We start from the raw sequence: 57,510 nt of genomic DNA, 5'->3' as shown, positions 1-57,510 counted from the left end.
ATCGGCGAATCGAACCCCGGAGATGTCCCTAGATCGGGCGGGCGGAACCGCCGCGCGCGACCGCCTCGTCGGAGGCGAACTTCAGCAGCAACAGCCCGGCCGGCACCACCGCGAGCCCGAGCAGCAGCAGGGTCAGCGGACTCGCGAGCAGCAAAGAATCCCCGCCGGGGCCGCCGAACATGCACAACACGAAGCCGAGGAACCACCCGAGCAGCGGCAGTGCGGCCCTCGATGTCCGGTCGGTCACGGTGCGGGCACCGAGTACCAGCAGCACGTTGATCACGGCCGCGACGAGCGCGCTGATCGGAAACGCCACCGACCCCAGGTGCGCGGGCAGGAACAGCACGGCCAGCACGGCGGTGAGCACCCCGTCGAAGACCAGCAGTCCGAGAATCGCCGAGTCGAGGATCCCGCGCCCCGGCGGTGCGGTACTGGTGCCGGAAGTCATGGCACCAATCGTAGGCGGGGGGCTCAGCCCACCGGCGGGTAGCCAAGCATCGTCAGCAGGTGGCTCTGCATGTCAACGAAGTTGTACAGCCCGTTCATGTACATCTCATGGTGCATCTGCGAGTTGGGGCGCAGCGAATCCACGAATGCCACGATCGCGTTCTGAACACTCCAGTTGTACATCGACATCCTTCCGTTGACCCGACCCGGCTATGACCCACATCACAGTCTATGTGGGTGTGCGCCCGCGGTCACGGTCGGGCCCGGAACCATCAGTGGTGGAATCCCATCCTGGCCTCGTCGGAGGGCGTACCCGCCGCCAACCGCACCAGCGATCGGCGGAGGTCCTCCGCGAGCAACGCGGTCTCGTCGCGCGAGACCCCGTGCCGGACCAGAACCCGCTGGATGACGGTCTCCTGACGGTTGGCAGGCAGCGGGTAGGACGGCACCTGCCAGCCACGCATCCGTAGCTGCTCACTGAGGTCGTACAGCGAGAAGCCCGCCGTGGCCGGATCGGTCAGCGTGTAGGACACCGCCGGCAGCGCGCCGCGCCCGTCGTAGAGCAACGTGAACGGCCCCATCGCCTTGACCTCCTCGGCGAAGGCCTGGGCGGTGTCGGCACACGCCTGCTGGATCCTGCGATAGCCCTCGCGGCCGAGGCGCAGCAACAGGTAGTACTGCGCGACCACCTGGCCGCCGGGCCGGGAGAAGTTGAGCGCGAAGGTCGGCATGTCACCGCCGAGATAGTTCACCCGGAACACCAGTTCCTCGGGCAGCAGGCCTGCCTCCCGCCACACCACCCAGCCCACCCCGAGCGGGGCCAGGCCGTACTTGTGGCCGGAGGTGTTGATGGAGGCGACCCGGCGGAGCCGAAAGTCCCACACCAACTCCGGCTGCACGAACGGCGCGATGAAGCCCCCGCTGGCCGCGTCCACGTGGATCGGCACGTCCAGCCCGGTGTCCGCCATGATCGCGTCCAGCTCCGCCGCGATCTCCGCGACGGGTTCATAGTCGCAGGTGTAGGTGACGCCGAGGATGGCGACGACCCCGATGGTGTTCTCGTCCACGTACTCCCGCAATTGGTGCGGTCGCAGCCCGGTCGCACCCGGTTCGAGTGGCACCTGGCGCAACTCGACGTCGAAGTACCTGGCGAACTTGTCCCAGCAGATCTGCACCGGCCCGCACACCAGGTTCGGCCGGTCCGCGGGCTTGCCCTCGGCCTTGCGGCGCTGGCGCCAGCGCCACTTGAGGGCCAGCCCACCCAGCATGGCGGCCTCGCTCGACCCCGTCGTGGAACACCCCATGGTGTCCCGCCCGGCCGGCGAGTTCCACAGGTCGGCGAGCATGTGCACGCACCGGGATTCGATCTCCGCGGTCTGCGGATACTCGTCCTTGTCGATCATGTTCTTGTCGAGGCAGTCGTTCATCAGCCGGTGGACCTCGTCCTCCGACCAGGTCGAGCAGAACGTCGCGAGATTCTGCGACGAGTTGCCGTCCAGTTCGAGTTCACCGTGGATCAGCGCGTAGGCGATCCGCGGATCCGCGGGTCCGTCCGGCATCTGGTACTTCGGCAGCACCTCTTGGCTCAGCGGCGTGGCGTAGATGTCTTGGGCGGCCCCGCCCCTGTCGGTCACCCTGTGAAGCGCCATCGGCTTCGTCCCTCCGTGATCGCGAAATCGACACTCGATCTGGATGCAACGTGAGAAAAGTGAGCTCAGAAACCTTCGATCAAACACCTCGAGGGTAACCCCGATCGGGTCACCCCGGGGGCTTACCGCAGGCCGGTGAGCGACCGCGCTCTAGAAAGCGATGCCGGAGAACAGGTCCCGCTCGCGACCGTCGGCGTCGACCTCACCGCGGGCGCCGCGCACCAGAACGTAGTGTTCCTCGGCCAGGATCGGCTGCGCGACATTGTTCGACAGCGCGTACTCCGTGCCGGTCTCCGAGACCGTCACCTGCGTCGCGTGCGCGGTCAGCGCGGCCCGCTTGGCGCCGAGCACCGCCCGCACGTCCACCGCGGTGGTCACCGTCTCGTCGGGCACACAGGGCAGTTCCCCCGGTTCGGGCATCCGCCATGCCTGCGGGATCTCGGTGATGCCGTCGATTCCCTGCTCCAGCGAGTTCGCCTCGGTGACAGTCCAATACAGTTTTGCAGGCGACCAGGGCCGTCCCGCGTCCGGATACTTGTCGGTGCCCGCGGCCAGGGCCGCGGCCGTCGCGAGGCGGTGTGCCTGGATGTGATCGGGGTGTCCGTAGCCGCCCTCCGGGTCGTAGCAGACCACCACGTGCGGACGAACGTCCCGGATCACCGCGACGAGTGCCTCGACCGCCTCCTCGGGGTCCGCGTTCACGAAGGCGCGCGGGTTGGCGGCGGACGGCGTGCCCGCCATGCCGGAGTCCCGCCAGTGCCCCGCCCCGCCGAGGAACCGGGGGCCGTCGGCGCCCAGGCTCGCGAGCGCCGCGGTCAGTTCGAGGATGCGGTAGCCGCCGAGCTGATCGGCGCGGTCCGCGACGAGGCCTGCCCACCGCTCACCGATCACCTCGCCCTCCTCGCCCAACGTGCACGTCAGGACCGTGACCTGCGCGCCCTCGGCGGCGTACCGCGCGATGGTGCCGCCGGTGGTGAGGGTCTCATCGTCGGGATGGGCGTGCACCAGCAGCAGTCGACGTTCGCTCACTCCGGGCTCCTCGACCAGCCGGCGGCGTCGGCGAAGATGCCGACCTGGATCGCACCGGTCAGCGAGACACCCTGCACCCCCGGCCCGGCCGCGACGACTGTCGTGTCCTGCAGGACGGGGAGCACGGCCGCGAGGTCCCACAGCTTCGGCTCGGCCTGCGCGATCACCTGCCCGACGTCCGCGGTCCCGCGAAGGGCGTCGTCGATACCCGCCTGCAAAGCCGGATCGCAGAGACCCGAAAGATTGCTCGGGGCAAGCGGATCGGGCACGACGTCGGGTTCGGCACCGGGCGACTCGGCCGCACCGGAGGGAACGGGGGCTGGCGCGGCAGGCGGCGGGCAGCCATATCGGGAGGCCATCGAGGTGGCGGGGTCCGAGCCCGCGCGCACCCAGCCGACCACGGCGTCGACCTTTCCGTCGACAAGCGACTTGCCGTACAGCTCGTCAGGACGCATCGTCGTCACCGTGGCGTCGACACCGGCTGCGCGGAGCTGGTCGGCCGCGGTGTTGGCGACGGCGATCGCGGAATCGTCGCTGTCCGGCGCCCCGATCACCAGCGTGAGCTGCTTGCCGTCCCTCATGATCCGGCCCGGCGCCGTGACGTCCGGGCCGTCGACGAACGTGAACGCCCAGCCGGCCTCGGCGATCAGCCCGAGCGACTGCTCCCTGCTCAGTGCGGGTGGTGCGGTCGGCACGTAGCCGGGGTCGGACGGCGCCAAGACCTGCGCCCGGGCCGGGGTGGCGTTCGCGCCGGTCGGGGTGCCGACGGAGGCCAGCAGTTCGGGGCTGAGCAGGCCCAGCAGGCCCCGCCGCAGCCGCTGGTCCGCGAGTTCGGGGACCCTTCCGTTGAGGGTCAGCTCCAGCACCCGGGGGGCGGCGGTGACGGCGGCCCGCACCGAGGGGACGGCCGACAACTGCGCCTGCAGCGGGCCGTTGCCGCGCACCTGCACCACCTGGGCGTCGCCGGAGCGAATCGAGTCGGCCAGCTGCGCGTGCGATCCCCCGCGGCGCATCAGGATCTGGTCGGGGGTCGCGGGCCTACCCCAGAACCGGTCGTTGCGCTCGAGCAGGATCTCGTCGCGGCCGCGGTCGATGGACTTGATGTGGAAGTGGGCGCCGGAGACCGGGATGTTCTCGGCGAGGCCGCGCGCGAAGCCGCCAGGCGAATCCTTCACCAGGTGCGAGGGCAGCAGGTCGGTGAACAGTTCCCGCCACGCCGGATACGGCGAGCGCATCGTCACGGTGACGGTCTTGCCGCCGCCGGAGGAGCCGATGTCGGTGATCAGGCCGTAGCCGGCCGGGTCGACGACCCCGGGCTGGCTGATCATCTGCTGCCAGAGGTAGCGGAAGTCCTCGGCGGCGATGGGGGCGCTGTCGGACCACTGCGCCTCGTTGCGAAGCTGGTACGTGATGGTGAACGGGTCCTGCGAGGTGACGTCCGCGGAGATCAGCAGGGACTCGTCGGGGACCCAGTCCGTGCCGCCGGGCCGGGTGGGGCTGGGCACCGGACGGAACGCGCTCGGCAGCACCATCGAGCTGACCGCCGAGGTGACCGGGGACTGGTCGGAGAGCAGGTGCGGGTTGAAGCCGAGGCCCACGTCGTCGATCGCCACCACCACGGTGTTCTTGGTGGGCACCGTGCTCGTCGGCTTGGGGCTGTCCGTGCTCTCCACGGGAGGGGGCGGGTTCGCGGTGCAGGCTGCCAGCGCGAGGCAGGCGATCAGTGTTGCCGCGATCGGCAGGATCCGTCGAACTCGTCCCGCTCGATGCACTCGCCCGTCCTTCCGATTCGCGGCTACGCCGCCTGTGCGCGTGTTGTACCCCGATCGGGGTACAACACGCGCACAGTGCGCGAAGCGCGACTTTACAGGGCGGCCTTGTCGCGGGACTTGCTGCGCGAACGCTCGCGGGCCCGGTCGGTCTGCGACAGGTGCAGCTTGCGGACGCGGATCGCCTCCGGGGTGACCTCGACGCACTCGTCGCCCGCGCAGAACTCCATCGCGGACTCGAGGGTCAGCTCGATCGGCTTCGCGAGGGTCTCCGTGGCGTCGGCGGTTGCGGACCGCATGTTGGTGAGCTTCTTCTCCTTGGTGACGTTGATGTCGAGGTCCTCGGCGCGCGGGTTGATGCCCACGACCATGCCCTCGTAGGTGTCGGCACCCGGATCGACGAAGAACGTGCCACGATCCGAGAGCTGGATCATCGCGAACGGGGTCACCGAGCCGGTGCGGTCGGAAACGAGCGAGCCGGTGTGGCGGGCGCGGATCTCGCCTGCCCACGGGGCGTAGCCATGCGAGACGGCGTTGGCGATGCCGGTGCCGCGGGTCTCGGTGAGGAAGTCGGTGCGGAAACCGATCAGGCCACGCGAGGGGACGATGAACTCCATGCGAACCCAACCGGTTCCGTGGTTGGTCATCTGGACCATCTTGCCCTTGCGGTTGGCCAGCAGCTGCGTGATCGCGCCGAGGTGCTCTTCCGGGGTGTCGATGGTCAGCTCTTCGAACGGCTCGTGCAGCTTGCCGTCGACCTGGCGGGTGACCACCTGCGGCTTGCCGACGGTCAGCTCGAAGCCCTCGCGGCGCATCTGCTCGACCAGGATGGCCAGCGCCAGCTCACCGCGGCCCTGCACCTCCCACGCGTCCGGGCGGCCGATGTCGAGGACCCGGAGCGAGACGTTGCCGACGAGCTCGGAGTCCAGGCGCTGCTTGACCATGCGCGCGGTCAGCTTGTGGCCCTTCACCCGGCCGACCAGCGGCGAGGTGTTGGTGCCGATGACCACGGAGATGGCGGGCTCGTCGACGGAGATGGTCGGGAGGGCGACCGGGTTCTCGGTGTCGGCCAGGGTGTCGCCGATCATGATCTCGGGGATACCCGCAACGGCGACGATGTCACCGGCGACGGCGACCTCGCCCGGCTCCCGGCTGACGCCGACCGTCTTGAGCAGCTCGGTGATCTTGACGGTCTTCACGCCGTCGGAGTGCATCCAGGAAACCTGCTGCCCCTTGCGGAGCTGGCCGTTGTGGATGCGGACCAGCGCAAGGCGGCCCAGGAAGTCGGAGGCGTCGAGGTTCGTGACGTGCGCCTGCAGCGGCGCGGACTCGTCGCCCTTCGGTGCCGGGATGTGCTCCATGAGCACGTCGAACAGCACGCTGAGGTTCTCGGCGTCGGGGGCCTGCCCGTTCTCCGGCTGGCTCATCGACGCCTTGCCCTCGCGGCCCGACGCGTACAGGACCGGCAGGTCCAGCAGTGCCTCGGCGGCCTGCGCGGCCTCGTCGTCGAGGTCGGACGCCAGGTCAAGCAGCAGGTCCTGCGACTCGGCGACGACCTCCTCGATGCGGGCGTCGGGGCGGTCCGTCTTGTTCACGACGATGATCACCGGCAGCGACGCGGCGAGCGCCTTGCGGAGCACGAAGCGGGTCTGCGGCAGCGGGCCCTCGGAGGCGTCGACGAGCAGCACGACGCCGTCAACCATGGACAGTCCGCGCTCCACCTCGCCACCGAAGTCGGCGTGGCCGGGGGTGTCGATCACGTTGATGACCGTGACCGAGCCGTCCTCGTTGTGCTTATGCACCGCGGTGTTCTTCGCGAGGATGGTGATTCCCTTTTCGCGCTCCAGGTCACCGGAGTCCATCACGCGGTCGACCAGTTCGGCACGCTCGGCGAAGGCGCCGGACTGCCGGAGCATGGCGTCGACGAGGGTGGTCTTGCCATGGTCGACGTGTGCGACGATGGCAACATTGCGGAAGGTGGTGCTGGGCACGCTGCGGTCTCCTGGCTGGCTTGATTCAGCCACGCGAAACCTAGGCTCGCACGGCTCGGGCGGCCGCGTCGCGATTGCGAATCCATCAGCACAGGACGACCTGTACAGGCATTGCGGCCAGCTAGATACTACCCGCCCGCACCAATACTGCGGAAATGAGAGTGGTCACAGCCCGGATCTGCTAGTCCGGAAACTTATGCGAGAGAACTTCTGAGGGTACGCTAACCTCGAAAGCGCCGGGGTGAACCGGTATCCCGGACCGGGCAGGAGGGCCGCGCCGAACATGGGCAAGGTCAAGGCGAAGAAGGTGTCGAGCCTCAAGCCGAAGAAGAAGTGCTGCCGCAGCAAGACGCGCTGCATCAAGTGCCCGGTCGTGATCATGCGGATGAAGAAGCTCGAGAACGAGGGCGTCAAGGGCAAGGACCTGAAGAAGGGGCTCAAGAAGGCGCGCGCCGCCTGAGCCCCTCCCCCGTCAGCAGTTCGGCGTGGTCGGATGGCCGACGACGCGGTCGTCGAGCCACTTGTAGGCGGGCGGGATGCCAGCCAGCCCGTAGAAGACGTGATCGATCCCCGGCCCGGCGGCGTACTCCACGTTCACCCCGCGGTTGCAGTACTCCCGCACCACGCCGGCCATCCCCCAGTCCGGGATCAGCGCGTCCTTGGTGTCGTGGAAGACGTACAGCGGCATGTCCGGCGTCGCGGCCGTGCGCGCCAACGAGTTCTCCGCGATCACTGCCTTGACGCTCGGGAGGTCGAGGATGTCGCCGACCTTGGAGTACTGGGCGAGGCTGACGCCCTTGGTCTTGCTCAGCAGGTCGGCCAGGCAGCCGTCGGAGAGGGTCTTGGCGAACTCGACGCCCTCGGGCGTGAGGTAGTCCTGCGGCCGGACCCGGTCCGGATACTCGCGGGCGAGACCGAGCAGCGCGCCCCAGGCGGTGAAGCCCGACGCGGGCTGCTTCTCGCTGAGCAACGCGAAGTCGCCGGGAACCCCACCCTCGGCGGCGCCGATGATGTTCAGTTCCGGTGCGTACGAGGACTTCTGCTCCGCCGCCCACGCGGTCGCGTGCCCACCGCCGGAGTAGCCGTACATGACAACCGGGGACTGGGACAGACCGAGCGGCTCGAAGCGTTGCGCGGCGCGGATGCCGTCGAGCACGCCGTGCGCGGTCTGCCGACCGGCGATCCAGGCCATCTCCGGACCCTGGTAGTCGCTGCTCACCACCGCGTAGCCGAGCGCCAGCATCGGGGAGACCGTGGCCAGGTCCTGAGACTTACCCGCGGGCAGGGTCACCGACGGATTGCACTCCAGGCCAAGTGCGTCCATGGCCTGCTGCAGCGAGAGCAGCGGGCGCGCGCCGGGTCCGGTCCACGGACGGTCCGGGATCATCACCGTGGTCGTCGTGGTCACCGGGGTGCCGAAGGAGTCGCTGGTGCGGTAGAGCAGCTGCGTGGTCTTGACCACCGGCCACGCGGTGTTCGCAGGGAAACGGACCTCGACCGGGCGGCTGCGGATCACGTCGCCGTTCGCGTATCCCGACAGGTCGGCAGGTCCCTGGAACCAGGTGTCCGCCAACGGCGTCGGGCCGGGCAGCGGCTCGGCGGCCGCCGCGGGGGCCACCCCGAGGGTCAGTGCGGCGGCCGATGCCGCCACCGCACCCAGAATTGCTCTCGTCGATCGCCGCATGGCCGATGCCTTCCCTCGAGTCGCCAATGAACGGTACCAGCGGGCACCGGAAACGACTGGGGCCGCCGGTTTCCCGACGGCCCCAGTCAGAATTCAGTTGTCACGCACAGTTGTTCGGCGCCGGCTTGTGCGCAAACCGGTCGTCGGTGTAATCCATCAGGTCGTTCCAGTGGTTCATACTGACGTCGACGTGACCGCCCGGGACGGTCCGGTAGTCGACCGTCACGCCCGCAGCGCAGTACTTGCCGACCATCGCGGTCGTCGACTCCACGGGAACGATGCCGTCCTCGGTACCGTGCACGATCAGCAGCGGCACGTCCGGGATCTGACCGGGGCGCGCGGCCTGGTTCAGCTCGCCGACCGCGACAGCCTTGGGCCAGTGCGGAATCGGGTCGTCCGACTCCGGCCAGTTGGTCAGACTCTGCAGGGTCCGCGTGCCGAATCCGCTGTCGCCCGTACCGAGACCGTCACCGAGCATGCACGCGTCGCCGAACTGCTGGACGACCTTCTTGCCATCCTCGGTGAAGAACCCGTTCGGGTCCGCCTCCTCCGGGTACTCACGGAAGAGCGCGACCACCGCGGCGAAGTAGAAGAACGAGGTGTTCTTCCCGTTGTTCTGTCGACCGGTGGCCAGAATGTCCAGGGGCGGGCCTGCCATCGCGGCGCTGATCACGTTGAGCTCCGGCGCGTAGGTCGGAGCCAGCTGGGCGCCCCACGCCGTGGCGTGCGCGCCACCGGACTGACCGACGAGGGCCACCTCGGTGTCGGCCCCGAGACCGCGATGGGTCTCGGTCGCGCGAATACCGTCGAGCACCGAATGCCCCTCGGTGTTACCGGCGATGAACGAGGCGAGCGGACCGTTGTGGTCCGGCGCGGAGACGGTGTAGCCGCGCTTGAGCGCCTCCTGCAGGAACGGCACCGCCACCGTGAGGGTGGTGATCGGGTTCATGTCATTGAAGAGCACCGACGGCTGGCACTTCATGCCGAGACTGTTGGTCGCGTGCTGGTACGAGATCAGTTTGCCTGCACCGACACCGCATTCGCCGCCGCCGCCCAGCGAGCCGCCCGCAGACCCGAGAAGCGTGCCGATCGAACCCGACGACCCCGCCCCGCCGCATTCAGGCGTGAACACCGACGTCACGGCGAGAATCGGCTTGTCCTTCGAATTGGTGGTCTTGTACGCCAACTGCCTCGCCTTGCCGCCGACCAGCGGGATCGGCCGCACATCGCGCTCCCGGATGATCGCGCCGTTCGGCAGCGATGCGAGGTTCGCCGGCGGGGTGTAGAAGGCGTCCTTGAACCCGCCGCCGCCGCTGCCCAGTCCGGCGAGACTTCCGCCGCCACTGGCGAAGTCGCCGTTCTGGCCGTACAACCAGTCCAGGCTCGGGTCACCGGTCGGGTTGGACGGAGTCTGGGCGTTCGCCATTCCCGGGGCCGCGATCGCGACGGCGACCGCCGCGGCGACCACCGCCGTTCTTCGCATCATCGTGGAGAGTGTTCTTGTTCGCACCGTTCACACACCTTTCGTCGGCGGGCCGGAATGCTCAAAAATCACTGCATCGAGACACTTTCGCGGTTTCGCGCGCTGGGCCGTGTGAGACCGCAGCCGAAACGTAACACTCGTCCAGGTCAATCGTGATCATTTCGAAAGTCTCCGAAATGAAATGGGGCCGCCGGTTTCCCGGCGGCCCCATTCGATTCACTCGGTGTTCATTCAGTCATCGGCGACGGTGAGAGGTTCTGTGCGTGAAGCAGCTTCGTCAGTTCGACCAGCCAGGCCCTGTCGTTCGGCACCAGCTCGGCGACCGTCAACTCGGGCGCGGTTACCCAGCGCACCGCGGAATGTTCCAGTGCGGCAGGGGTCCCGTCCCGCAGCGTCACCCGGTAGGCGCGCAGCACCATCCCGTTCGGCAGCGGCACGTCCACGCCGATCCGGGGGCCGACGGCGGTGTCCACCCCCAGCTCCTCACGGAGCTCGCGGCGCAGGCCCTGCGCCGGGGTCTCGCCCGGCTCGATCTTGCCGCCTGGCAGCTCCCACATGCCCGCCAGTTCCGGCGGTCCTACCCGCTGCGCGAGCAACAGCCGACCGCCTGCGATGATCGCCGCCGCCGCGACCTCCTGCGCCACATTCCTGTCCACCGGGCCTCCCTGCATGGCACCATCATTGTCATGGCCGAGTTGCTGTCGGATGCCGAGGTCGACGACGCGCTGGGTTCGCTGCCGCACTGGCAGCGAACCGGAGACTCGATCACCCGAACGGTGAAATGCTCGACCTTCCCCGCGGCGATCGCCCTGGTGGATCGGGTCGCGGCGGCCGCCGAGAGCCGCGATCATCACCCGGACATCGACATCCGCTGGCGCACGCTCACCTTCACCTGCTCCACCCACTCCATGGGTGGGATCACGGGGCTGGACGTGGGGCTGGCGCTGGAGATCGATCGTCTAGCCGCCGAGGGCTGAGCCGTCCGGCGTAGATCACCCAGCCGTAGAAGGCGACGGCCCCCACGACGTTCACGGCCCCCAGCCAGGCCAACACCCCTGGCCGTGAGATCAGCCAGATCGAGTCCTGGAAGAAACTCAGCACCCACGGCACCCCGATGAGGGTCGACGCCAGCCAGCAGCCGGCCAGGATCTTCGACCCAAGCCACCCCGCCAGCGGTCCGTGCACGAGCCAGATCAGCATCGGGATCAGCCACACCCAGTGATGCGACCACGAGATCGGCGAGATCAGCAGCCCGAAGAGTTGCACAACCACGAGGGTGCCGAGGCGGTCGTCGTCCCCCAGTGCGCGCCACGCGAAGAAGGCGAGCACCGCCGCGACGGCCACCGCGGTCAGCCACAACCACCCGCTCTGCACGTCATGTCCGAGGACCCGACTCAGCGCGCCGCGCACCGACTGGTTCCACACCGATCCGACCGGGCCGATGCGGGAGGCGTCGCCGAGCAGGTGCTCGAAGTACTCCCGCGCCGAGGGACCGATGACGAGATAACTGACCGCCACCGTCAGCCCGAACGCCACCGCCGAGAAGACGGCGGCCCGCCATCGCCTCCGGGCCACGAAATAGAGGCCGGTGATCGCGGGGGTGAGTTTGATGCCGGCGATGAAGCCGACCAGACCGCCCGCGATCCACCACCTGGTACTGCGGATGGCGACCATGGCGCCGAGCGCGAGGAAGACGTTGACCTGCCCGTAGTCGAGCGTGGTCCGGACCGGCTCGGTCCAGATCCCCATCGCGGTCCAGGCCAGGGCGATCGCGGTCCACCGGGGCTCCCTGACCGCCGCCGCGCCGTGCAGCAGTTCCAGGCTCATCCGGATCAAGAGGAACAGTGCCGCGACGGTGAGCAGCTGCCAGCACACCCCCACCACCGCGAAGGGCAGGTAGTGCAGCGGGAAGAACACCAGCGCGGCGAACGGCGGATAGGTGAACGGGAGCGGGAAGTCCGGAGTCAGGTCCGAGTAGGTGAAGTCGTAGAGGTTGCCGCTGAGCAGCGCGGCCGAACCGTCCACGTAGACGTGCAGGTCGACCAGGTTCATCCCGTTCGGGCTCAGGAACCCCCACGCCATCCGCACCGCGACGGAGACCGCCAGCAGCAGCGGGGCGAAGCGCAGGATCGACGCGGCCCTTGACCCGGTGCGAGCACCCCGAATCTGGGCTGCGGGTGGCATCTCGGACACGTCTCGCGTTCTCCCGTGTGGTGTGGGCCGACGGGTGGAACCCGAAGCGTTCGACAGCGAGCCTAACGGCAGCGGCGGTGGCCGCTGAACCTCCCCGAAAAATGTCGATAACAGTTGCATCAACAATCTCAATTTTCACTCTAGTCACACGATATGGTCACCAGGCAAGCATCACTCGGCCAGCGTGCGCATAGACTGCCCCTCGGCGTCACCCTCGGGTGACAAAGAAATAACAGGCTTGTCTCGGCTAACGCTGTACAACCGCCTGATGGCCTGCATAGAGTGGCCCCTCGTTACCCGCTGGGGGCCTGCAGGCCAACCGACGCTTGAAGAAATAAGGATGGGACGACTGTGCTTCGTACGCGAGGACCGCGCAGAACGATCACCGCGCTAGCGATAGCCGCGGCCGCTGCCTTGGCTGCTCCGACCAACGCCGTGGCGCAGCCCGCGCCCGTGCTTCCCGAGGGCCTCAACATCGACGCGCTGGCCTCGCTGGCGCCCGCGATCATCGGTGCCGCGGCCGGCCCGTCCGACATCGCAGGCGGACCGCAGGCGGATCTGCTCGCCCAGGCGCGCACGCTGCTCGAGTCCTCGAACCTGCCCGAGTCGACCAAGGCGACCCTCGCTCGGGTCATCACCTTCCTCGACGGCAGCGGCGGCGGCGGACCGGAGCTCCCGCCCCAGAGCGGCCCCGTGATCGCACAGTTCCTCTACCCGACCCTCGGCAAGGGCTGCATCTCCGCCACCGCCGACTCGGTGGGCACCGCGCTGGCCGTTCCCGGCCCCGCGCACCTGCCCCCGCCGGGACCGAAGGCCGGCCAGGCCGGGTTCGTCTTCACCGCGCTGGGCACCAAGAAGCCCGCCGCCGTGCAGCCCACCCCGCTCACCGTCAGCTGGGTCAACATCGACAACCAGAAGACGGCGACCCAGAACCTGACCGCCGAGTCGAAGATCAACCCGGATGGACCTGCCACCCTGTCCGCCATCGCCGACACCGGCCGCGGCCGCGTTCTCGCGGTGATCTCCGGATCCCTGACCACCCAGGTCGAGGGTGCCGCACCGATCACGTGCAACTTCCTGCCGACCGTCGGAATGGTTGTCGTTCCGTAACCACAAGGCATTGCCAGAGGGGCCCTTTCGCACAGCGAAGGGGTCCTTCTGCTTTCCCCGGACCTGTGGTAAACCTCAGCGATGGCCTCCGTACCGCATTCGTGGAAGTCCGCACACGCCCGGCGCTCGATCCTGTCCATCCGGTCCGAGGGCTCCATCCTCTCGATCGGTTCGGCCTACTCGATTCTCTCGATCGGCAGCGTCGGCTCGATCCTCTCGATAGGCTCCATCGGCTCGGCCGGTTCCGCATTGTCCTCCGGCTCGTTCGGCAGCCTGGGTTCGGCGCTGTCCGGACTGTCGAAATGGTCGGTGCTGTCCTGGCGAGCCGATACCGCGAGCCCGAGCGACCGCCCACTGCATGTGCTGGCGGAAGAACCCGAACTGGCGGTGTCGACGACGTCGCACACCCAGACCTGACAGCCGCACAACACAATTCGACGGAGGACACGTGACCGAGGTGGACCAGACCGGAAACCGGACATGGACGAGAGCCGAACTGGAGTCGGCCTTCGAGGGCTACCAGCGCACTGTGGAGAAGGCCACCGCCACGGGCGACTGGAACCTGTTCGCGGACATGTTCACCGAGGACGCCACCTACATCGAGCACGCCTACGGGAACTTCAACGGCCGGGAGGAAATCCGGGAGTGGGTCATCAAGACGATGACGAGCTTCCCCGGCAACCACATGACGGAGTTCCCGGCGGCGTGGCACACGATCGACGAGGAACGTGGCTGGGTGATCTGCGAGATCCGCAACCCGATGCGCGATCCCGGCGACGGCACGCTCCACGAGGCCTCGAACCTGACGATCCTGCACTACGCGGGCGACGGGCTGTGGTCCTGCGAGGAGGACGTCTACAACCCGATGAAGTTCCTGAAGATGGCCAAGAAATGGTGCCGCAGCGCGGAGGCCACCGGAGGACTTCCGGACGAGGCCCGCAAGTGGCTCTCCGCGGTGGGCGCTTAGGGGTTCTGCGGTTCCTGAGGGGCGGCGGATCCGCTCGACCCGGACACGCCGTCGTAGATGTTCGCCGCGAGTGCGTACAGGATGTTGATGAGTATCTCCACGTCTGTCCTCCGTCTGGTTCTGTTCCGCTGACGCTACCTGGCACGGGGCCGACCGCCGCCCTACTCACCCGCGGTCGTGTCGCCCGGTCTGTCGGGTACGCACCCACAGCCTGGCGGCGTACCCGGCCAGGCCGATCACCATGCCGACCGCGGCCACAGCGGCGAATCCCGCCCACGGTCCGGCGCGGTCGACCATCGCACCCGCGAGGGGCGAACCGACCGCGCCGCCGAGGGTGAACGAGGTCCCCTGCCAGCCCATCGCCTCACCGCGCCTGTCCTCCGGGACCAGGTCGGCGATCGCCTCGCCCGTCGCCGCCATCACCGGCGCGCAGAACAGCCCGGCCGGGATCGCGAGCGCCGCCAGCGTGAACGTCGAGGTCGCGAAGGCCATCGGGAGCGTGAACAGGCCCAGGAGGAACAGCAGTAGCGCCGGGCTCACCGGGCGGTGCATCGCGCCGTAGACCAGGCCGCCCACGATCGATGACGCACACCAGAAGAAGAACACGATCCCGAGGGCCTGCACCTCCCCGTTCGCGCGCAGCGCGGCCAGGATGCCGACGTCGGTCCCCGCCAGGATCAGCGTTGCGCCTGCCGAGGCCGCGAACACCCCGACGGTGGCCGCGGTGAGCCAGCCGGGACGGGCAGCCGCACTGAGCGCGGCCGCCGTCGCGTCGTCCACCGCCGGGGCTACCGCCACCGTCTCGGCTCCCGCCGGGATGGCGGCCGGCTCGGTGCGGGTCGGCGGGTTGAACCACATCAGGAACACCCCGGCCACGACGACGGACGCGCCGATCGCGATCAGGGTGAGCCGGGTGCTGAAGTGGGTGCCGAGAAAGATGCCGGTCGCCGGGCCGACGATGAACACCAGCTCGGTGCCTATCGAGTCGAGCGCGTACGCGGTCCGACGATCCGCGTCGCCGACGAGCACGCTGATGCTCTGCCGGACCACGGTGAAGATCGGCAGTGCGAAGGCGCCGCCGACGAAGGCCACGACGATCAGGGCCTCATAGGGCACGAAGGCGGCGATAGGCCAGAGCACGCCCTCGGCAATCACCGAGGGCAGCAGGGTCTTTCGCAGCCCGATCCGATCGATCAGCCTGCCGCGCCAGGGCGAGCCGACCGCGATGCCGATGGTCAGCGCCGCCGCCGCGAGGCCCGCCGCCGCGTATCCCCTCCCTAGGGTCTGCACGACGTGCAGGGTGAGGATCAGCCCGGCCGCGGAGTGCGGCAGCCGCGCGACCATCCCGACCAGGATCAGCCTGCGCACCGGTTTGTGCGTCAGCAATGCGACATATCCCGCGGCACCCATGACGGAAAGTCTGTCACCGTTGCCGGTGCTCGAGCGTTACGCTCGACCGCATGAGAAAAGCAGCAGTGCTCGCAGCCGCCACCATCGCCCTCGCCCTCGCCGGATGCAGTTCGGAGGAGGTCACCGAAAAGACCGATACCGCAAAGGACAAGGCGTCCGCCGCGATGTCCTCGGTCGCCGCCGCCGCGGAGGGCGCGCAGTCCTCGGTGAACGCCGCGGCCAGCACCGCCGCCTCACAGGTCAAGGGCGCCCTCGACAGCGCGAAGGTGGCGACCTTCACCGCCGCGTTCAAGGTCGCGAATCCCGATCTCGCGAAGGGCCGCGACGACGACGCCATCGCCGACATCCTCGTGCAGACCTGCGAGGACATCGACGCCGGCCAGGACGAGTCGGAGATCGTCGCCGACCTCGAGGCCCGCGCCGAGAACAATGGCGTCAAGGCCACGCAGGAGCAGGCGCAGCAGATCTACAACATCGCCAAGCCGGCCTGCTGATCGCCGGGCCGTTCGCGACGATCGGTCAGGCCAGCGACCACTGGCCGTAGTCGGCCTTGAGGATGGCATTGAGGTCGATGCCGACCCCGTCCACGGCACGCTTGTCGATCTCGTACTGGTGCAGGTGCGCCTCGGGGTGCACGTACCCCCTCGGCGTACCCCAGTTGTGCTGCCAGTAGAACGAGCCCAGGCCCTCGGCCACCAGCAGGTCGAGGGTCGGCGAGTTCGCGTAGACACCGGTGTTCTCGTGCCCGACAACCGATTCCCAGCCGAGGATGTACGGGGCGATCATCTCGGTGAAGTCGTCCGCGCTCGGGTTGTCGTCGATGGAGGCGTAGATCGGCCGGTTCTCCGGACCACCGGCGGCCAGGTGCAGCTCGAGTCCGCGCTCGGCGTGCTCGACGCCCGCCTCGAATCCGCCGCGCCAGTCCGCGGTGTCCGCCTTGCCGAACTGGTAGCAGGAAACGACCTCGAGCCCGGCCTCGGCGAGCGCGGTTGCCTCTGCTTCCAGCATCGGCTTGCCCTCCATCCACTCCGCGCCGGGCCGACGGTCCGAGACGTAGCGGATGGCCCCGACGTGCCCGGCCGCGAGGATGGCCTCGGCGGACGGCACTCCGCCCGCGTAGTCGATCAGCGTGCCGAGGTTCGGGGAGGCCTGCGCGAGCAGGGAGTTGGATCCGAGCGCCGTGACACCCAGGGCGGCGGATCCGGCGGCCACGTACTTGAAGAGTTCTCGACGGGAAACCTGCACGACGCCCTCACATCACTGATAGCTGGGGTTTCGAGCATTCCACCACAATCACTCTGGTGTCGCCAGTCACATTAATATCTCCAGCCACACCGGTAACGGCGTCGCCGCAGCGTATCGGCCCTTCGAAGCCGAATCGGGACGCCCATCCGACAGCGATCGGCGGTAACGTCTGACCTGTCCGCACAACTTCTCCCGGATGGGACTCGAGGTCATGGGCAATCAGACGTGGTGGGTCATCGCACCCGAGAGTGGATTCGCCTTCGAGCAGCGCTCCAACGGCGACATGGTGGTGGTGGACAAGTCCGCGGCCGAGGAACACATCCTGCACGGCTACGAATGGATGCACGTCAAACACCCCGACACCACCGCGCAGCAGATCAAGGTCCACGGCGAGGGTCCACCCCCGTTCGGTAAGTGGATCGCCTTCGACGAGGGTTGAGCGAAGGCAAAACTGAGCAAAGCTCACGATCGAGACCTCGAACACGTATCCTCCCCCGCGGGGGTCGACCCGGCACCACCGCAGAGTGCGGTGCCGGTGGCGCGACGCAACAGGTGCTCCGCGCAGGACAGGGGAGGAAATTTCTCATGCCGTATGTGGCATTCGGTGTCGTGATGCTTGCGTTGTGGATCTTCTGCATCGTCGACGTGCTCACCCGGGAGGATCACGAGGTGCGCCACCTCCCCCGGATCGGCTGGATCCTGATCGTGCTACTGATCCCGACGCTCGGCTCGCTGCTGTGGCTGATCCTCGGCAGGCCGCAGGGCCCGGTCCGCCCGCATGGCCAGCGGCCGCACCCCTCCACGTACAGCGAGTACGACCGCCCCGGCCGGCAGATCCCGCAGAATCCCGACGACGACGAGGCCTTCCTGCGGCAGTGCCGCGAGCGGGCCGAGGAGCAGCGCCGGATCGCCAAGCAGCAGCGGATCGAGCGCGAGAACCGCGAGTCCGACACGGAATAAGTTGCGCCTGCACATAGTTACTCAGGACCATGACCGAAACCCACGTCCCCCTGCCCGTCGACGGCCTGTTCGAGCCGTTCGCGGTCAAGTCCCTGAGTCTGAAGAATCGCTTCGCCATGGCGCCGATGACGAGGGCCTTCTCGCCGGACGGGATCCCGGGCGAGGACGTGGCGGAGTACTACCGGCGGCGCGCGGCGGGCGGGGTCGGCCTGATCATCACCGAGGGCGCATACATCCCGGACCCGGCAGCAGGCCCGCACACCCGGGTGCCCCGCCTGTACGGGAGCGAGAGCCTGGCGGGCTGGCGATCCGTGGTCGACGCCGTGCACGCCGAGGGCGGCGCGATCATCCCGCAGCTCTGGCACCTCGGGGCCGAGCGCGGTGAGGGTTCCCGACTGAACCCGAAGACCGCCACCGTCAGCCCGTCCGGCCTCGCCCTCGACGGCACCCCGGTCGGGCGGGCGTTGACGACGGGCGACCTCGACGATCTGCGCGAGGCGTGGGTCGCGGCCGCGGTCAACGCCAAGGACGTCGGCTTCGACGGCATCGAGCTGCACGGCGCGCACGGCTACCTGCTCGACGAGTTCCTCTGGGCCGGGACCAATCGGCGCGCGGACGGCTACGGGGGCTCGCTCCGGTCGCGGACCCGGTTCCCCGCCGAGGTGGTGGCGGCCATCCGCGCCGCCGTCGGCGAGGACTTCGCGATCGTCTATCGCTTCTCCCAGTGGAAGTCGAACCACTACGACGCGCAGATCGCGCAGTCACCCGCCGAGCTCGAGCAGGTCCTCGACCCGCTGGTCGCCGCAGGGGTGGACGTGCTGCACGCATCCACCCGCAGGCACTGGGAACCCGCCTTCGGCGAACTCGAGGGCGCCGACGCGACGCTCGGATTGGCCGGATGGACGAAGAAGCTGTCCGGGCTGCCGACGATCACGGTCGGCTCGGTGGGGCTCGACAGGGTGTTCACCACCGCCTTCACCGCGGAGGGTGGCGCCGCCACGGTCGGCATCGACCGGCTGCTGGCCCAGTACGAGAACGGCGAGTTCGACATGGTCGCGGTCGGCCGAGCGCTGCTCGCGGATCCGGAATGGGTCGGCAAGCTCGCGTCGGGCCGCAGCGCGGAGCACATCCCGTACGCGAACGAGCATCGCGAGGTGTTGCGCTGACCGGCGCGACCTGACGACGAAACGAGGCGGGCCCGATTCGGGCCCGCCTCGACGTGTCAGTGGCAGGCGCCGTCAGGACTGCGCGACCGCCACGGTCAGCAACGCCGCGGACTCCTCTGTCGCGGTGAGGTTGTGCCTCGCGTCGGGGATGTCGAGGAGATCGCCCGCCGCCCCCTCCCAGACCTGCCCCTGCGCCTCCACCCTGACCCGACCCCGGAGCACCTGCAACGTGGCCTCCCCCGGGCTCTCGTGATCGGCGAGTCCATGTCCGGCCGTCATGACGATCAGCAGCTGGCGCAACGTCTTTCCCTTGCCGCCGTGAACGGTGGCCACACTGATGCCCCGCGGCGAGGCCTTCGCGGTCGCCAGGTGTTCGTCGAAGACGGTGTTCAGCGAGGACGAGATCACGGTTGGTCCCTTCGATGTCCGGAGAAGTGTTCGACGGTGATCATGCCACCGCGCGCATGTTCTTCCGGCACTTCGCGAAGCGCTCAGTCCATGTAGTCCCAGAACTGCAGCCAGTGCACCGACGCGAACACGGACAGCGTCGCGGCGTACACCACGACCACCGCCCCCGCCCCGATCAGGCCCACGCGCACCCCTGCGCCGTCGACGGGATCGAGCCAGCGCCGGAACCACCGGGTGGCGGCGGGCATGAACAGCCAGGTCAACAACGCGACGCTGACGATCTGGCTGAGCCACATCGACAGCCAGGGCGGCACACCGTGCGCGCTGAGCACCGGGCCGAGGAATCGCGAGAGCGTCATCACGGTCGGGTAGAGCACCAGCAGGACCAGCATCGCGGTCCGCCACCGCGGCGTGATCCGCGCCTTGCCGTCCTGCAGCCGCAGGATCGACCCGAACGGGGTGCTGCGCGCGACCACCGAGAAGTCCTCCAACAGCTGCGAGCGGAGTTCCGGTAGCGCCTCGGTGCGCTGGTCCGACCGCATCCACTCGGAGAGCTGCCGGTCGGTGCGAAACCGGAGCACGGACATCCAGCGGCCCGGCTCCCGCGGCCGCAGCACCGTGGTGCCCTCGAACCCGGAGAAGGTGGAGATCAACGCGGACAGCCGCACCTGCGCCTCCTCGAAGGCCCGCTCCCGCCCCGGCGCGACCGTGTGCTCGAAGACCGCGACGCCGGGCGGCAGATCGCCCTCGAGCAGGATCAGATCCGAACTCGCCCTGCGGAATCCCAACCTCTCGCCCGCCGCGATCAGCCGGTCCCGCTCCGCCGAGTCCAGCCACCGGTGCAGATGCTCCTCGGAATCGAATGTCACCGACACCGCCCAGTCCAGCTCGGGCGCCCGGTACGCCGCGACCCTGGCGTCGACGAAGCCGTCGACGCCCCCGGCTGCGGCTCCGACGCCGTCGGCCCATCCGGCGAAGGCGCCGCCGTCGGGCGTCCGGTGGAACACCGTGACGGCGGTCGCTGCGCTCACCGGTCGCCTCCCCCGTGTTCGCCCTCGACCAGTCGACGGACCGCATCGCGCTGTTCGGGTGGAACGAGGATCGTGACCGCATCACCCGCGCGCAGTCGGGTCGATGCGGTGCCCGGCAGGACCGCGTCGCCGCGCCGCACCGAGACCACCAGCGAGCCCGCGGGTAGAGCCCTGTCCCCCAGCGGTTTTCCCAGCACCGGCGACGCCTCGTCCGCGCGTACCTCGAGCATCTCGACGTGCGACCCGACCCGCTCGACGCGACGCTCCTCGGCCAGGATCTCGGCCCGGTAGCCGTGGACGACGTCGGGCACGGCCACGATGCCGCACACCCGCCTGCGCTCGTCGAGCACCGTCAGCCACCGGAACTCGTCCGGCATCGCGTCGAGGGCCTCGTCGAGGTTCGCGGTGACATCGACCGTCGGCGCGCCCGCATCGGCGCACCGCGACACCGTCGTATCCGGTTGTGCCGCTGCGAGTTCCGCCAGCGCCACCGCGCCGAGGAAGCGCCCGACATCGTCGACGACGGGCGCGCCTGGCACACCCGCGCCGCGCAGCCGCTCCAGTCCGGCGGCGACGTCGGTGCTGCCGACGAGGACGACAAGCGGGGCCGACATCGCGTCGGCGACCCGGACCCGGCCCAGCAGCGGCAGCCCGAGCAGCAGCCGCGCCGCGCGCGCGTCCTCGCGGGTGCCCAGCTGGGCCCGGTAGATCGTCTCGCCGGAACGTCGCACGATCAGGTACGCGAGCCCCACCGCGACCATGGCAGGCGCGAGAATGGTGAGGCTTCCTGTCATCTCGGCGACCATCAGCATCACCGCGATCGGCGCGCGGGCGATGCTGCCGAAGCAGGCCATCATCCCGACGATGACGAACGGCGCAGGCGAGTCCGGCACCGCGGGCGCGATCGGCTCGAGCAGCCGCCACACCGCCGCGCCGGTGAACGCGCCGATCACCATGCCCGGACCGAAGATACCGCCGGATCCGCCCGTCCCGATCGACAGCGAGGTGGCGAGGATCTTGGCGAACGGAAGCACCAGCACCACCCAGAGCGGGATCGCCATCAGTCCTGTCCGGTCCAGTGCCTGCTGCACCCAGCCGTACCCGCTGCCGAGCACCTCCGGCAACGCCAGGGCCATCAGCCCGACCAGGAGTCCGCCGATCGCCGGCTTGAGAATCCGGCTGCAGGGCACCCGGCTGGCCACCGCCACGGTGCCGTAGAACGTCCTGCTGTAGAACAGCCCGATGAGTCCGCCGAGGACGCCGATGACCGCGAACCACGCCAGTTGGAGGGGCTCGTCGAACCGGTAGTCGGCCGCGGCGTAACCGAACAGCGGCGCGAAGCCCAGCAGGGAACCGAAGACCGTGTAGCTGACGATCGAGGTGATCAACCCCGGGATCACCGCATCGAACTCGAAGTCGTCCCGATAGGCGATCGACCCGGCCAGCAGGGCACCGCCGAGCGGCGCCCCGAAGATCGCACCGATTCCGGACCCGATGCCCACCGCGACGGCGATCCGGCCGTCCTTCGGCGACAGATCGAGGGTGCGCGCGAGCAGCGAGCCGAAGCCGGCGGAGATCTGCGCGGTCGGCCCCTCGCGGCCGCCGGAACCGCCCGAGCCGATCATGATCGCGGACGCGACGAGCTTCACCAGCACCGCCCGCATCCGGATCATCCGCGGGTTCCGGTGGATGGCCTCGATGGCCGCATCGGTGCCGTGTCCCTCCGCCTCCGGGGCAAAGGTGAACACGATGACGCCCGACGCCAGCCCGCCCAGGCACACCACGATCGGGATCGCCCACGGGCGGGTCGAGCCGCCGCTGCCCGCGCCGCCGCCCTCCCCAGCGGCGGCGGGCGGCGTGTAGCCGGCGAGCACCCCGAGAAGCAGGTGGGTGGCCTCGGTGAGCGCGAGGTAGAAGACGACGGCGCCGAGTCCGGCGATGATCCCGATGGCGGCGCCGAGCACCAGCCACTTCTTCAGGTAGCTCGTGTGCTTCACCCAGCCACCCGCGGCGGTGCCGGCCGAACGCAGCCCTGTCGCCGCGAGAAGCCGGCGATCGCCGGCCGTCATACTGCGTCAGCGTAGTTCCGCGACGCACGCGTCGGGGCCTGTTCGGCCCGGGTCAGGCCACCGACATCTGCCACACCACGGCGGCGGCGAGCGCGCCGGCCCCGTTGAGCGACCAGTGCAGCGCGATCGGCGCGATCAGGCTGCCGCTGCGGCTACGTAGCCAGGTGAACACGAAGCCCGCGGCTGCGGTGGCGAGCACCGCGCCCGCGATCCCGAGCACCTGACCCAGCAACCCGCCGCCGAGGATCCCGGTCAGCCCGCGGTTCCCGCTGGTCAACCCGAGCGACGACGCGATGTGCCACAGCCCGAACAGCAGCGATCCCGCGGCGAACACCCCGCGCGCACCCCAGGCACGATCGAGCGTGCCGTGCAGCACGCCCCGGAACGCGAGTTCCTCCGGGATGACCGTCTGCAGCGGGATGACGATCATCGACGCGATGAGCGCACCCGAGATGGTGGCGTAGCGATCCGCCATGAAGAACGGCCGGGTGATCGGGAGCAGGGCACCGATCGCGACCACCGCGACGACCAACCCGACCGCGGCCAGCGCGTAGATCGATCCCGTGCGCCAGTGCCGCCGCGACAACCCCAGTTCCGACCAGCCAAGGCCGCGACGGCGGGTCATCGCGACCAGCACCACCGCGGCGATCGGCACGGTGGCGACGCTCGCCCAGGCGTTCGTGAAGTGCGCGATCAGGTTCGTACCCACCAGGACCAGCACCACGACGACCACGTCGACGTAGGCGTGCAGCCTGGGGTGGGTGTGCATTTCGTCAATTGTACGGACTCTCGCGACGGCGAACTCTGCCTCGCGCGCCCCCCGATCGGGTCCCGGAAGCCGCGCGGCTAGCCTGAACGTGCATTTCGGACGCCCCCGTGTACAGGAGAGATGATGGCCGACTTCCTCTATGAGGACCTGCTGCCGATCGGTGACGACAACACCGAGTACCGGCTGCTGACCACCGAGGGGGTGTCCACCGTCGAGGGACCGGACGGTCGCACCTTCCTGCAAGTCGAGCCGGAGGCGCTGCGGCTGCTCACCGAGACCGCACTGCACGACATCTCGCACTACCTGCGCACCGACCACCTGACGCAGCTCGCGAGCATCCTCGACGATCCCGAGGCGTCGAACAACGACAAGTTCGTGGCGCTCGACCTGCTGAAGAACGCGAACATCGCCGCGGCAGGCGTGCTGCCGATGTGCCAGGACACCGGCACCGCCATCGTCATGGGCAAGCGCGGCCAGCAGGTGCTCACCCCCGGTGACGACGAGCAGGCCATCTCGCGCGGCGTCTACGACGCCTTCACCCGGCTGAACCTGCGCTACTCGCAGATGGCCCCGGTCACCATGTGGGACGAGAAGAACACCGGCAGCAACCTGCCCGCGCAGGTCGAGCTGTACGCGGACACGGCCAAGGGCCACGAGAACGCCTACAAGTTCCTGTTCATGGCCAAGGGCGGCGGCAGCGCCAACAAGTCCTACCTGTTCCAGGAGACGAAGGCGATCCTGAACCCGGACTCGATGATGCAGTTCCTCGAGGGCAAGATCCGCGCCCTCGGCACCGCGGCCTGCCCGCCGTACCACCTGGCGATCGTGGTCGGCGGCACCTCGGCCGAGTTCGCGCTGAAGACGGCCAAGTACGCCTCCGCCCACTACCTCGACGAGCTGCCGAACGAGGGCGCGATCACCGGCCGCGGCTTCCGCGACCTGGAGCTCGAGGAGGCGGTGCTGGAGCTGACCCGCAAGATCGGCATCGGCGCCCAGTTCGGCGGCAAGTACTTCTGCCACGACGTCCGGGTCATCCGCCTGCCGCGCCACGGCGCCTCGCTGCCGGTCGCGCTGGCCGTGTCCTGCTCGGCTGACCGTCAGGCCAAGGCGAAGATCACTCCCGAGGGCGTGTTCCTCGAGCAGCTCGACTTCAACCCCGGCCGATTCCTCCCCGAGGTCACCGACGAGCACCTCGACGCCGACACCCACGGCGTCTCGGGCACCGGCAAGGGCGCCGCGGTGAAGATCGACCTCACCAAGCCGATGCCGGAGATCCTCGCCGAGCTGTCCAAGCACCCGGTCAAGACCCGGCTGTCGCTGACCGGTCCGCTGGTCGTGGCCCGCGACATCGCGCACGCGAAGATCAAGGAACGCCTCGACGCCGGCGAGGAGATGCCGCAGTACCTCAAGGATCACCCCGTCTACTACGCCGGACCGGCGAAGACCCCGGAGGGCCTGGCGTCCGGTTCCTTCGGCCCCACCACCGCGGGCCGGATGGACTCCTATGTGGAGCAGTTCCAGGCCGCGGGCGGCTCGATGGTGATGCTGGCCAAGGGCAACCGCTCCAAGCAGGTCACCGACGCCTGCGACACGCACGGCGGCTTCTACCTCGGTTCCATCGGCGGACCGGCCGCGCGGCTGGCACTCGACTGCATCAAGAAGGTCGAGGTCGTCGAGTACGAGGAGCTCGGCATGGAGGCGGTCTGGAAGATCGACGTCGAGGACTTCCCCGCCTTCATCGTCGTCGACGACAAGGGCAACGACTTCTTCGCGCACACCGGCGAGGTCACCGTGACGATCGGCAAGCGCCCCGGCCTGTGAGCTGACCACCCTCCCTTCCGACCTCCCAAATGTCACATTGGTTCACCTCAGCCGAACCAATGTGACATTGGGGAAGTGGTGGCTTCGGGTGCTGCTGATCCCCCATTGCCATGTGCGGCCGGCCGGAGGAAGGTGAGGCAGGAGGGGGGTGACCGGTGGCGCCGCCGGGGTGCTGCCTCGAGAGAAGGAGGTGGATCGTGTACGCACGCTCTACCACTATCCAGGCCCACCCATCGTTCATCGACGCCGGAATCAAGCACATTCGCGACACCGTGATGCCCGCCCTCGCGGACCTCGAGGGATGCGCCGGTCTGTCCCTGCTGGTCGACCGCGACACCGGGCGCTGCATCGCGACCAGTTCCTGGATGGACGAGGATTCCCTCCGCGCGAGCGAGGGACCGGTCCTGCAGCTTCGCGAAAAGGCGACCGAAGTGTTCCGGGGCACCACGCATGTCGAACGGTGGGACATCGCGGTCCTGCACCGCGACCATCGCTCACGCCCCGGCGCCTGCGTGCGGGCCGTGTGGCTCAAGCTCGAGCCCGGCCGGATGGACCACGCCGTCGATGTCTACAAGATTGCCTCCCTGCCCTCGATGGAGGAGTTCGAGGGGTTCTGCAGCGCGAGCCTGCTCGTCGACCACGCCGCTGGCCGTGCCGTGTCCTCGGTGACCTTCGACAGCCACGAGGCGATGACGGCCAATCGCGAGAAGGCCGAGGCCCTCCGGACCAAGGCCGTCCACGAGATGGGCGGCGAGATCCTCGAGGTCTGCGAGTTCGAACTCGCGATCGCCCACCTGCACGTGCCGGAGATGGTCTGAGAGGAGACCCGGTTCGTCAGCGCTCGGCCAGCGCCTGCCCCTTGAGTTCGGGTAGCGCGAGGGTCGCGATCGCCGCGAGCCCGAAGGACACCGCGAACACGCCGAAGACCAGTCCGTTGCCGCCACCGGTCAGCAGCCAGGGCACGATCAGCGGCGCGATGATCGACGCTATCCGCCCGAACGCCGCTGCCGCGCCGGTGCCCGAGCCCCGCACCGTCGTCGGGTAGAGCTCCGGGCCGATCGCGTACAGGGCGCCCCACGCGCCGAGATTGAAGAACGACAACGCCATTCCCGCCGCGACGATCTGCGTCGGCGAGTCCGCCAGCCCGAATAGGCCTGCGGAGACAGCGGACCCGACCAGGAAGGTCGCGAGGGTGCCGCGGCGGCCCCACGCCTCGATCAGCCAGGCCGCCACCGCATAACCGGGCAGCTGGGCGAGGGTGATGATCAGCGTGTACTGGAAGGACTTGACCAGATCGAAGCCCTGCTCGAGCAGCAGGCTGGGCAGCCAGATGAAGGCGCCGTAGTAGGACAGGTTGATGCAGAACCAGATCGCCCACAGCGCGCCCGTCCGCCGCCGCAGCCGCGGCGACCAGATGGACTCTGCGGCGTCGGCCCGCTGATTCGATGCCTCCGAGTCGGCCGCGGTCTCGGTCTCCGGCGCCGGGGCCCCGCCGATCCGAGCCGATTCCTCGAAGGACCGCACGGCCGCTTCCGCCTCGGCGTGCCTGCCGCGGCTCTCGAGGAAGCGGACCGATTCGGGTAGGCCCAACCGGACCACCACCGCATAGGCGGTCGGGACGATGCCGACCGCGAGCGCCCAGCGCCAGCCGTCGTCGCCGAGTGGCACCACGAAGTAGCCGATCAGGGCGGCCAGGATCCAGCCCACCGCCCAAAAGGCCTCGAGCGCAACCACCATGCGGCCCCGCTGCTTTCGCGGCGCGTACTCGCTGACCAGGGTCGACGCCACCGGCAGCTCGGCGCCCAGCCCCAGCCCCACGACGAAGCGGAGCAGCATCAGCACCGCCAGCGACCCGGCCAGTGCGGTGGCCCCTGTCGCGAGGCCGTAGACGAGCAGCGTCGCCGCGAACACCTGCCTGCGACCGATCCGGTCCGCGAGCAGCCCGCCGACGCTCGCCCCGATCGCCATCCCGACGAAACCGATCGAGCCGATCCAGGACAGCTGCGTCTTGCTCAGGTCCCAGTGCACGGCCAGCGCGGCCATCACGAACGAGATGAGGCCGACGTCCATCGCGTCGAGCGCCCAGCCGACGCCGGAGCCGAGCAGCAGCTTGCCGTGCCGACGGGTGAGTGGGAGGTCGTCGAGTCGCTCTGTGCGGGTCCTGGTTTCGGGGTTCACCGAGTCCTACTCACCCGGCGCGTGCGGATCCGCTACGTCCCGCGGGTCAGGTCCACAGCGAGGCGACGAGGACCGCCACGATCGCGAGCCCGCCGACCGCGTGGGCGAGGTTCGGGTTGCCCTGATCCCTCTTCTGCTTGCCGCGACCGATCTCGGCCAGCGCGACCACCGCGAGCGACAGCACCAGCTTGATCGCGATCTTGGTGGTGTTGTATTCCTTGTCGAGCGCGCCCTCACCGAGCCCGACGATGATCAGGCCCGTCACGAACTGGAGCCGGGCGCCCCACACCATGACCTCGGAAATCCGCGGCGCGGCCAGCACTGCGAAGTAGCCGCCGACGATCGCGGCCATGCCGAGCAGGTGGAGGGCGACGAAGACGTTGTATACGACAGACATATCCGCACTGTAGCCGCCAGGCGCCGCACCGATTCTCGATCGCTCGAGATCGGCGCGGCGCGCTGCCCGCCTAGACGGTTCGAGCCAGGCGGTTGGCGAGCATGCCGGTGAACCGCGCCGGGTCGTCGAGCTCGCCGCCCTCGGCGAGCAGCGCCATGCCGTACAGCAATTCGGCGGTCTCCTCCAGCGCCGGATCGTCGTCGCGCTCGGCCTGGGCCGTCCGCAGCGCCGTCACGAGCGGGTGTTCCGGGTTCAGCTCGAGGATCCGCTTGGTGGTGGGAAGTACCTGCCCGGAGGCGCGGTACATCTTCTCCAGGGTCGGCGACATACTGAACGCGTCGCCGACGATGCACGCGGGCGAGGTGGTCAACCGGGTGGACAGCCGCACCTGCTTGACCTGCTCGCTGAGCGTCTCGGTCATCCAGGTGAGCAGGCCGGCGAAGTCCTTCTCCTGCTCCTCGCGCTCGGACTCGGCGGCCTTCTTGTCGTCCTCGGTGTCGAGGTCGACCTCGCCCTTGGCGATCGACTGGAAGGCCTTGCCCTCGTACTCCGGCACCGCGCCGACCCACATCTCGTCCACGGGATCGGTCAGCAACAGCACCTCGAGGCCGCGGGCGCGGAATGCCTCCATGTGCGGCGAGCTCTCGAGCAGCTGCCGCGTCTCGCCCGTCGCGTAGTAGATCTGCTCCTGCCCGTCCTTCATCCGCGCCAGGTACTCGTCCAGGGTGGTCGGATCGTCCTCGCTGTGCGTGGACGCGAAGGACGAGATGCCCAGCAGCGCATCGCGATTGTCGGTGTCGGACAGCAGGCCTTCCTTGAGCACCCGGCCGAACTGGGTCCACAGCGTGCGGTAGTCGTCGGGACGTTCGGCCTTGATGTCCTTGATCGTGGACAAGACCTTCTTGGTGAGCCTGCGCCGGATGGCCCGGATCTGCCGGTCCTGCTGCAGGATCTCGCGAGAGACGTTCAGCGAGAGGTCCTGCGCGTCCACCACGCCCTTGACGAAGCGCAGGTACTCCGGGATCAACTGATCGCAGTCGTCCATGATGAACACGCGCTTGACGTAGAGCTGCACGCCGGTCTTGGCGTCGCGCTGGAAGAGATCGAACGGCGCGTGCGAGGGGATGAACAGCAGCGCCTGGTACTCGAAGGTGCCCTCGGCCTTCATCGGGATGGTCTCGAGCGGCTCGTCCCAGGCGTGCGCGATGTGCCGGTAGAACTCCTGGTACTCCTCCTCGGAGACCTCGTCCTTCGAACGCGCCCAGAGCGCCTTCATCGAGTTGATCGTCTCGGATGAGGTGGTGACCGTCGCCTCGGCGCCGTCCTCCCCCGGCACGCTGCGCGCGACATCCATCCGGATCGGCCACGCGATGAAGTCGGAGTAGCGCTTGACGAGTTCCTTGATCTTGCGCTCGGACGTGTAGTCGTGCAGGTGATCCTCGGTGTCCTCGGGCTTGAGGTGCAGGGTCACGGAGCTACCCTGCGGCGCGTCGTCGACCGTCTCGATCGTGTACGTCCCCTCGCCGCTCGATTCCCAACGCGTGGCCTGGCTTTCGCCCGCACGGCGGGTGAGCAGCGTGACCTTGTCCGCCACCATGAAGGTCGAGTAGAAGCCGATGCCGAACTGCCCGATCAGTTCTTCGGACGCCGCGGCATCCTTGGCCTCACGCAGCTTGCGACGCAGGTCCGCGGTGCCGGAGCGGGCCAGCGTGCCGATCAGGTCGACGACCTCCGCTCGGGACATACCGATGCCGTTGTCGCGGACGGTGAGGGTGCGCGCGTCCTTGTCCGCCTCGATCTCGATGTGCAGATCCGAGGTGTCCACGTCGAGGTCCTTGTCGCGGAACGCCTCGAGGCGCAGCTTGTCCAGCGCGTCCGAGGCGTTGGAGACCAGCTCGCGGAGAAAGGAGTCCTTGTTCGAATAGACCGAGTGGACCATCAGGTCCAGCAGCTGGCGGGTCTCCGCCTGGAATTCGAGCTGCTCGATGTGCGCGTTCAATCCGATTCCCTTCGACAGCCGGGGCCCTCGACATCGGACCCCGACACCAGATTCGTCGTCGGAATATTACGCCGACCCCGGACACGCGTGAGGCCCGGTGGAGCGGATGCTCCACCGGGCCTCACGAAAGATCTGTGGTGGACCTACGGCCCGACGGCCAGCGCTGCGGCCAGGTTCGCGGCCTCGGCCGGACCGACGTAGGGAAGCAGTGCGTCATAAATGAGCGTCGACATCTAGGGACTCCTTCGATGACTCGTCGAGTCGTCAATGTTCTGCCGGATCTACCGACACCGCCGGATCTTCCGACACCGAATGCAGGGTATCCGCGGACGGCGCGGCCCGCCACCCGATTGACCGAAATTCCGCCCTGACCTGGTCGACCGCGTCGTGCAGCATCGCCTCGTAGGCATCGACGTCGGCCAGCACGGCCGGGCTGGTGGTGATGCTGATCGTCACGGTGTCCCCGATGCCGTGTACACCGTGCGTGAGGCCCATGAACTGCGACAGCGCCGGAAATCCGGACGTGAAGCGCACCGGTCCGCCGCCGAGGGACAGGTCGCCTGGCCCGCGGTCGACGCTCGAGACCACGGTGTTTCCGGTGACCGTCTCGGGGATCGCGCCGAAATCGAACTGCTCGACCCCCCACCGGACCAGCGGCCCCGGCACCGAGCGCAGTGCGCGGTCCGCGGCGGCCGCGGCGGGGTGCTCGCCGTTGGCCCGCCGGGACGCCATCGACGCGGCGATTTTCGCGGCGCGCTCACGCAGGTCCGCGACCCCCGGATGCAGGTCGACGGCGACGTTGCGGAAGTGGTTGCGTGCCCGCGCGTGCCCCGACTTGGCGACCGTCACCTCCGCGACCAGGTCGTCGGGCACCTCGCTCCCCTGCGCCCGCAGGTACCGGGTCAACGCCAGCGAGATCGCGGTCATCGCGCCCACCGTGACCGTGACGCCGGGCCCGCGCAGGTCCGCCGAATCGCGAACCACCATCCGCACCGTCCGGCGGTCGTCGGGTTGGGCGTTGGTCGGACCCTTGACGCGGCTCGGCGGCTGCGGCGCCAGCACCCCCTCGGCGGTGGCTCGCTCGAGCGCGCGATGGGTCCGGTGCGCCGGCCAGGCGGCTGCCACGAGGGAGGCCAGCTGCACCGGGAGCCGGGCGCCCGCCAGGGCCAATGCCCACGCCGGTCGCCACGGCGCGGGGCGCGAGGTCCGCCGCGCCTGCGGCGCCTGCCCGCCGAACAGGGCGCGGGCCAACGCGGAGGCGCCGCGGCCGTCCGCCAGGGCGTGCGCGACCTGCAGCACCGCGACAACCGCGGGACCGTCGCCGCACCGCGGGGCACCGTGCGTGACCTCGAAAAGGTGGAGCCGCCAGGGAGATTCGCGCGCGTCCAGGCGCTCGGTCAGCAGTTCCCCCACCGCCCGCAGGCAGTCCGGCCAGCTCGCGAGCGGCGCGTGGGCCACGACGTGATCGGCACCGACGTCCATCGGCACCCAGTACGGGTAGTCGGCGTGCAGCGGGACCTCGCGGACCATCAGCCGCAGGTCCGGGACGAGCGCGGCCCGTGCGATGAGCGCCGCGCACATCTCGGGTATCGAGTCGGCCGGGTCCTCGAAGCAGTAGAGCAGGAATTGGTCGCTGTGGATCTTGGTGGAGATCCAATACGTCTGCGCATCAGGGGGACTCATCCGCGGCACCGACGGAAGGTATCACCGATGCCCTGTCCGCCCTGAGTGAACAGGGGCGCCGAGCGCCACCGCCCGGTGGCAGGCTTGCGGTCATGGCAGCTGCGGATCGGCCGGTCGTCGTCGACATCGCCACCCGGCGACGCGACGGACGGCGCACGGAACGCGACCGGCCCGCTCCCCTGCTGCGACAGGTGTACGGCGAGATCCTGCGCAACGAGCGTCGCGATCAGGACCGCACCCTCGACGACGTCGCCCGCGAGGTGGGCATGTCCAAGCAGTACCTCTCCGAGATGGAGCGTGGACGCAAAGAGCCATCGTCGGAGATGCTGACCTCGGTGTGCGACGCGCTCGGCCTGCCGCTCGAGAACCTGCTTGCCAGGGGTGTGCGACGGCTGTCGGCCCCGCTGCGCACCGGTCAACGCGTGGAGACCGGTCCGCCGCAGGTGCAATTGCTGGCCGCCTGATCGCCGGACCGGCCCTACGCCGCGTCGCGGGAGACGATCACCTGGTCCGCGAGGCCGTAGTCGAGCGCCTCCGACGCGGTGAAGATCCGGTCCCGGGCGGTGTCGTTACGGAGTCGGCTCGCATCCTGGCCGGTGTGTGCGCTGAGAATCTCCTCGGTCTGCGAGCGGACCCTCAGCACCTCGGCGGCCTGCAGGGCCAGGTCGGAGATGGTGCCCTCGCCCCTCGCCGACGGTTGGTGCAGCAGCACCCGCGAGTGCTTGAGCACATGCCTGCGTCCGGGCGCGCCCGCGGCGAGCAACACCGCCGCGGCCGACGCCGCCTGACCCATGCAGTAGGTGGCTACCGTGGGGCGCAGGAACTGCATGGTGTCGTAGATGGCGAGCATCGCGGTGGTCGAGCCGCCCGGCGAGTTGATGTACAGGCCGATCTCCCGCTCCGGCGCCTCCGCCTCGAGGTGCAGCAGCTGCGCCATCACCACATTCGCGACGCCGTCGTCGATCTCGGTGCCCAGGAAGATGATTCGTTCGCCCAGCAGGCGGCTGAACACGTCGAAGGAACGCTCGCCAGCCGGGGTCCGTTCGATGACGTTGGGAATCGTGTACTGCGCCATGACTACAGCCCCATCCGTCGTGCGGTCGCGAACGGCGCGATCTGGTCGAACGATCCGACCACCCGGTCGACGATCCCGTATTCGCGTGCCTGCTCCGGGGTGAACCAGCGGTCCCGGTCGCTGTCGGCGGCGATCTCCTCGACGGTGCGTCCGGTCTCGGCGGCCAGGATCTCCTCCGACTGCCGCTTCATGTATTCCCAGTTGTCGGCCTGGATGGCGATGTCCATCGCGGTGCCGCCGATGCCGGCCGACGGCTGATGCATCATGATCCGGCTGTGGGCCAGGCTGATCCGCTTGCCGTGGGTGCCCGAGGCGAGCAGGACCTGCCCCATGCTGGCGGCGAACCCGAGCGCGACGGTCACCACGTCGTTGGGGATCAGCTTCATCGTGTCGTAGATGGCGAGCCCGGCCAGCACTGAGCCGCCGGGTGAGTTGATGTAGACGACGACGTCGCGCTCGGCGTCGGCCGTGGCGAGCAGCACCATCTCTGCGCAGACCCGCTCCGCCATCTCGTCGTTCACCTCACCGGTCAGCAGCACGGTGCGCTGCCGGAAGAGCCGGTCGGTGAGTTGGTCTCGATAGGTCAGATTCGGTGTCGCGATCATGCATTCCGTTGTATCCGCTTGGCGCGGCGGCGAATCGATTTGTCTGCCGAGGGCAGACGGATCGGTGGACTGTCAGTTCCAGTTGTCGATCTTGACGTCGTCGGGATCCGGAGCGCCCTTCCCGGTTTCGACAAGCGACTTCAGGCTCATCAGGAAGAGCGCCCACTTGGTGCTGCAGTGGTGCATGAACTCCACCGGCTCCTTCCAACCTCGATGATTGAAGAGAACGATGGTGTAGTCATCGACCTGATCGAGCTCCCAGTCCACCTGGGTGCCGATCCATTCCTCGGGTCCGTCGACCACCTCCCACAGCACGCGCCTGCCCGGGTCAAGCTCCAGGACCTTCATGTCGAATCCACCCGCCCCGAAACGGAATCGGAGCACGCCACCCAGATCGTTACCGTCGCCCTGAGTGTTGGTCGTCCACCAGCCGGCCAGCCCCTCGGCGGTCGTCAAGGCCGCGTACACCTCGGTCACCGACGACTTGATTCCCACCCTGTGCAGGATGTCTACCATTTTCGGTACTTCCTTCCAGTGTTGGTTCTCGTATGACCTTCGTGAATTCACGGCTGCAGGCCGCGCTGGTCTTTCGTTCGCTGAACGGCCTCGGCGATCTTCTTGATACGCCGCAGCCTGGCGTCCCACGCCGCCCCCACCGAGGACAGCTGTGCGACCGCGCGAGCAAGTTGCGCCTCGTCCACCCGGTACCTCCGCTCTCGCCCGGCAGGCGTGGCGTGCACCAAGCCGACACGGTCGAGCACGCCGAGATGTTTCGCGATGGCCTGCCGTGTCATGGGCAGCTGCTCACTGAGGCTGGTGGCCGTGCCGTTCCCATCCGCCAGGAGCAGGTCGAGCATTCGCCGACGGGTCGGATCCCCGATCGCGGACCACAGGTCGTCGTCGACGGCGGTGGTCACGGGGTCGACACCAGCCGCGCGAGGTACTCCCCGAGTCGGGGAACGAAGGTGTCCCAACCGACGCTGTGCTCCCGGTACTGCTCCTCCAACTTCGCGGCTTCCCAACCCATCTCGCGGAATCCCGTCTCGATGAGCCGAATCCTGGTGCCCGTGCCCGACGGGGTGAGCTCGAAGGTGATCAGCAACGCGTTCACGGCGTCGTCGACCTTGCCCTCGGGATAGCACCAGCGGAAGGAGAACAATCGAGGCGGCTCGGCGCTCACCACGGTGATCGGGACGACCTCCGCCCGATCACCCCAGACCAACTCACCGACCGCGCCTGGCGTCGCGTCGACCGCGGCATCGTCGGTCCACCACTGTGAGATGTGCTCCGGGCTGCTGACGACCTCGAACGCCACCTCGGGCGAGGCGTCGACATAGATCTCTCGTTCGATGCTGCCGTACTCCATGCTCGTCATCCGTCCTCCATGTGCAATGTTTGGTTGCACATCACGCTAGCCGACCATCCACCGTGACGCAACCATTGGTTGCATATTGGAGAACTCAGAACACGAACGGGATCAGCCGCTTGGTCCTGCGCATGTACTGCCGGTACGGCTCGCCGAGCCCCTCGGCGAGCGTCCGCTCCTCGTGCGGGATCCGCACCACGTAGCCGAGGATCAACCCGAGCACCGCCAGCGGTGCGAGCCAGTTCGTGTACGCGATGGTGAACCCCAGCGCGCAGATCAGCGCGCCGGTGTACGACGGGTGCCGGATCCACCGGTACAGGCCGGTGTCGACCACCGCCTGCCCCGCGGCCACCTGGACCTTGAACGTGAACGCCGCCCCGAGCTCGTGCACCGCGCGCAGGCGGAGCCCCTGTCCCGCGGCCGCGATCGCCAGGCCCGCAACGAAATACCAGACGGCGCCCGTGGTGATCACCGTCGACGTCACGAGCAGGCTCACCGCGAGGCCGCCGACGTAGGCGATCAGCAGACCCAGCCCGACCGCGAGGCCACTACGGGTGTCCCGATCCTGCCCGGCGTCGCTGGGCCGGGAACGCCCGATCCAGAGCTCCGAGCACACGAACGCCGTGAACGCCGCGGCCAGGATCAGCCCGGCGGCCAAATTGGACGCGACCAGCGGGAGCACGGCGCCGCCTCCTCGCCCCTCGCGCCCGCGACCGGTCTAGCCGGCCGCATCCTCGTCCAGGGTGTGCTTGACGAGGGCGTTGGCGTGACCGTGCCCCATCCCGTGCTCGGCCTTGAGCCAGCCGACGAGCTCCATGTGCTTGCTCAACCCCGACGATCGAATCATGGTCTTCCACTCCGCGATCGGCCGACCGTGCTTCTTCTCGATCGACGGGAAGTAGGACGCCGGACCCTTCACTGGCTCAGTCATTCCTGCGACGCTACCGTCCCGGGCTCTCGTCGTCCCCTCCATTGACAGCATGGAGCCGCCGGGGCAATACTGAACTAGATGGTTCAGCATTCGCTCCTCGACGTCTCGTTCACGGCGCTCTCGGATCCCACCCGACGCGGGATCCTCGAACACCTCGGACGAGCCGACGCCACGGTCAGCGAGCTGGCGGAGCTCTTCGAGATGACCCTCACCGGCATCACGAAGCACCTCCGCCTCCTCGAGGAGGCGGGCATGGTCGTGACCGAGAAGCGCGGCCGCGTGCGCCACTGCCGACTCGGCACGAACCCGCTCGACCGTGAGGCCGCCTGGATCCGGGGCCACCAGCTCGAGATCGAGGGCCGCCTGGACCGTCTCGGACAGTTCCTCAACCACACGGAGGAGTAACGATGACCACGCAAGACACCCCCGCCGCCGCAACCGTGTCCACTCCAGGCGACCGGGACATTCACATCGAACGCGTCTTCAACGCCGCCCGCGACCGGGTCTGGGCGGCGTACACCGAACCCGAGCAACTCGCCAAGTGGTGGGGCCGGGGCAACCCGCTCGACGTCGAGCGCTGGGAATTCGAGCGCGGCGGCCACTGGCGGTTCGTCGAGCACCACGAGGGCGGAACCGACGGCTTCGAGGGACGGTTCCGCGAGATCACCCCGAAGGACCGGCTGATCTACTCCTTCGAGTGGGACGGCATGCCCGCGCACGTGTGCATCGAGACCGTCGAGTTCGTCGACCTGGGCGACGGCCGCACCAGGGTCGTCATCGACAACCAGTTCGTCACCGCCGCCGAGCGCGACGGCATGCTGCAGTCCGGCATGGAAGGCGGCCTGAACAACAGCTTCGAGGCGCTCGACGCGCTGCTGGCGAAGGCCGGGTGAACGCTGACGCTCAGCCGCGACGGCACAGGCAGAAGTAGTGCCCGACCGGGTCCCGGAACACGGTGAACGACGGGTGCTCCCGCGGCCCCTCCACGCGCTGCGCACCCAGCCCGACCACCCACCGTTCGGCCACGTCCAGGTCGTCGACGAGCAGGTCGAGGTGTACCCGAACGCCCTGCGCAGGCCAGTCGACCGGGACGAAGTCGGGGGCGAGCTGGAAGGCCAACCGGACCGCACCCGGCCCCTGCAGCACGACCCAGTCCTCGTCGGACCGCGCGACCCGCCAGCCGAGCACCGCGCCGTAGAAACCGGCCAGTGCGCGTGGGTCTGGGCAGTCAAGGACGGTGTAATCCATACCGATGTCGGGACGGGTCATGGGTCGACCCTAGGACGCGCCGGACCCCGATTGCCAGGATCTTCTCAGCCGTCGCTGACCGGATCCTTACCCGGGGCGGGCATCGTGGAGTCATGTCGCAGATAACCGTTCTCGCCGTCGGAGGTACCGGGGAATCGCACCCCGACGACCGCCGCACCGAGGTGTCCGGGCTGCTGCGCGAGGTCACCGACGCGCTCGACGGGCGATTCGTCGGCCGGTGGGTCGGCTATCCGGCGTCCTACGGTCCGGTCGCCGTCGGCGGGCTGAGCTACCGGCAGAGCACCGAGGTCGGCGTGCGCCGACTGGTCGAGGCGGTCGCGGAGGCCGACGGCCCGGTGATGCTGATCGGCTACTCGCAGGGCTGCACCGTCATCCGCGAGATGCTCGGACACATCGCGGCCGGACGTCTCTCCGCCGACGGAGTTGTCGCCGTCGGCCTGATCTCCGATCCCGAACAGCCGGAGGGCGCCGTCCCTGGCTGCCGCGGGCGCGGAGTCGCCGGGGCCGGGCCTGCTGCGCCCGACTCGATACCCGTCCTGTGGGTCGGGCACCCAGAGGACATGATCTGCAACGCCAGCGACGACAGCTACGTGCGCGACATCGCGGACCTCACCCGGTGGATGTCGCTGCGGGACCGGCACACCTGGCTGGGCCAGCTCTGGGAACTGCTTCGCGACAACAGCTTCCAGAACGCGACGAAGACACGTCTGAGCTTTCGGCAGTGGCGGACGGATCTACGGCGCCTGCGCACCGCGCTGCTCGAGGTGCTCGGCTACCTGCCCGCCCGCCTGACCTGGCGCGGCGTGCGGGTGGCCAATCCACGCGGCGGGCGACACGTCGCGTACGCCACCGAACCGCTCGATGCGAGCGGGCTGACCGGGTGCCAGGTGCTGGCGCAGTGGATCCAGGTGCAGGCGACGTTCGGGCCCCTGCCCGCTGGGCACGTCACGAGCAGGGCAGCCTGAGCACGGCGAGCGCTCACGGCCGATCTCGTCCGAGGTCCGCGCTACGCTGGGCAGTGTTCGGGTCGGGCCGTCCAACATTGCAGGGGGATCTGTTGTGAAACTCGCTCGCAGGCTAGGTACGTGCGCAACGATCGTCGCTGCGCTGGGGTTGTCGACCGCGGGGGTTGCGGCGGCGGCGCCGGTAACCCTTCCGTTTCAGATCAATCCGGCCCCATACGGAAACCCGAACGGGAGCTTCGACGCTCCCGCCTCTCGGTGCGCGGCGGTGGTCGGTGACCGGCCCGGAGCCGTGACGATCACCGGCGGGAATCCCGGCGGCTGGGGCTGCCCGCTCACCTCCCAGGTGCAGTGGATGAACCTGTCGACCGGCGCGACCGGCGCCGGTCAGCTGTCGGATGGCCTGAACGGGATCCCGGCCGCGGCGACACTGAACACCGGAATCGGGCAGGTCGTCGTCATCCTCAATCCGGTGGCCGGAATCGTCACCCCTGGTTTCGCCACGTTCTACGTGCCGTAACCGCCGCCTGGACCGATCGGCGGCCCAGGCGGAGAAGCCGACGTCACAGGGTGTCGATCACCGACTGCCCGGCCGGGGTGCGCAGCGCCTTCGTCGTCTCCGCGCCGGAATTCGGATTCAGCCTGTCGACCGTCCGGAACTGGAAGCGCGCCTCCGCCGAGTCGACCTCGAGGATCCCGTAGCCGTGATCGACCATGTCGGCATACCGCAGGTGCGGGTTCTTGGCGCGCCTGCTCGCCTCCTCGGCCCGCGCCGCGCCCGCGTCGCTGCTACCGGTGGCTCCTCCGTCCCCGGTGTTGGCGGACGTGACCGACGGGACGACGAACTCGACACCAGCCCGCGCCGTGCCGGGCGCGTTGGTCTGGGCCCCGCTCGGTGTGCCCGGCGCGAACCCGGTGTCCCACAGCTCCCCGGCCCACCCGTCGTGGTCGTCGCCGGTGACCAGGACCAGGTTCTCCACGGACTGGGCCGCGGTGGAGAGGATCTCGGCACGCTCGGCGCCGTAGCCGTCCCAGGTGTCCATGTAGGCCCGGGCGCCGTCGTCCGCCACCACCATGCCCATCATCATGTTGGCGTTCGCCACCACCTTCCAGCGGGCGTCCGAGTTGGTCATGCCGTCGAGCAGCCACCGCTTCTGCGCCCCGCCGAGCATGGTCCGGCCCGCCACGTCGGCCTCGGCGCAGACGGCGAATTCGGCGTCGCCGCAGGCCTGCGCGTCGCGGTACTGCCTGGTGTCCGGAGCGAACAGCTCCACCGTCCGGCCCACCCGCAGCGAGCGGTAGGTGCGCGTCGGGTCGCCCGCGAAACGCGGCACCGGCATGTGCTCGAACCAGGACTGCCACGCCCACTGCTTCTTCTGCTGGAACCCGACCGCACTGTCGATGGGCGAGACCACCGGGAACGTCCAGCCGTCCTGGCTGTAGTTGTTGCGGAACTCGTGGTCGTCCCAGATCGGGATGAAGGCGTGCTGGCTGTGCATCAGCCGCAGGTCGGCATCGGTGCGGTACCTGCGGTACTTGTCCCGCATGGCATCGATGGTCTGCGGGAAGGCGTTGGTCTCGATGCCCCGCACGCCCGGCTTGGTGAACTCGTACACGTAGTCGCCGAGGCAGACGACGAAGTCGAGATCCTCCGCGGCGAGGTGTCGGTGCGCCGCGTAGTAGCCCTCCTCGAAGCCCTGACAGGTGAACCAGCCGATGCGGACCGGCTCGTTGGAATCGGCCGGCCGCAGCGTCCGGAACCGCCCGACCGACGACTCGCCCCCGTTCCCGCGGAACTGGTAGTAGTAGGTCTCCCCTGGGGCCAGGCCGTTCACATCGAAATGCACTGTGCCGTCGGCATCTTCCCGTACCTGAACCCGCTCGGCGAGCACCGGGGCGGACAGGTCCTCCCGCTTCGAGACGATCAACGCCAACTCGCCGCCCGTGGCGCTGCTTCCGGCGCTACCGCTTCCGGCACTGCCGCTTCCGAGGCTGCCGGTCCCGAGGCTGCCGGTACTCCCCGCCCCGCCGACCCGGGTCCACAAGGTCGCGCCGTCGGTGCGCGGCACCCCGGCCATGACGCCGTTGCCGAACTCGGGGTTGCGGATCAGGCCCGCCCCGCCATCGGGGGCCTGACGCAGGACGGGGGTGGCGTTCGCGGTGGCGGGCAGCAGGCTCGCGCCCCCCAGTGCGGACAGGCCGGCCAGGAACGCGCGGCGGGAAACATTGGTGGGCGGGAAGGACACAAGCCACCTCAGGTGCGGTAGGGACAAATTCCTGATGACACTAGACGTCCACGGCCCGTCCTGCGATTGTTTCTCCACCGTTCACCGAATGACGACTCGATCCACCCGAGGAAGGTCGTGGCGCTGCCCGACACCGGGATTCGCCCTCGGGACCGGCCCGCTACCGGGAGGACTCGGGCTCGATCGAAATCGCGAGGTGGCTTGAAGAGGGCGCGTTGGCCGGAGATCCGATCATGGGGCCGCTCGCCGTCGTGGCGTTCGGAGTCGTGGCGTTCGGAATGGTCGGACTGTATTACAGGCTGGATGGCTTGAGCTGACGGACGGATGTGCCGGAGCGCGTTCGTCCCCCGAAATGATCGACGAACGGGCGGTTACCGGGTACGCCTCTCGACGTTCCCTCCGATAGCCGCCCGTTCGTCGGTGGCCTACACCTAGGCGGACCGCGGCGCACAGGAGCCGCAGCCGGTGGGATGATGGCGCGCGTGCCGATGCCCCCACCGCTGCCCGTCAGGAACGGAGTCGGCCCGACGCGACTACGCGTCCCGGCGTCCGGGCCGTGGACAACGATCGCCGAGTACGTCGTCGCGAGGTTCGGCCACCTGGACTCCGGCGACCTGTACCGACGGTTCGACGCCGGCGAGATCGTGGGCGCCGACAGCCGTCCGATCGGTCGCGGCACGGCGCTGGGCGCGCACCCCTTCGTCTGGTACTACCGCGATCTGCCGGTGGAGGACCCGGTGCCGTTCCACGAGGAGATCCTGCACGTCGACGACGACCTCGTCGTGATCGACAAGCCGCACTTCCTCCCGACCACGCCGAGCGGGCGATACCTGCGCGAGTCCGCGCTCGTCCGACTGCGGGTCCGCCTCGACAACCCAGACCTGGCGCCGATCCACCGGCTCGACCGCGGGACCGCGGGCCTGGTGATGTTCTCGGCCCGCCCCGCGACGCGCGGCGCGTACCAGTCGCTGTTCGAGAAGAGGCGGGTCGCGAAGGTCTACGAGGCGGTGTCGGCGCCACCGCCCGGGTGGGACCAGGACGCACCGGCGTTCGCCGGACGCGCCGTTCCCCTCGTCTACCGCAACCACATCGAGGCTCGGCGCGGCGAGTTGCGGGTCGTCGTCGACGACGCCCGGGAGCCCAACGCCGAGACTGTGGTCGAGGTGCGAGGGACGGGTGTGAGCTCCTCCGGACGCGGCGTGCTGCACACGGTGCTGCGTCCGCACACCGGACGGATGCACCAGTTGCGGGTGCATCTGGCGGCACTCGGCGCCGGGATCCTGGGCGACCGGCGATACCCCGATCTGCTGCCCGACGCGCCGGACGATCATTCCCTCCCACTTCAACTACTCGCGCGGGAACTGGAATTCACCGATCCGCTGTCGGGGGCGCCGCGACAGTTCGTCACCCACCGGACGTTGAGCGAGGCGCCCGTTTCGGGGCGCTGAGCGGGCCTTATGCAGGCTCTCGGATCACGCCGATATGGCGCACCGTCCCGGAAAGACCTGGAAGCTCTTGCACGGGCGACCAGGTGCGCAGCCCATCCGCGCTGTCGGAATAGAGATACTTCCCCTCGGTGTAGGCGTCGAGGTACATCCGCCAGGCACCGTTCGGCAACTGGACCACGGCCGGGCCCTCCACCAGCGAACCCCAATTTCCGGGCGGGACAAACGAATAAGGTCCCGTCACCGACGGAGCGACCGCATGCTCGATGACCTTCTTCGTCTCGTTCTTGGTGAACGCGTGGTAGGTCGGTCCCACCTTGACCACGGTGGTGTCGATGTGGTCCGCGCCGATCCCGTCGAGCGGAACGGGCGGGCTCCAGATCCTGAGCGAAGGTTCCAGCGCCGTCATCAGATACGGCACGAATCCGCCACCGGTCGACATCGACAGGATGACGTGGACGCGGTCTCCGTCGACGAACCATTCGGGCGCCCAGGCTTTCGTGGTGAACGGGGACAGTGACGGTCCGTCGCTGAACCCCGCCGACCCCGAGAATCCCGGCGGGCTGGCAGAACCCGTACCGTCCCCCGTGCCCGGCAGGAAGGCGCAGCAGAACGGGACCGGCCAGGACCCCTGGAACGTCCAGTTGGTGCGGTCGCTGCTGCGCGCGAAGCCAATATTCGCCCCGTCGACCGTTGTGTAGGTGACGTAATAGAACCCGTCCGTGTGCCGGAAGATGCTCGGGTCACGCACCAGTCCCGACGGGGGCCTGAACGCCGACTGTTGGACGAGCTGGAATTGCGTGCCGTCCCCCGACTCGTACACATCCATGTCGCGGTCGCTGGCGTTGCTGAACGCCACCATCGTGTATCGCCAGGCGGGAGGTGCGGCGCCGCTGCTCCCCTGGGCCGCGACAAGTAGGCCCGCAACGACGAGCATCACCATCGACATGGCGGAAAAGCCGGTTCGTTTGGTCAGCCTCACCGCTGCAGTATTCATGGCAGCGGGCGCACCGTGCCCAGACTTGGCCGCAGACGGGGGCGGATCGTTACCGGCGGGCCGGACGGCTCGTTCCGAGAACATGTCAGAGGCCCCCGATACAATAGAACACATGAGCGAACCGGGGGGTGCTTGCGAGGCGGTGACAACCGCCGCGGTGGAGCGGTGGATCCACTTGCTCGCCGGTGCGGAGGGGCCGGACGCGCAACCCGAGCGCATCGATCTGCTCCGAGCCCTCGAACGCCTCACCTGCGCCGCGGCCGGCCTTCAGGCCCAGGTCACGTCCGATTTTGCGACACAACAACGCCGCACGGCATCCGATGCGGGAGTGGCACGCGAACGCCGGGATCGGGGCATCGCCTCGCAGATCGCGCTCGCCCGCCGCGAGTCCCCGCACCGCGGCGGCATCCACCTGGGTCTCGCGACCACCCTCGATTCCGAGCTTCCGTATACCCTCGCCGCGCTGCGCGGAGGATGGATCACCGAGTGGCGCGCCACCCAGATCGCACGCGAAACAACCTGTCTCTCAGTCGAAGACCGAGCACAGGTCGACCGGAAGCTCGCCTCCGATCCCGAACGGCTCGAGAAGATGAGCGACAACGACACCGCCGCGGCCGCAAGGCAGATGGCATACGAAGCCGACAAGCAGGTCTGGGTTCGACGGAAAGCCAAAGCGCACTCCGAGCGGCGGGTGTCGATCCGGCCGGCCCCGGACACAATGGCCTACGTGACGGCCCTGCTCCCCATGGCGGAGGGCGTCGCCTGCCACGCGGCCCTCGTAGCTGCGGCCGCCTCGGCCACCGCCACCGGCGACGAGCGGCCCCGCGGGCAGATCATGGCGGACACCCTCGTCACCCGTGTCGTCACCGCATCGACCGACGACACCGCCGCGCCCGCGACACCGATTCGAGTGCACCTGACGGTGTCCGATCGCACGCTGTTCGGTAACGGCGACGAGGCGGCCCACGTCCGCGGCTACGGACCGATCCCCGCGGACGTGGCACGGGACCTTGTCCACGCCGCAGCGACGGCCGGTGTCGCCGAGCTTCGCCGGGTGTACACGCGGCCGGACACCGGCGCGGTGATCGCCATGGATCGGAACACCCGCCTGTTCCCCGCCTCCCTGGCCGAGCTGGTCCGGCTCCGCGACCCCGTCTGCCGCACCCCCTGGTGCGATGCGCCGGTGCGGCACATCGACCACATCCAGCCCGTCGCCGACGGCGGACCGACCACGTTCGAGAACGGTCAAGGGCTGTGCGAGGCATGTAATTACGCCAAACAGGCACCCGGCTGGGTCGCCCAGGCGATCGACTCCCCGGACGGCCGGCATCGAGTCCGGATCACCACGCCCACCGGACACATCCACCACAGCCTCGCCCCGCCTGCGCCGAGGCCGGCGGTCGCGTGAGGGTGAACGATGTTGCCGATCAGCTTCGTTCGTCAACGACGGCTAGTTCGAGGTCCGCACAGGCCGCCTTAGGCCGCTTGTCCCTCGTCCGCATCTGACCACCTTCGACGACCGTCACGGCCGCCAGCAGACGGGCGTCGATCGCGCTGAGCCCGCGACCCCACAGGCGACGACGGTCCACGAGGTGAAGGACCTCGTCGTGGGTGACGTCAGGACACTGGCGAAGATTGCCGGAGTCGTCTCGAAATCAACGCACGCTGACCCTGGGTTGGATTAGCCTCCAACCCCACCAATGGGGGAGGGAGATCATGAGGAATCGTTGGTCTGGGTAACCGTCGATTGTGCGGACCCCACCCGGATGTCGACGTTCTGGGGAACCCTCCTCGACATCCCGCCGTCGAACGAACACGGCGACGATCCCGACTGGGCGACCTTGGGATCGCGCTCGGGCACGTCGCCTCGAATCACCTTTCAGCGCGTGCAGGAGCCGAAGTCGACCAAGGTTCGCCTCCACTTCGACGTACAGACGCACGACATCGACGCCGGGCGCCAACAGGTCGAAGACCTCGGCGGCCGATGGTCAGGCATTCGGTACGACTACGAAGATGGCGTGGTCTTGGTGATGGCAGATCCCGAGGGCCACGAGTTCTGCCTCGTCGAGTATTTCGATGACGCCACAGGTTGAATCGGAAGCGGTCAGACGTTGAAGCGGAACTCCACCACGTCGCCATCGGCCATCACGTAGTCCTTGCCCTCCATGCGCACCTTGCCGGCAGCCTTGGCTGCGGCCATGGAACCGGCGGCGACGAGGTCCTCGAAGGACACGATCTCGGCCTTGATGAAGCCGCGCTCGAAGTCGGTGTGGATGACGCCCGCGGCCTGCGGTGCGGTGTCGCCCTTGTGGATGGTCCAGGCGCGCGATTCCTTCGGGCCCGCGGTCAGGTAGGTCTGCAGCCCGAGGGTGTGGAAGCCGGTCCGGGCGAGCGCGTGCAGGCCGGGCTCGGGCTGACCGATCGAGTCGAGCATCTCCTGGCGGTCCTCCTCGTCCAGCTCGAGCAGCTCCTGCTCGACCTTCGCGTCGAGGAACACGGCATCCGCGGGGGCGACCGAGGCGCGCAGCTCGGCGACCTTCGCCTCGTCGGTGAGCACGGCCTCGTCGGCGTTGAAGACGTAGAGGAAGGGCTTGGTGGTGAGCAGGCTCAGCTCACGCAGCAGCCCGAAGTCGAGCTTGTCCTTGACGCTGAACAGGGTCTTGCCCTCGTCGAGGAACGCCTGAGCCTTGACCGCCTCCTCGTGCAGCGGCTTGAGCTCCTTGTTCTTCTTCGCTTCCTTCTCCAGGCGCGGCAGGGCCTTCTCCAGCGTCTGCATGTCGGCGATGACGAGCTCGGTCTCGATCACCTCGATGTCCGACGCGGGGTCGACGCGACCGTCGACGTGCACCACGTCATCGTCGGCGAACACGCGCACGACCTGGCAGATGGCGTCGGCCTCGCGGATGTTGGCCAGGAACTTGTTGCCCAGGCCCGCGCCCTCGGAGGCGCCCTTGACGATGCCGGCGATGTCGACGAAGGACACGGTCGCGGGCAGCAGCCGCTCGGAACCGAAGATCTCGGCGAGCTTGGACAGCCGAGGATCGGGCAGCTCGACCAGGCCGACGTTGGGCTCGATGGTGGCGAACGGGTAGTTCGCGGCCAGCACATCGTTGTTGGTCAGCGCGTTGAAGAGGGTGGACTTGCCGACGTTGGGCAGTCCGACGATTCCGAGGGTAAGGCTCACGGTCTCCAGAGTCTACGGACCGGGGGTAACGGTCTCCGCCCGGTCCCCGATATACAGGCACCACTTGAACTGCACGAAAAGAGTGAAGACAGCACGCGGACGCGAACTGAACCGCGCGAATAAGATGATTCTCCGGACCCGAGCCGCGCCGAGCCACCTCGCCGATCGGTCGAAGTGGCTCCCCGATGACCCTGGGTCGCTCTTGGAAGGGATCCCGCGTGGATTCTGCAAGATCGACCGACAACGGCGCTCGCGATGTCCCCGCCGAGGCGTTCCCGCTCTCGTCGGCACAGCGCGGCATGTGGCTTGCCCAACGACTGGCGCCCGAGGTGCCGATCTGCATCGCCCAGTACGTGGAGATACACGGAGACCTCGACCTGGACCTGCTCAACGCTGCGTCCATCACCGCCGGGCGCGAGTTCCAGTCGCCGTACCTTCGGTTCTTCGAGGAGGACGGCGAACCGTTCCAGACCCTCGACGCCACCATGGACAACTCGGCGGGCTTCGTCGACTTCCGCGCCGACTCCGACCCCACCGCCGCCGCCCGCGCATGGATGGACCGCGACTACTCCACCCCGCTCGACCCGACCACGGACCGCCTGGTCGTGTCGTCGATCCTTCAGGTCGGCGATCGAGATTACCTGTGGTACAGCCGAATCCACCACGTGGTTCTCGACGGATACGGGGGCATGACACTGGTCAACCGAATCGCCGCACTGTATACCGCGGCGACGAAAGGACATGCGCCGGAGCCGAACCCGGCAGCCGATCTGCGCACCCTCTACGAGATCGATCAGCGATACCGGGCGTCGAGCCGGTTCGAGTCGGACCGCACCTACTGGGCGCAGCGCGTCGAGAGCTACGGCGCGGATTCGAGCCTGTCCCCGATCGTCGCGCCCGCGGTCGCCGTCAGCACGCTCGAGACCGCGACGCTCTCCGATGACGTCGCCCGACGGCTCGAGCGTTCCGAGGACCTCCTCGGCGCGCCCGCCGCCGCCGTGGTGATCGCGGCCTTCTCCTGCTACCTGTCCCGCCTGACCGGCCGGGATGACGTGCTGGTCGACCTTCCCGTCTCGGCGCGCACGACCGCCGTGCTGCGGGACTCCGGCGGCATGCTGGTCAGCGTCGCGCCGCTGCAGCTGAGCGTCGGACCCGACGACACCCTCGGCGCGAGCGTCGCACGGGCAAAGCTGGAGGTGATGGGCGCGCTGCGGCACCAGCGCTTCACGCTCGAGGACATCCGTAGGGAAACCCTGGAGCGGGGATCGGCGCGCAACCTGTCCGCGCCGATGGTCAACGTGATGCTGTTCCGGCCACGGATCGTGCTGGGCGATCTCATCGGCGAGTTCCACGTGGTCACCTCGGGTCCCGTCGACGACCTCCTCGTCAACGTGTACCGCAGCGGCACCCCGGAACGGACGGTCCTCGAGTTCCGCGGAAATCCGAACCGGTACCGCGCGGACGAACTGCGCGCCCACCATCGGGCGTTCGTCGCGCTCCTCGAGGAGTTCCTGGCGGCAGGCCCCGACGCCGAGGTCGCCACCCTTCACCCGGCGACCGCGGCCGAGGGCGCGCGCCGCCGACGCGAGCACGCGCAGCTCGAATACTGGACGACGACGCTCGCGGGCCTGCCCGAGCACCCCGTGCTCGCGACCGACCACCCGCGCCCGGCGAGCGGGCCCGAACCCGAAAACCATGTCGGGGTCCACCTATCGAAGGACCTGCACCGCCGAATCCGGGAACTGGGCGGCGAGGTGTTCCCCGTCGTGCACGCCGCCGTCGCCGCGCTGCTCGCCCGGCTGAGCGGCAGCGGCGACATCGTCCTCGCGACGACCACGGGCGCCCAACCGCTGGTCCTGCGCACCGAGGTCGACGGGGCTCGTCCGTTCGCGGACCTGCTCTCCCTGGCGCGCGCCACCGCCGCGGCCGCCCTCGAGCACGCGGACGTCCCCTTCGAACGTGTCGCCGCCGCGCTCGACCGGACGCCTGCCGCCCCGCCCCCGTTCCAGGTGGGCCTGGAGTGCACGACGGCCAGCGCCGCCACGGCGGCACCGGCCGGACGCTACGGGACTGCCCAGCCCGACCTGCACCTGATCTGCGCCGAGCAGCGCGACGCCGCGGGCGAACCGGCGGGAATCGATGTCACCGCCACCTATGCCGCCGCGCTGTTCGACCCGCCGACCGTGCGGCGGTTCGCGGACCGCCTGGTCCGCATCCTCGACTCCGCCACCGCCCGCCCGGGCACCCCGGTCGGCGACCTCGACTTCCTGGCTCCCGCAGACCTGGCCGGTCTGGTCCCGGCGCGCGGCGATCCCGGCATCACTGCGCGAGCGTGGCCGCAGCTCCTGGCCACGGCCGCGGGCCTCGACCCCGCCGCCGTCGCCGTCTCGGAGGGCGGGCGCACGGTGACCTACCGCGAACTGGACCGCAGATCGAATCAGCTCGCTCGCCTGCTCATCGAGCACGGAGCCCAGCCCGAAACCTTTGTCGCCCTGGCCTTACCGAGATCGATCGAGTCCGTACTCGCGGTGTGGGCCGTCGCGAAGACCGGCGCCGCGTTCGTACCGGTCGACCCGACCTACCCGGCGGACCGGATCGCGCACATGCTCGCCGACTCCGGAGCGGCGCTCGGCGTCACCACCGGTCCGCACCGCCCTGGGCTTCCGGATTCGGCGGCCTGGATCGAGCTGGGCGCCGCGGACGTCGAGGATCGGATCCGCTCGCACTCCCCCGCAGACCTGACGGACGCCGACCGGCGACGCCCGCTGCTTCTCGATCACCCGGCCTACCTGATCTACACCTCCGGATCCACCGGCCTGCCGAAGGGCGTGGTGCTCACCCACCGAGGGTTGGCCGATCTCGCCACCCAGCAACGCGACGCACTGTCCGTGACGCCGTCCGCGCGGGTCGCTCACTTCGCGTCGCCGAGCTTCGACGCCGCCCTGTTCGAGCTCCTGGCGGCGCTCAGCGCCGGGGGGCGGGTGGTGATCGTCCCGCCCACCGTCTTCGGCGGCGCCGAACTGACTCAGCTCCTCGCCCAGGAGGGCGTCTCCCATGCGGTCCTCACCCCGACGACGCTGGCGACGATGGACCCTCGCGGCCTCGACTCGCTCCGATGCCTGGCCATCGCGGGCGAGGCCTGCGCCCCGGAACTGGTGGCGCGGTGGGCACCTGGTCGTCGCGTGGTCAACGCGTACGGGCCGACCGAGGTCACCATCATGTCCGCGCTCAGTGCCCCCATGACCCAGGGCGACCCGGTGACCATCGGGGGGCCGACCCGCGGCATCTCGGCACTGGTTCTCGACGAGCGCTTGCACCCGGTCCCGCGCGGCATCAAGGGCGAGCTGTATCTCGCCGGACCGGCGCTCGGCCGCGGCTACCACCGTCGTCCTGCGCTGACTGCCGCCCGCTTTGTCGCCGATCCATACGGGTCGCCCGGCGCCCGGCTCTACCGCACCGGCGACCTCGTCCGTTGGCGGAGCGGGGCGAGCGCATCGACGGGAGACGCTGCCGGACCCACGCTGGAGTACCTGGGGCGCAGTGACTTCCAGGTCAAGATCAGGGGATTCCGGATCGAGCTCGGGGAGATCGATGCGGCGCTCACCGGTCACCCCTCGGTGCGGTTCGCGGCCACCGTCGGACGGCCCGGCCCGTCCGGCGAGCAGGCATTGGTCTCGTATGTTCTGCCCGCCGAGGGCACCCGCGTCGACGTCGCCGACCTGAACCGTCACCTCGGCGCCATCCTGCCCCGGCACATGCTGCCCGCCACGATCGTGCCGCTCGGCCGGATTCCGCTGACCCCCGGCGGAAAGCTCGACCGAAGGAGGCTTCCCGCACCGCAATTCGACTCCCGGGCGGACGGCCGACGGCCGAGCACTCACACCGAGCAGACCATCGCGACGGTCCTCGCGACGGTGCTCGGATTCGACAGCATCGGTGTCGACGACAACTACTTCGACCTCGGCGGAAACTCGCTCACCGCCACGCGGGTGGTGGCTCGCCTGAACGCCGCACTCGACGTCGGGATCGGGGTGAACGAACTGTTCGAGTCGCCGACGGTGGCCGAGCTGGCCGCGCTGATCGAGCGGGGCGGGGCCCGAGGGGATGCTCGTCCCGCCCTGCGTCCGTCACCGCGGGCTGCGCTGATCCCGCTTTCCCCTGCACAGCAACGCATGTGGTTCATCAACCAGTACGACACGACCTCGCCCGCCTACAACATTCCCCTCGTCGTGCGGCTACGAGGACACCTCGACGTCCCGGCCGTGGCGGCCGCCGTGACCGACGTCGTCGAGCGCCATGAATCGCTGCGCACCATGTTTCCCGGGTCGAACGACGGGCCCCACCAGGTGGTCCTGTCGACGGCCGAGGCGGTGCCGGATCTGAACCCGGTGTCGGTGGACGGAGAGCCGGACCTCGACGCTCACCTCGCACAGATCTGCTCCGCCCGGTTCGACGTCTCCACCGCCGTCCCCTTGCGCGGCGCGCTGTTCCGTCTCGGCGAGACCGACCACGTGCTGGCGCTGGTGGTTCACCACATCGCCGCCGATGGCGCCTCGGCCGCGCCGCTCGCGGCCGATGTGAGCGCCGCGTACGCGGCCCGCTCGGCCGGACTCGCACCGAGCTGGGCGCCACTGGATGTGCAGTACGTCGACTACACGCTGTGGCAGCGGGAACTGCTGGGCAGCGAGTCCGACCCGGACAGTGTCGCCTCCCGCCAACTCGACTACTGGACCGAAACCCTCTCGGGGCTCCCCGAACTGCTGGCATTGCCGACGGATCATCCCCGCCCGGACCGCCAATCGCTGCGCGGCGCCGTGGTGGAGTTCCGCATCACCCCCGAGCTGCACGTGGCGCTGCGCGCCCTCTCCCGCCTGCACACCTCGACGCTGTTCATGACGGTCCACGCCGCCCTCGCGGTGTTGCTCACACGGCTGAGCGGGTCCGGCGACATCAGCATCGGCACGCCCGTGGCCGGCCGGGGTGAACCCGCCCTCGACCGGCTCGTCGGCATGTTCGTCAACACCCTCGTCCTGCGCACCCGGCTCGACGCCGCAACGAGTTTCGCCGAGGCGCTGCGGGCAACCCGGGACGCCGACCTGGCGGCCTTTGGGCACGCCGACATCCCGTTCGAGCGGCTCGTCGAGGTCATCGATCCGCGGCGGTCGACGGCGCACACACCGCTGTTCCAGGTCCTTCTTGAGTTCCAGAACATCCTGCCAGGCGGTCCCGATCGGCGGGCCCGCGACCTGCACGGCCTCGCGCTCCCCGGCCTCGACATCACGCCCGTCGACTACGACGCCGGGATCGCGAAGTTCGAGCTGCAGGTGTTCCTGTCGGAGCAGTTCGACGACGACGGTGCGCCTGCGGGCATCCGGGCAGGCCTCAGGTTCGCCACCGACCTGTTCGACGAGCACACCATGCGCGCGTTGGCGGAGCGGTTCATCCGGGTCCTCGAGGCGGTCACCGTCGATCCGGATGTCGCGATCGGGGACATCGAGATCCTCGACGCCGCCGAGCGGCAGGCGCTCCTGGCCCGCTGGCACCGCCGCGGCGCCGACGAGGCTGGACCGACCCTGACCACGAGGTTTGCCCGCACGGCGGCGCTGACCCCCGGTGCGGCCGCCGTGTCGTTCGCGGGCAGCACCCTGACCTACGCGGAGCTGGCCACCCGGGTGAATCGACTGGCCCGCCTGTTGACCAGCCGCGGGGTGGGACCGGAAACGGTGGTGGCGGTGGCTCTTCCGCGTTCCGTCGACTACGTCGTGGCGCTGATCGCGGTGCCGGCGGCAGGCGGCTGCGCCCTGCCCGTGGATGTGACGTGGCCGGGCGATCGGATCGCGAGCGCGATCGAGGAGGCGGGAACCGTGCTGACCACCCGGGCGTCGGTGGCACAGCTCCCGATCCGCGGCCACGCGGCGGTGCTGCTCGACGCACCTGCCACAGTCGCCGAGCTGGCCGGTACGTCGGCGCTGCCGGTGGGCCAGGACGCCTTCCCAGACGCAATCGCCTACGTGCTCCACACGGCCGGCTCGACCGCCCGTCCGAAGCCGGTGGCACTCACGCATCGAGGCTTGCTCGCGGCCTTCGCGGATACCCTGCCGCGGTCCGGGTTCGGCAGCTCGGACGCCTGGGCCATGGTCCATTCCCACGCGTTCGACCTCTCCGTCTGGGAGCTGTGGGGTGCGCTGCTGCACGGGGGAAGGCTGGTGATCGTCGACGAAATCACCGCGCGATCACCCGAGCGATTGCGCGCCCTGCTGCGTCGCGAACGGGTGACCGTGCTGACCCAGACGCCGACCGCGTTCGGTGTCCTGTCCCCCGACCTCGCACCGCAGGAGAACCCCGACCCGATGGCGCTGCGGTTGGCCATCCTCTACGGCGAGAAACTCGCCCCCGAACTGTCCGCGAGCACGCCGGCTTCGCTCGAGGTCGTCGCCGGGTACGGTGCCACCGAGACCACGGGGCCCGTCGCGCTCTCGAGCGCCGGCTCCGCATCCGGTGCTGCCCTGCGTCCCGCGCCGGGCCGTCCGGTCGCCATCCTCGACCGCCGCCTGCGTCTCGTTCCGGCTGGGGTCGAGGGCGAACTGTATGTCGGTGGCGCCCAGCTCGCCCGCGGCTATCACCGTCGCACCGGGTCTACCGCAACACATTTCGTGGCGAGCCCGTTCGGTGTCCGGGGTGAACGAATGTATCGCACGGGCGATGTCGCGCGGTGGACCCGCGACGGATCCCTCGAGATCCTGGGGCGCTGCGACTTCGCACCCCAGCTCCGCGGCTACCGCATCGATGTCCACCAGATCGACGCGGCGCTCAGCGGCCTTCCCTCGGTCGCGGCGGCGGCCACCGTCGACCACACCGCGAGTCCCGGCAACACAACGCTTGTGTCGTACGTGGTGCCTGCACCGGGCTCCACGCTCGAGCCCGCCGCGATCACCGAGTTCGCCCAGACGCTACTGCCCGCGCATCTGGTCCCTGCCGCGGTCGTCGTCCTCGAGCACCTGCCCATGGCCGAGGACGGCAGCGTGGACCGTGCGTCGCTGCCGACACCCCAGTTCGTCGCGGGCACCCCCGAGTTCCGTGCGCCGAGGACCCCGCTCGAGGAGTCGGTCGCGGAGGTGTTCGCACAGGTGCTCGGAAAGGAAGGAATCGCCTCGGCGCGAATCGGGATCGGCGACAACTTCTTCGAGCTCGGCGGCACCTCACTGATCGCAACGAAGGCCGTGGCGAGGATCAATGCGGCGCTCGGCACCGGCCTGGGGGTCCGCAGCCTGTTCGAGGCGCCGACGGTGGAGGCCTTGGCGCGCGTTGTCGCCGAACTCGGTCCGGCACCCGGACGCCTCGCGCTCCGCGCACGCGGCCGCCCGGACCACGTACCCGTGTCGTTCGCGCAGCAGCGAATGTGGTTCATCAACCAGTACGACACGACGTCGCCGACCTACAACACGGCGATGACCGCGCGTATCGAGGGCACCCTCGACGCCGAGGCACTGTGTGTCGCCGTCGCCGACGTGATCGACCGACACGAAACGCTGCGCACGCTCTACCCGCTCGTCGATGGCGGTCCGGTGCAGGTGGTCCGGCCAACCGGACAGGGTCCGCAGCTCACGCCGATCCCGGTGACCAGCGACGGCGATCTCCGAGCACGGATCCTGCAGATTGCATCGGAGGGTTTCGATGTGTCGACGCAGACGCCGCTGCGCGCCTGCCTGTTTCGGGTGAGTGCCACCGAACATGTCTTGTCGGTCGCGATCCATCACATCGCCTCCGACGGATCGTCGCTCGCCCCGCTGGCCCGGGATCTGGCGGCCGCCTACAGCGCGCGGAGCCGAGGCCGCGTCCCCGACTGGACGCCGCTGCCCGTGCAGTACGCCGACTACACCCTCTGGCAGCGCGACGTCCTCGGATCCACCGCGGACCCGGATTCCCTGATGTCCACCCAGATCCGGTACTGGGCGCGGGCCCTCTCGGGGGCGCCTGAGGTGATCACACTGCCAACGGATCGGCCCCGGTCTCCGCAACGGTCGTCTCGCGGAGACCAGGTGAAGTTCGCGATCGGCGCGGACGCGTATCGCCGCGCGGTGACGATCGCGCGTGGCCACGGTTCGACCGTGTTCATGGTGGCGCATGCGGCGCTGGCGTTGTTGCTGTCACGGGTGGGCGATGCCGAGGACATCTCGATCGGTACGCCGATCGCCGGACGCGGAGAGGCCGCGCTCGATGGACTGGTCGGGATGTTCGTCAACACGCTGGTGCTGCGGACCCGCATCGATCCGGCCGCCTCGTTCATCGAACTGCTCGAGCAGGTACGGGATGTCGACCTGTCGGCCTTCGGTCACGCCGATGTGCCGTTCGAACGGGTGGTGGAGGTCCTCAACCCCTCCAGGTCGATGGCGTACGCACCGCTGTTCCAGGTCATGCTCGAATTCCGGCACGGCGAACGTGCACGCCTGGAACTGCCCGGTCTGTCCGTCACCGCCACCGGGATCGAGTCCCGCACAGCGAATTTCGATCTGCAACTGACCCTGTCGGAGGACGTCGGCCGGACCGGCGAATCGCGGGGCCTCTCGGCCGAGTTCACCTTCGCCACCGACCTGTTCGATCAGTCGACGATTGCGCAGTTCGCCGAACGCTTCGTGCGCATCATCGATGCGGTCACCACCGACCCGGAGTTGCCCGTCGGCGACCTCGACGTGCTCTCCGCCGACGAGCGCACGGAGTTTGTCCCCGCGGAGGGTGCGATCCCCGCCGAGCCGAGGACGCTACCGGAGCTGCTGTCCGCCGCGGACCCCGATGCACCGGCCCTGGTCTACGAGGGCCGCGAGGTTTCCTACCGCGAACTCGACGCCCGCTCGAATCGGCTGGCCCGCCTGCTCATCGCCGCCGGTGTGGGTCCGGAATCGTTTGTGGCCCTGGCGCTGACCCGGTCGGCGGAGTCGGTGCTGTCGGTCTGGGCGGTGGCGAAGGCAGGCGCCGCGTTCCTGCCGGTGGACCCGAGCTATCCGGGTGACCGCATCGAGCGGATGCTCGGCGATTCGGGCGCCGCCATCGGGCTGACGGTGCAGGCACACCTGAACCGACTGCCCGGTGGTGTCTCCTGGTTGACCCTCGACGACGCGGCTGTCGGCGAGCGACTGTCGGCGCTGCCCGACACGGGCCTGACCGATGCCGACCGCCGCAGGCCCCTGCACCTCGACCACCCCGTCTACCTGATCTACACCTCCGGGTCCACCGGTGCCCCGAAGGGAGTGCTGGTCACCCACCGCGGCCTCGCCAACCTCATGGCCGAGGCGCATCAGTGTTTCGGCCTGACCGATGGCGCACGAACCCTGCACTTTTCCTCACCGAGTTTCGACGCCTCGATTCTCGAGATGGCGATCGCCTGGTGTGCGGGCGCCACGATGGTGATCGCGCCACCCGGCATCTACGGCGGCGCCGAACTCTCGCTCCTGCTGTCCCGCCAACACGTCACCCACGCCTTCGTCACCCCCGCGGCGCTGGCAACGGTCGATCCGTCGGGGTTGGACGAGCTGGTCTGCATCGCCACCGGCGGCGAGACCTGTCCGCCGGGATTGGTCAGCCAGTGGGGATCCGGGCGCGCCTTCTTCAACTGCTTCGGCCCCACCGAGACCACCGTCGTCTCCTCCATCAGCGCGCGACTGATCCCAGGCGAGCAGGTCTCCATCGGCCGCCCCTCGATCGGGTTCACCGAGGTCCTGCTCGATTCACGCTTGCGCCCGGTCCCGGCAGGCGTGCCGGGCGAGCTGTATGTCTCCGGACCCGGCCTGGCCCGCGGATATCTGGGCCGAAGCGCCCTCACCTCCGCGCGTTTTGTGGCCAACCCGTACGGCCCCGGCGAGCGGATGTACCGCACCGGTGATCTCGCCCGATGGACGAAGGGCGCCGGTGAGCTCGAATACTCGCTCGAGTACCTGGGCCGCAGCGATTTCCAGGTCAAGATTCGCGGTCACCGGATCGAGCCCGGCGAAATCGAATCGACGCTTTTGCGCCATGGCCGCATTCGCGACGCCATCGTCGTTGCCCGCGGCGCCCGGCTGTGTGCCTATGTCGTCACCGACTCCGGGGCCGTAACCGACGACTTCGACGCCGCCGATGTTCTGGAGCATCTCCGGACGACGCTGCCCTCCTACCTGGTTCCCGCCACGCTCACCGTTCTCGACGAGCTCCCCAGGACCGTGACCGGGAAGGTCGATCGAGATGCGCTGATCGAACCCGAATTGCCCACGCGGGCAGCCACTACCCGCGAGCCTGCCACCCAGGCGGAGTCCGCCCTCGCGAGAGTGTTCGCGGAGGTGCTGGGCCTGGACGCGGTCGGTGTCGACGAATCGTTCTTCGCCCTCGGCGGGGACAGCATCATGTCCATTCAGCTGGTGGCCCGCGCCAACGTGGCCGGGCTACAGGTGACGCCTCGGGATGTATTCGAGCACAAGACCATCGCGCGCCTGGCCGCAGTGGCAGAGACTGCCGCGCGAAACCATCTACCCGAGCTGGCCGAACCGCCGGACTACGGAATCGGTGACATCCCCCTGACCCCGATCGTGCGCTGGATGCTCGAGAACGGCTCCCCTTTCGATCGCCTCTCCCAGGCCGTCCTCCTGACGTTGCCCGTCGGGATCACCCGTTCCGAGCTCGAGCGAATAGTGCAGGCCGTGCTCGACCATCACGACATGCTCCGCTCCCGGCTGCTGCCCACCACTCCCGACGCCGAAGCAGGCATGGAGGTGCTGCCCGTCGGGACCGTCCTGGCCACGACCGTCCTACGCCGGGTCCCGGTCGAATCGACGGGTCAGGATCTCGCGGCGCTCGCCGCGTCCGAAATGAACTCCGCCGCAGATCGACTCGACCCGGCGGCCGGAGACATGATCCAACTCGTCTGGCTCGACCCCATAAGGACCGACACAAACACCGGCGGCCGCCTCCTCATCGTCGCCCACCACCTCGTCATCGACGGCATCTCCTGGCGAATCCTCATCTCCGACCTCGCCACCGCCCACACCCACATCCACGCCGGGCAGACACCCCACCTCCCACCCATCGGCACCTCCATGCGCCGCTGGGCACACGCCCTCACCGACACCGCCACCGAACGCACCAACGAACTCGACCTCTGGCGCCACATCCTCACCGGCCCCAACCCCCCACTCGGAACCCGACCCCTCGACCCCACCCTCGACACCCACACCACCACCGACACCATCACCATCGAGGTCCCCACCGACACCACCACCACCCTCCTCACCACCCTCCCCGACGCCTTCCACACCACCGTCGACACCGCACTACTGACCGCACTCGCCCTCGCCATCACCCAATGGCAACACCACCACGGCCACACCACCACCGACACCCTCATCAACCTCGAACACCACGGCCGCGAAGAAACCGCACTCCCCGGCGCCGACCTCACCCACACCCTCGGCTGGTTCACCACCATCGCCCCACTACGACTCGACCTCACCGGCATCGACCTCGACAACGCCTACACCAGCGGACCCGCCGCGGCCACCGCCATCAAAACCATCAAAGAACAACTCCACACCATCCCCGACCACGGCATCGGCTACGGCCAACTCCGCTACCTGGGCCCCCACACCACCCACCAACTCCAACACCTCCCCACCCCCCACATCACCTTCAACTACCTCGGCCGACTCACCACCACCGCCGATCCGCAGCACTGCGCCCCGTGGACGCCGATCGACGATGCCCACCTCGCCGGGACACAAAATCCGGACATGCCTGCGGCCGCAGCCCTGAGCATCAACGCCGCGACGGTCGGTATCCAGAGCGAATGGCGACTGAAGGCGGCCTGGTCGTTCCCGACCGGGGTCCTCACCGCCACCGACGTCACCGAACTCGCCGAACTCTGGTCCACCGCACTGACCGCCCTCGCCACCCACAGCCGTGGGCCCCACACAGGCGGACACACCCCCTCAGACTTCGACCTCGTCCAC

At 69.0% G+C, this 57,510-nt stretch carries 51 protein-coding genes and 2 pseudogenes; 20 read left to right on the top strand and 33 right to left on the bottom strand.

What is annotated here, in order from left to right; genetic code table 11:
* Positions 1-28 precede the first annotated feature (28 nt).
* The 6 genes from ACFXMV_RS17245 to typA form a co-directional block, all read right to left on the bottom strand.
* Complete coding sequence (locus ACFXMV_RS17245; RefSeq protein ID WP_378498899.1) at positions 29-448, bottom strand: hypothetical protein; 420 nt, start codon at positions 446-448, stop codon at positions 29-31.
* 23 nt (positions 449-471) lie between these two features.
* Positions 472-630, bottom strand: coding sequence for a hypothetical protein (locus ACFXMV_RS17240; RefSeq protein ID WP_378498900.1), 159 nt, complete (start codon positions 628-630; stop codon positions 472-474).
* Between the two features lie 89 nt (positions 631-719).
* Positions 720-2,096: a glutamate decarboxylase gene (locus ACFXMV_RS17235; protein ID WP_378503199.1), complete on the bottom strand. Its 1,377-nt coding sequence runs from the start codon at positions 2,094-2,096 to the stop codon at positions 720-722.
* A gap of 150 nt (positions 2,097-2,246) precedes the next feature.
* Positions 2,247-3,125 carry an N-acetyl-1-D-myo-inositol-2-amino-2-deoxy-alpha-D-glucopyranoside deacetylase gene (mshB, locus tag ACFXMV_RS17230; protein WP_378501484.1) on the bottom strand — a complete coding sequence of 293 codons (879 nt, stop codon included), beginning with the start codon at positions 3,123-3,125 and terminating at the stop codon, positions 2,247-2,249.
* Positions 3,122-4,897, bottom strand: coding sequence for an ABC transporter family substrate-binding protein (locus tag ACFXMV_RS17225; RefSeq protein ID WP_378501483.1), 1,776 nt, complete (start codon positions 4,895-4,897; stop codon positions 3,122-3,124). The genes mshB and ACFXMV_RS17225 overlap by 4 nt, the downstream gene beginning before the upstream one ends.
* A gap of 92 nt (positions 4,898-4,989) precedes the next feature.
* Positions 4,990-6,885: a translational GTPase TypA gene (gene typA, locus ACFXMV_RS17220; RefSeq protein ID WP_378501717.1), complete on the bottom strand. Its 1,896-nt coding sequence runs from the start codon at positions 6,883-6,885 to the stop codon at positions 4,990-4,992.
* A gap of 241 nt (positions 6,886-7,126) precedes the next feature.
* Here typA and ACFXMV_RS17215 point away from each other — a divergent pair, with 241 nt between their 5' ends.
* On the top strand, positions 7,127-7,345 hold the full coding sequence (locus ACFXMV_RS17215) for a hypothetical protein (protein WP_378501719.1): 219 nt from the start codon (positions 7,127-7,129) through the stop codon (positions 7,343-7,345).
* Between the two features lie 12 nt (positions 7,346-7,357).
* Here ACFXMV_RS17215 and ACFXMV_RS17210 read toward each other — a convergent pair whose 3' ends face one another.
* The 3 genes from ACFXMV_RS17210 to ACFXMV_RS17200 all read right to left on the bottom strand — a co-directional run bounded on the left by ACFXMV_RS17210 (position 7,358) and on the right by ACFXMV_RS17200 (position 10,723).
* Positions 7,358-8,536, bottom strand: a complete 1,179-nt coding sequence (locus ACFXMV_RS17210) for a lipase family protein (protein WP_378501718.1) — start codon at positions 8,534-8,536, stop codon at positions 7,358-7,360.
* 133 nt (positions 8,537-8,669) lie between these two features.
* Positions 8,670-10,055, bottom strand: coding sequence for a lipase family protein (locus tag ACFXMV_RS17205; RefSeq protein WP_378503200.1), 1,386 nt, complete (start codon positions 10,053-10,055; stop codon positions 8,670-8,672).
* A gap of 224 nt (positions 10,056-10,279) precedes the next feature.
* Positions 10,280-10,723, bottom strand: a complete 444-nt coding sequence (locus ACFXMV_RS17200) for a (deoxy)nucleoside triphosphate pyrophosphohydrolase (RefSeq protein WP_378503201.1) — start codon at positions 10,721-10,723, stop codon at positions 10,280-10,282.
* 15 nt (positions 10,724-10,738) lie between these two features.
* Between ACFXMV_RS17200 and ACFXMV_RS17195 the strand changes: the two genes are divergently transcribed.
* Positions 10,739-11,029, top strand: a complete 291-nt coding sequence (locus ACFXMV_RS17195; RefSeq protein WP_378503202.1) for a 4a-hydroxytetrahydrobiopterin dehydratase — start codon at positions 10,739-10,741, stop codon at positions 11,027-11,029.
* Here ACFXMV_RS17195 and ACFXMV_RS17190 read toward each other — a convergent pair.
* Positions 10,971-12,236: a mannosyltransferase gene (locus tag ACFXMV_RS17190; protein WP_378501632.1), complete on the bottom strand. Its 1,266-nt coding sequence runs from the start codon at positions 12,234-12,236 to the stop codon at positions 10,971-10,973. The two genes, ACFXMV_RS17195 and ACFXMV_RS17190, sit on opposite strands and share 59 nt — an antisense overlap.
* A 360-nt stretch (positions 12,237-12,596) precedes the next feature.
* On the opposite strand from ACFXMV_RS17190, the gene ACFXMV_RS17185 reads away from it, so the two are divergent.
* The 3 genes from ACFXMV_RS17185 (at position 12,597) to ACFXMV_RS17175 (ending at position 14,322) form a co-directional block, all read left to right on the top strand.
* The gene (locus tag ACFXMV_RS17185; RefSeq protein WP_378501631.1) at positions 12,597-13,355 is read left to right on the top strand and encodes a hypothetical protein; all 759 of its coding nucleotides are present in this window, start codon (positions 12,597-12,599) and stop codon (positions 13,353-13,355) included.
* 81 nt (positions 13,356-13,436) lie between these two features.
* Positions 13,437-13,772 (top strand): hypothetical protein, encoded by a 336-nt coding sequence (locus ACFXMV_RS17180; RefSeq protein WP_378501630.1) that lies wholly within the window; start codon positions 13,437-13,439, stop codon positions 13,770-13,772.
* Between the two features lie 31 nt (positions 13,773-13,803).
* Positions 13,804-14,322, top strand: coding sequence for a nuclear transport factor 2 family protein (locus tag ACFXMV_RS17175; RefSeq protein WP_378501629.1), 519 nt, complete (start codon positions 13,804-13,806; stop codon positions 14,320-14,322).
* A gap of 165 nt (positions 14,323-14,487) precedes the next feature.
* Here the strand turns inward: ACFXMV_RS17175 and ACFXMV_RS17170 are convergent, their stop codons facing one another.
* The gene (locus tag ACFXMV_RS17170; RefSeq protein ID WP_378503203.1) at positions 14,488-15,732 is read right to left on the bottom strand and encodes an MFS transporter; all 1,245 of its coding nucleotides are present in this window, start codon (positions 15,730-15,732) and stop codon (positions 14,488-14,490) included.
* A gap of 50 nt (positions 15,733-15,782) precedes the next feature.
* On the opposite strand from ACFXMV_RS17170, the gene ACFXMV_RS17165 reads away from it, so the two are divergent.
* On the top strand, positions 15,783-16,226 hold the full coding sequence (locus ACFXMV_RS17165) for a hypothetical protein (RefSeq protein WP_378498551.1): 444 nt from the start codon (positions 15,783-15,785) through the stop codon (positions 16,224-16,226).
* 25 nt (positions 16,227-16,251) lie between these two features.
* Here ACFXMV_RS17165 and ACFXMV_RS17160 read toward each other — a convergent pair whose 3' ends face one another.
* Positions 16,252-16,977, bottom strand: coding sequence for a DUF1906 domain-containing protein (locus tag ACFXMV_RS17160; RefSeq protein WP_378498550.1), 726 nt, complete (start codon positions 16,975-16,977; stop codon positions 16,252-16,254).
* A 196-nt stretch (positions 16,978-17,173) separates the two neighbouring features.
* On the opposite strand from ACFXMV_RS17160, the gene ACFXMV_RS17155 reads away from it, so the two are divergent.
* The 3 genes from ACFXMV_RS17155 to ACFXMV_RS17145 all read left to right on the top strand — a co-directional run bounded on the left by ACFXMV_RS17155 (position 17,174) and on the right by ACFXMV_RS17145 (position 19,103).
* Entirely contained in the window at positions 17,174-17,416 is a 243-nt protein-coding gene (locus ACFXMV_RS17155; protein WP_378498549.1) for a maltose regulon activator MalT, read from the top strand.
* A gap of 146 nt (positions 17,417-17,562) precedes the next feature.
* Complete coding sequence (locus ACFXMV_RS17150) at positions 17,563-17,937, top strand: PLD nuclease N-terminal domain-containing protein (RefSeq protein WP_378498548.1); 375 nt, start codon at positions 17,563-17,565, stop codon at positions 17,935-17,937.
* A 29-nt stretch (positions 17,938-17,966) separates the two neighbouring features.
* A complete protein-coding gene (locus tag ACFXMV_RS17145; protein ID WP_378498547.1) occupies positions 17,967-19,103 on the top strand; it encodes an NADH:flavin oxidoreductase in 1,137 nt (378 codons plus the stop codon).
* Positions 19,104-19,175: 72 nt separating this feature from the next.
* Here ACFXMV_RS17145 and ACFXMV_RS17140 read toward each other — a convergent pair whose 3' ends face one another.
* The 5 genes and pseudogenes from ACFXMV_RS17140 to ACFXMV_RS17120 form a co-directional block, all read right to left on the bottom strand.
* A complete protein-coding gene (locus ACFXMV_RS17140; RefSeq protein ID WP_378498546.1) occupies positions 19,176-19,511 on the bottom strand; it encodes a cupin in 336 nt (111 codons plus the stop codon).
* 83 nt (positions 19,512-19,594) lie between these two features.
* Positions 19,595-20,542 carry an antibiotic biosynthesis monooxygenase gene (locus ACFXMV_RS17135; protein ID WP_378498545.1) on the bottom strand — a complete coding sequence of 316 codons (948 nt, stop codon included), beginning with the start codon at positions 20,540-20,542 and terminating at the stop codon, positions 19,595-19,597.
* Positions 20,539-21,156 (bottom strand): TrkA C-terminal domain-containing protein, encoded by a 618-nt coding sequence (locus ACFXMV_RS17130; protein WP_378498558.1) that lies wholly within the window; start codon positions 21,154-21,156, stop codon positions 20,539-20,541. Before ACFXMV_RS17130 ends, ACFXMV_RS17135 begins: the two co-directional genes overlap by 4 nt.
* Before the next feature lie 51 nt (positions 21,157-21,207).
* Positions 21,208-22,611 (bottom strand): annotated as a pseudogene (locus ACFXMV_RS17125) (chloride channel protein); the annotation flags it as partial.
* Positions 22,612-22,663: 52 nt separating this feature from the next.
* A complete protein-coding gene (locus ACFXMV_RS17120) occupies positions 22,664-23,380 on the bottom strand; it encodes a CPBP family intramembrane glutamic endopeptidase (protein ID WP_378498544.1) in 717 nt (238 codons plus the stop codon).
* 123 nt (positions 23,381-23,503) lie between these two features.
* On the opposite strand from ACFXMV_RS17120, the gene ACFXMV_RS17115 reads away from it, so the two are divergent.
* Both ACFXMV_RS17115 and ACFXMV_RS17110 read left to right on the top strand, forming a co-directional pair.
* Positions 23,504-25,201, top strand: coding sequence for a fumarate hydratase (locus tag ACFXMV_RS17115; RefSeq protein WP_378498543.1), 1,698 nt, complete (start codon positions 23,504-23,506; stop codon positions 25,199-25,201).
* Between the two features lie 197 nt (positions 25,202-25,398).
* The gene (locus tag ACFXMV_RS17110; RefSeq protein ID WP_378498542.1) at positions 25,399-26,019 is read left to right on the top strand and encodes a hypothetical protein; all 621 of its coding nucleotides are present in this window, start codon (positions 25,399-25,401) and stop codon (positions 26,017-26,019) included.
* A gap of 16 nt (positions 26,020-26,035) precedes the next feature.
* Here the strand turns inward: ACFXMV_RS17110 and ACFXMV_RS17105 are convergent, their stop codons facing one another.
* The 4 genes from ACFXMV_RS17105 to ACFXMV_RS17090 all read right to left on the bottom strand — a co-directional run bounded on the left by ACFXMV_RS17105 (position 26,036) and on the right by ACFXMV_RS17090 (position 31,458).
* Complete coding sequence (locus tag ACFXMV_RS17105) at positions 26,036-27,379, bottom strand: MFS transporter (RefSeq protein ID WP_378498541.1); 1,344 nt, start codon at positions 27,377-27,379, stop codon at positions 26,036-26,038.
* A gap of 46 nt (positions 27,380-27,425) precedes the next feature.
* Positions 27,426-27,776, bottom strand: coding sequence for a hypothetical protein (locus ACFXMV_RS17100; protein WP_378498540.1), 351 nt, complete (start codon positions 27,774-27,776; stop codon positions 27,426-27,428).
* A 70-nt stretch (positions 27,777-27,846) separates the two neighbouring features.
* A complete protein-coding gene (gene htpG / locus ACFXMV_RS17095; protein WP_378503204.1) occupies positions 27,847-29,775 on the bottom strand; it encodes a molecular chaperone HtpG in 1,929 nt (642 codons plus the stop codon).
* 264 nt (positions 29,776-30,039) lie between these two features.
* Complete coding sequence (locus tag ACFXMV_RS17090; RefSeq protein WP_378500971.1) at positions 30,040-31,458, bottom strand: WS/DGAT domain-containing protein; 1,419 nt, start codon at positions 31,456-31,458, stop codon at positions 30,040-30,042.
* A gap of 92 nt (positions 31,459-31,550) precedes the next feature.
* Here ACFXMV_RS17090 and ACFXMV_RS17085 point away from each other — a divergent pair, with 92 nt between their 5' ends.
* Positions 31,551-31,922, top strand: a complete 372-nt coding sequence (locus tag ACFXMV_RS17085) for a helix-turn-helix domain-containing protein (RefSeq protein ID WP_378500970.1) — start codon at positions 31,551-31,553, stop codon at positions 31,920-31,922.
* A gap of 14 nt (positions 31,923-31,936) precedes the next feature.
* Here ACFXMV_RS17085 and ACFXMV_RS17080 read toward each other — a convergent pair whose 3' ends face one another.
* From ACFXMV_RS17080 to ACFXMV_RS17050, 7 genes are all read right to left on the bottom strand, one after another.
* On the bottom strand, positions 31,937-32,533 hold the full coding sequence (locus ACFXMV_RS17080; RefSeq protein WP_378500969.1) for a ClpP family protease: 597 nt from the start codon (positions 32,531-32,533) through the stop codon (positions 31,937-31,939).
* Between the two features lie 2 nt (positions 32,534-32,535).
* Positions 32,536-33,138 (bottom strand): ClpP family protease, encoded by a 603-nt coding sequence (locus ACFXMV_RS17075; protein WP_378500968.1) that lies wholly within the window; start codon positions 33,136-33,138, stop codon positions 32,536-32,538.
* Between the two features lie 72 nt (positions 33,139-33,210).
* Positions 33,211-33,633, bottom strand: coding sequence for an SRPBCC domain-containing protein (locus ACFXMV_RS17070; RefSeq protein ID WP_378500967.1), 423 nt, complete (start codon positions 33,631-33,633; stop codon positions 33,211-33,213).
* A gap of 68 nt (positions 33,634-33,701) precedes the next feature.
* Complete coding sequence (locus tag ACFXMV_RS17065; RefSeq protein ID WP_378500966.1) at positions 33,702-34,055, bottom strand: ArsR/SmtB family transcription factor; 354 nt, start codon at positions 34,053-34,055, stop codon at positions 33,702-33,704.
* Positions 34,052-34,513 carry an SRPBCC domain-containing protein gene (locus ACFXMV_RS17060; RefSeq protein ID WP_378500965.1) on the bottom strand — a complete coding sequence of 154 codons (462 nt, stop codon included), beginning with the start codon at positions 34,511-34,513 and terminating at the stop codon, positions 34,052-34,054. The genes ACFXMV_RS17065 and ACFXMV_RS17060 overlap by 4 nt, the downstream gene beginning before the upstream one ends.
* 85 nt (positions 34,514-34,598) lie before the next feature.
* On the bottom strand, positions 34,599-35,186 hold the full coding sequence (locus ACFXMV_RS17055) for a methyltransferase family protein (RefSeq protein ID WP_378500964.1): 588 nt from the start codon (positions 35,184-35,186) through the stop codon (positions 34,599-34,601).
* A gap of 36 nt (positions 35,187-35,222) precedes the next feature.
* Positions 35,223-35,435 carry a DUF4287 domain-containing protein gene (locus tag ACFXMV_RS17050; RefSeq protein ID WP_378500963.1) on the bottom strand — a complete coding sequence of 71 codons (213 nt, stop codon included), beginning with the start codon at positions 35,433-35,435 and terminating at the stop codon, positions 35,223-35,225.
* A 78-nt stretch (positions 35,436-35,513) separates the two neighbouring features.
* Between ACFXMV_RS17050 and ACFXMV_RS17045 the strand changes: the two genes are divergently transcribed.
* Both ACFXMV_RS17045 and ACFXMV_RS17040 read left to right on the top strand, forming a co-directional pair.
* Positions 35,514-35,840 carry an ArsR/SmtB family transcription factor gene (locus ACFXMV_RS17045; RefSeq protein ID WP_378500962.1) on the top strand — a complete coding sequence of 109 codons (327 nt, stop codon included), beginning with the start codon at positions 35,514-35,516 and terminating at the stop codon, positions 35,838-35,840.
* Between the two features lie 2 nt (positions 35,841-35,842).
* Positions 35,843-36,328: an SRPBCC family protein gene (locus tag ACFXMV_RS17040; protein ID WP_378503205.1), complete on the top strand. Its 486-nt coding sequence runs from the start codon at positions 35,843-35,845 to the stop codon at positions 36,326-36,328.
* A gap of 10 nt (positions 36,329-36,338) precedes the next feature.
* On the opposite strand, the gene ACFXMV_RS17035 is transcribed toward ACFXMV_RS17040, so the two are convergent.
* Positions 36,339-36,704 (bottom strand): VOC family protein, encoded by a 366-nt coding sequence (locus ACFXMV_RS17035; protein ID WP_378500393.1) that lies wholly within the window; start codon positions 36,702-36,704, stop codon positions 36,339-36,341.
* Positions 36,705-36,796: 92 nt separating this feature from the next.
* Here ACFXMV_RS17035 and ACFXMV_RS17030 point away from each other — a divergent pair, with 92 nt between their 5' ends.
* Both ACFXMV_RS17030 and ACFXMV_RS17025 read left to right on the top strand, forming a co-directional pair.
* On the top strand, positions 36,797-37,669 hold the full coding sequence (locus ACFXMV_RS17030; RefSeq protein ID WP_378500392.1) for a PE-PPE domain-containing protein: 873 nt from the start codon (positions 36,797-36,799) through the stop codon (positions 37,667-37,669).
* A 94-nt stretch (positions 37,670-37,763) separates the two neighbouring features.
* Entirely contained in the window at positions 37,764-38,186 is a 423-nt protein-coding gene (locus ACFXMV_RS17025) for a hypothetical protein (RefSeq protein WP_378500391.1), read from the top strand.
* 43 nt (positions 38,187-38,229) lie between these two features.
* On the opposite strand, the gene ACFXMV_RS17020 is transcribed toward ACFXMV_RS17025, so the two are convergent.
* Positions 38,230-39,912, bottom strand: coding sequence for an alkaline phosphatase D family protein (locus ACFXMV_RS17020; RefSeq protein ID WP_378500390.1), 1,683 nt, complete (start codon positions 39,910-39,912; stop codon positions 38,230-38,232).
* Positions 39,913-40,382: 470 nt separating this feature from the next.
* Here ACFXMV_RS17020 and ACFXMV_RS17015 point away from each other — a divergent pair, with 470 nt between their 5' ends.
* On the top strand, positions 40,383-41,360 hold the full coding sequence (locus tag ACFXMV_RS17015) for a pseudouridine synthase (protein ID WP_378500389.1): 978 nt from the start codon (positions 40,383-40,385) through the stop codon (positions 41,358-41,360).
* A 7-nt stretch (positions 41,361-41,367) separates the two neighbouring features.
* On the opposite strand, the gene ACFXMV_RS17010 is transcribed toward ACFXMV_RS17015, so the two are convergent.
* Positions 41,368-42,354, bottom strand: a complete 987-nt coding sequence (locus ACFXMV_RS17010; protein WP_378500388.1) for a glycoside hydrolase family 43 protein — start codon at positions 42,352-42,354, stop codon at positions 41,368-41,370.
* 112 nt (positions 42,355-42,466) lie between these two features.
* Here ACFXMV_RS17010 and ACFXMV_RS17005 point away from each other — a divergent pair, with 112 nt between their 5' ends.
* Positions 42,467-43,762: an HNH endonuclease gene (locus tag ACFXMV_RS17005; RefSeq protein ID WP_378503206.1), complete on the top strand. Its 1,296-nt coding sequence runs from the start codon at positions 42,467-42,469 to the stop codon at positions 43,760-43,762.
* A 19-nt stretch (positions 43,763-43,781) separates the two neighbouring features.
* Here the strand turns inward: ACFXMV_RS17005 and ACFXMV_RS17000 are convergent.
* Positions 43,782-43,991 (bottom strand): annotated as a pseudogene (locus ACFXMV_RS17000) (VapC toxin family PIN domain ribonuclease); the annotation flags it as partial.
* Between the two features lie 129 nt (positions 43,992-44,120).
* Between ACFXMV_RS17000 and ACFXMV_RS16995 the strand changes: the two are divergent.
* Positions 44,121-44,447: a VOC family protein gene (locus tag ACFXMV_RS16995; protein ID WP_378503207.1), complete on the top strand. Its 327-nt coding sequence runs from the start codon at positions 44,121-44,123 to the stop codon at positions 44,445-44,447.
* Between the two features lie 11 nt (positions 44,448-44,458).
* Here the strand turns inward: ACFXMV_RS16995 and ychF are convergent, their stop codons facing one another.
* Positions 44,459-45,538, bottom strand: a complete 1,080-nt coding sequence (ychF, locus tag ACFXMV_RS16990; protein ID WP_378499400.1) for a redox-regulated ATPase YchF — start codon at positions 45,536-45,538, stop codon at positions 44,459-44,461.
* A gap of 218 nt (positions 45,539-45,756) precedes the next feature.
* Between ychF and ACFXMV_RS16985 the strand changes: the two genes are divergently transcribed.
* Positions 45,757-57,510: amino acid adenylation domain-containing protein (locus ACFXMV_RS16985; protein ID WP_378503208.1), on the top strand; the 11,754-nt coding region annotated here is incomplete at its 3' end.

Origin of the sequence: Rhodococcus sp. NPDC059179 (genome assembly GCF_042754885.1) — a bacterium.
Classification (GTDB): domain Bacteria; phylum Actinomycetota; class Actinomycetes; order Mycobacteriales; family Mycobacteriaceae; genus Rhodococcus_G.
The sequence above is the reverse complement of the archived record's forward strand: the minus strand, read 5'-3'. Positions and strand labels throughout refer to the sequence as shown.

Coding starts and splice junctions, on each gene's coding strand:
- ACFXMV_RS17245 (WP_378498899.1), bottom strand. CDS start 448: ATGACTTCCGGCACCAGTACCGCACCGCCGGGGCGCGGGATCCTCGAC.
- ACFXMV_RS17155 (WP_378498549.1), top strand. CDS start 17,174: ATGGGACTCGAGGTCATGGGCAATCAGACGTGGTGGGTCATCGCACCC.
- ACFXMV_RS17145 (WP_378498547.1), top strand. CDS start 17,967: ATGACCGAAACCCACGTCCCCCTGCCCGTCGACGGCCTGTTCGAGCCG.
- ACFXMV_RS16995 (WP_378503207.1), top strand. CDS start 44,121: ATGTCGACGTTCTGGGGAACCCTCCTCGACATCCCGCCGTCGAACGAA.
- ACFXMV_RS17005 (WP_378503206.1), top strand. CDS start 42,467: ATGAGCGAACCGGGGGGTGCTTGCGAGGCGGTGACAACCGCCGCGGTG.
- ACFXMV_RS17050 (WP_378500963.1), bottom strand. CDS start 35,435: ATGACTGAGCCAGTGAAGGGTCCGGCGTCCTACTTCCCGTCGATCGAG.
- ACFXMV_RS17085 (WP_378500970.1), top strand. CDS start 31,551: ATGGCAGCTGCGGATCGGCCGGTCGTCGTCGACATCGCCACCCGGCGA.
- ACFXMV_RS17200 (WP_378503201.1), bottom strand. CDS start 10,723: ATGCAGGGAGGCCCGGTGGACAGGAATGTGGCGCAGGAGGTCGCGGCG.
- ACFXMV_RS17090 (WP_378500971.1), bottom strand. CDS start 31,458: ATGAGTCCCCCTGATGCGCAGACGTATTGGATCTCCACCAAGATCCAC.
- ACFXMV_RS17165 (WP_378498551.1), top strand. CDS start 15,783: ATGAGAAAAGCAGCAGTGCTCGCAGCCGCCACCATCGCCCTCGCCCTC.
- ACFXMV_RS17045 (WP_378500962.1), top strand. CDS start 35,514: ATGGTTCAGCATTCGCTCCTCGACGTCTCGTTCACGGCGCTCTCGGAT.
- ACFXMV_RS17240 (WP_378498900.1), bottom strand. CDS start 630: ATGTACAACTGGAGTGTTCAGAACGCGATCGTGGCATTCGTGGATTCG.
- ACFXMV_RS17080 (WP_378500969.1), bottom strand. CDS start 32,533: ATGGCGCAGTACACGATTCCCAACGTCATCGAACGGACCCCGGCTGGC.
- ACFXMV_RS17235 (WP_378503199.1), bottom strand. CDS start 2,096: ATGGCGCTTCACAGGGTGACCGACAGGGGCGGGGCCGCCCAAGACATC.
- ACFXMV_RS17205 (WP_378503200.1), bottom strand. CDS start 10,055: ATGATGCGAAGAACGGCGGTGGTCGCCGCGGCGGTCGCCGTCGCGATC.
- ACFXMV_RS17130 (WP_378498558.1), bottom strand. CDS start 21,156: ATGTCGGCCCCGCTTGTCGTCCTCGTCGGCAGCACCGACGTCGCCGCC.
- ACFXMV_RS17015 (WP_378500389.1), top strand. CDS start 40,383: ATGATGGCGCGCGTGCCGATGCCCCCACCGCTGCCCGTCAGGAACGGA.
- ACFXMV_RS17075 (WP_378500968.1), bottom strand. CDS start 33,138: ATGATCGCGACACCGAATCTGACCTATCGAGACCAACTCACCGACCGG.
- ACFXMV_RS17010 (WP_378500388.1), bottom strand. CDS start 42,354: ATGAATACTGCAGCGGTGAGGCTGACCAAACGAACCGGCTTTTCCGCC.
- ACFXMV_RS17120 (WP_378498544.1), bottom strand. CDS start 23,380: ATGCACACCCACCCCAGGCTGCACGCCTACGTCGACGTGGTCGTCGTG.
- ACFXMV_RS17115 (WP_378498543.1), top strand. CDS start 23,504: ATGGCCGACTTCCTCTATGAGGACCTGCTGCCGATCGGTGACGACAAC.
- ACFXMV_RS17180 (WP_378501630.1), top strand. CDS start 13,437: ATGGCCTCCGTACCGCATTCGTGGAAGTCCGCACACGCCCGGCGCTCG.
- ACFXMV_RS17190 (WP_378501632.1), bottom strand. CDS start 12,236: ATGCCACCCGCAGCCCAGATTCGGGGTGCTCGCACCGGGTCAAGGGCC.
- ACFXMV_RS17030 (WP_378500392.1), top strand. CDS start 36,797: ATGTCGCAGATAACCGTTCTCGCCGTCGGAGGTACCGGGGAATCGCAC.
- ACFXMV_RS17100 (WP_378498540.1), bottom strand. CDS start 27,776: ATGTCTGTCGTATACAACGTCTTCGTCGCCCTCCACCTGCTCGGCATG.
- ACFXMV_RS17150 (WP_378498548.1), top strand. CDS start 17,563: ATGCCGTATGTGGCATTCGGTGTCGTGATGCTTGCGTTGTGGATCTTC.
- ACFXMV_RS17035 (WP_378500393.1), bottom strand. CDS start 36,704: ATGACCCGTCCCGACATCGGTATGGATTACACCGTCCTTGACTGCCCA.
- ACFXMV_RS17040 (WP_378503205.1), top strand. CDS start 35,843: ATGACCACGCAAGACACCCCCGCCGCCGCAACCGTGTCCACTCCAGGC.
- ACFXMV_RS17060 (WP_378500965.1), bottom strand. CDS start 34,513: ATGACGAGCATGGAGTACGGCAGCATCGAACGAGAGATCTATGTCGAC.
- ACFXMV_RS17195 (WP_378503202.1), top strand. CDS start 10,739: ATGGCCGAGTTGCTGTCGGATGCCGAGGTCGACGACGCGCTGGGTTCG.
- ACFXMV_RS17170 (WP_378503203.1), bottom strand. CDS start 15,732: ATGGGTGCCGCGGGATATGTCGCATTGCTGACGCACAAACCGGTGCGC.